This window comes from Burkholderia sp. MSHR3999, assembly GCF_000833595.1.
In the GTDB taxonomy this organism is placed as follows: Bacteria; Pseudomonadota; Gammaproteobacteria; order Burkholderiales; family Burkholderiaceae; genus Burkholderia; species Burkholderia ubonensis.
Genome location: NZ_JRFO01000001.1, coordinates 1,355,904 through 1,413,574 on the forward strand (window position 1 = coordinate 1,355,904; position 57,671 = coordinate 1,413,574).

The 57,671-nt window shown below is 63.3% G+C and carries 41 protein-coding genes (2 of these 41 cut by a window edge); 29 read left to right on the top strand and 12 right to left on the bottom strand.

Features of this window, described 5'->3' with window-relative positions:
* On the bottom strand, positions 1–898 hold the 5' portion of the coding sequence (locus tag KY49_RS06480) for an ABC transporter substrate-binding protein (RefSeq protein WP_042583855.1). It extends 224 nt beyond the left edge of the window; the window shows 898 of its 1,122 coding nt (coding positions 1–898); it begins with the start codon at positions 896–898; its stop codon lies beyond the left edge, outside the window.
* A gap of 231 nt (positions 899–1,129) precedes the next feature.
* On the opposite strand from KY49_RS06480, the gene KY49_RS06485 reads away from it, so the two are divergent.
* From KY49_RS06485 to KY49_RS06555, 16 genes are all read left to right on the top strand, one after another.
* Positions 1,130–2,050 (top strand): helix-turn-helix transcriptional regulator, encoded by a 921-nt coding sequence (locus KY49_RS06485; protein WP_080402377.1) that lies wholly within the window; start codon positions 1,130–1,132, stop codon positions 2,048–2,050.
* A gap of 136 nt (positions 2,051–2,186) precedes the next feature.
* On the top strand, positions 2,187–4,325 hold the full coding sequence (locus KY49_RS06490; protein WP_042584585.1) for a TonB-dependent receptor domain-containing protein: 2,139 nt from the start codon (positions 2,187–2,189) through the stop codon (positions 4,323–4,325).
* 59 nt (positions 4,326–4,384) lie between these two features.
* A complete protein-coding gene (locus KY49_RS06495; RefSeq protein WP_042583857.1) occupies positions 4,385–5,557 on the top strand; it encodes an isochorismate synthase in 1,173 nt (390 codons plus the stop codon).
* On the top strand, positions 5,557–7,170 hold the full coding sequence (locus KY49_RS06500) for a (2,3-dihydroxybenzoyl)adenylate synthase (protein ID WP_042584586.1): 1,614 nt from the start codon (positions 5,557–5,559) through the stop codon (positions 7,168–7,170). Before KY49_RS06495 ends, KY49_RS06500 begins: the two co-directional genes overlap by 1 nt.
* A gap of 57 nt (positions 7,171–7,227) precedes the next feature.
* On the top strand, positions 7,228–8,112 hold the full coding sequence (locus KY49_RS06505) for an isochorismatase family protein (protein ID WP_143136340.1): 885 nt from the start codon (positions 7,228–7,230) through the stop codon (positions 8,110–8,112).
* The gene (locus KY49_RS06510; RefSeq protein WP_042583858.1) at positions 8,109–8,429 is read left to right on the top strand and encodes a DUF2218 domain-containing protein; all 321 of its coding nucleotides are present in this window, start codon (positions 8,109–8,111) and stop codon (positions 8,427–8,429) included. Before KY49_RS06505 ends, KY49_RS06510 begins: the two co-directional genes overlap by 4 nt.
* Positions 8,430–8,499: 70 nt before the next feature.
* Entirely contained in the window at positions 8,500–12,390 is a 3,891-nt protein-coding gene (locus tag KY49_RS06515; RefSeq protein ID WP_231636344.1) for a non-ribosomal peptide synthetase, read from the top strand.
* Positions 12,391–12,421: 31 nt separating this feature from the next.
* Positions 12,422–13,198 carry a 2,3-dihydro-2,3-dihydroxybenzoate dehydrogenase gene (locus KY49_RS06520; RefSeq protein ID WP_042583860.1) on the top strand — a complete coding sequence of 259 codons (777 nt, stop codon included), beginning with the start codon at positions 12,422–12,424 and terminating at the stop codon, positions 13,196–13,198.
* A 34-nt stretch (positions 13,199–13,232) separates the two neighbouring features.
* Positions 13,233–14,336: a 3-deoxy-7-phosphoheptulonate synthase gene (locus tag KY49_RS06525; protein WP_052495614.1), complete on the top strand. Its 1,104-nt coding sequence runs from the start codon at positions 13,233–13,235 to the stop codon at positions 14,334–14,336.
* Positions 14,337–14,388: 52 nt separating this feature from the next.
* Positions 14,389–15,618, top strand: a complete 1,230-nt coding sequence (locus KY49_RS06530) for an MFS transporter (protein ID WP_042584589.1) — start codon at positions 14,389–14,391, stop codon at positions 15,616–15,618.
* Between the two features lie 65 nt (positions 15,619–15,683).
* Positions 15,684–15,920, top strand: coding sequence for a hypothetical protein (locus KY49_RS36900; protein ID WP_156162434.1), 237 nt, complete (start codon positions 15,684–15,686; stop codon positions 15,918–15,920).
* A gap of 543 nt (positions 15,921–16,463) precedes the next feature.
* The gene (locus KY49_RS06535) at positions 16,464–19,547 is read left to right on the top strand and encodes a TrlF family AAA-like ATPase (RefSeq protein ID WP_042584590.1); all 3,084 of its coding nucleotides are present in this window, start codon (positions 16,464–16,466) and stop codon (positions 19,545–19,547) included.
* A gap of 231 nt (positions 19,548–19,778) precedes the next feature.
* Complete coding sequence (locus KY49_RS06540) at positions 19,779–24,758, top strand: DEAD/DEAH box helicase (protein ID WP_042583861.1); 4,980 nt, start codon at positions 19,779–19,781, stop codon at positions 24,756–24,758.
* 195 nt (positions 24,759–24,953) lie between these two features.
* A complete protein-coding gene (locus KY49_RS06545; protein WP_156162435.1) occupies positions 24,954–26,096 on the top strand; it encodes a DUF1176 domain-containing protein in 1,143 nt (380 codons plus the stop codon).
* A gap of 245 nt (positions 26,097–26,341) precedes the next feature.
* A complete protein-coding gene (locus KY49_RS06550) occupies positions 26,342–26,743 on the top strand; it encodes a DUF6795 domain-containing protein (protein WP_042583862.1) in 402 nt (133 codons plus the stop codon).
* Positions 26,744–27,009: 266 nt separating this feature from the next.
* Positions 27,010–27,306: a toxin-antitoxin system YwqK family antitoxin gene (locus KY49_RS06555; RefSeq protein WP_042583863.1), complete on the top strand. Its 297-nt coding sequence runs from the start codon at positions 27,010–27,012 to the stop codon at positions 27,304–27,306.
* Positions 27,307–27,396: 90 nt separating this feature from the next.
* Here KY49_RS06555 and mobH read toward each other — a convergent pair whose 3' ends face one another.
* On the bottom strand, positions 27,397–29,271 hold the full coding sequence (gene mobH / locus KY49_RS06560; protein ID WP_042584592.1) for a MobH family relaxase: 1,875 nt from the start codon (positions 29,269–29,271) through the stop codon (positions 27,397–27,399).
* 298 nt (positions 29,272–29,569) lie between these two features.
* Positions 29,570–31,612, bottom strand: coding sequence for a hypothetical protein (locus KY49_RS36905; protein WP_156162436.1), 2,043 nt, complete (start codon positions 31,610–31,612; stop codon positions 29,570–29,572).
* Between the two features lie 538 nt (positions 31,613–32,150).
* Between KY49_RS36905 and KY49_RS06565 the strand changes: the two genes are divergently transcribed.
* Positions 32,151–33,833, top strand: coding sequence for an MASE1 domain-containing protein (locus KY49_RS06565; RefSeq protein WP_082062306.1), 1,683 nt, complete (start codon positions 32,151–32,153; stop codon positions 33,831–33,833).
* 67 nt (positions 33,834–33,900) lie between these two features.
* On the opposite strand, the gene KY49_RS36910 is transcribed toward KY49_RS06565, so the two are convergent.
* On the bottom strand, positions 33,901–34,374 hold the full coding sequence (locus KY49_RS36910; RefSeq protein ID WP_156162437.1) for a hypothetical protein: 474 nt from the start codon (positions 34,372–34,374) through the stop codon (positions 33,901–33,903).
* Between the two features lie 209 nt (positions 34,375–34,583).
* On the opposite strand from KY49_RS36910, the gene KY49_RS06575 reads away from it, so the two are divergent.
* From KY49_RS06575 to KY49_RS06585, 3 genes are read left to right on the top strand one after another with little or no spacing between them, the layout of a single operon-like run.
* Positions 34,584–34,817, top strand: coding sequence for an AbrB/MazE/SpoVT family DNA-binding domain-containing protein (locus KY49_RS06575; protein ID WP_042583866.1), 234 nt, complete (start codon positions 34,584–34,586; stop codon positions 34,815–34,817).
* Entirely contained in the window at positions 34,804–35,217 is a 414-nt protein-coding gene (locus tag KY49_RS06580) for a PIN domain-containing protein (RefSeq protein WP_042583867.1), read from the top strand. The genes KY49_RS06575 and KY49_RS06580 overlap by 14 nt, the downstream gene beginning before the upstream one ends.
* Positions 35,218–35,250: 33 nt before the next feature.
* A complete protein-coding gene (locus KY49_RS06585) occupies positions 35,251–35,607 on the top strand; it encodes a DUF3742 family protein (RefSeq protein ID WP_042584593.1) in 357 nt (118 codons plus the stop codon).
* 17 nt (positions 35,608–35,624) lie between these two features.
* Here the strand turns inward: KY49_RS06585 and KY49_RS06590 are convergent, their stop codons facing one another.
* From KY49_RS06590 to KY49_RS06620, 7 genes are all read right to left on the bottom strand, one after another.
* A complete protein-coding gene (locus KY49_RS06590) occupies positions 35,625–37,130 on the bottom strand; it encodes a conjugal transfer protein TraG N-terminal domain-containing protein (protein WP_042583868.1) in 1,506 nt (501 codons plus the stop codon).
* Between the two features lie 12 nt (positions 37,131–37,142).
* Positions 37,143–37,484 (bottom strand): hypothetical protein, encoded by a 342-nt coding sequence (locus tag KY49_RS06595; RefSeq protein ID WP_042584594.1) that lies wholly within the window; start codon positions 37,482–37,484, stop codon positions 37,143–37,145.
* 2 nt (positions 37,485–37,486) lie between these two features.
* A complete protein-coding gene (locus KY49_RS06600) occupies positions 37,487–38,902 on the bottom strand; it encodes an integrating conjugative element protein (RefSeq protein ID WP_442854606.1) in 1,416 nt (471 codons plus the stop codon).
* An 8-nt stretch (positions 38,903–38,910) separates the two neighbouring features.
* Complete coding sequence (locus KY49_RS06605; protein WP_042583870.1) at positions 38,911–39,852, bottom strand: TIGR03756 family integrating conjugative element protein; 942 nt, start codon at positions 39,850–39,852, stop codon at positions 38,911–38,913.
* Complete coding sequence (locus tag KY49_RS06610) at positions 39,849–40,292, bottom strand: TIGR03757 family integrating conjugative element protein (RefSeq protein ID WP_052495617.1); 444 nt, start codon at positions 40,290–40,292, stop codon at positions 39,849–39,851. The genes KY49_RS06605 and KY49_RS06610 overlap by 4 nt, the downstream gene beginning before the upstream one ends.
* A gap of 217 nt (positions 40,293–40,509) precedes the next feature.
* Positions 40,510–45,825 carry a hypothetical protein gene (locus KY49_RS06615; protein WP_156162438.1) on the bottom strand — a complete coding sequence of 1,772 codons (5,316 nt, stop codon included), beginning with the start codon at positions 45,823–45,825 and terminating at the stop codon, positions 40,510–40,512.
* A gap of 175 nt (positions 45,826–46,000) precedes the next feature.
* Positions 46,001–46,954 (bottom strand): LysR substrate-binding domain-containing protein, encoded by a 954-nt coding sequence (locus KY49_RS06620; protein WP_042583872.1) that lies wholly within the window; start codon positions 46,952–46,954, stop codon positions 46,001–46,003.
* Between the two features lie 108 nt (positions 46,955–47,062).
* Here KY49_RS06620 and KY49_RS06625 point away from each other — a divergent pair, with 108 nt between their 5' ends.
* From KY49_RS06625 to KY49_RS06660, 8 genes are all read left to right on the top strand, one after another.
* Positions 47,063–48,136, top strand: a complete 1,074-nt coding sequence (locus tag KY49_RS06625) for an ABC transporter substrate-binding protein (RefSeq protein ID WP_042583873.1) — start codon at positions 47,063–47,065, stop codon at positions 48,134–48,136.
* 75 nt (positions 48,137–48,211) lie between these two features.
* The gene (locus tag KY49_RS06630; protein WP_042583874.1) at positions 48,212–49,282 is read left to right on the top strand and encodes an ABC transporter ATP-binding protein; all 1,071 of its coding nucleotides are present in this window, start codon (positions 48,212–48,214) and stop codon (positions 49,280–49,282) included.
* Positions 49,275–50,171, top strand: coding sequence for an ABC transporter permease (locus KY49_RS06635; protein WP_042583875.1), 897 nt, complete (start codon positions 49,275–49,277; stop codon positions 50,169–50,171). Before KY49_RS06630 ends, KY49_RS06635 begins: the two co-directional genes overlap by 8 nt.
* Positions 50,168–50,962 carry an ABC transporter permease gene (locus KY49_RS06640; protein WP_042583876.1) on the top strand — a complete coding sequence of 265 codons (795 nt, stop codon included), beginning with the start codon at positions 50,168–50,170 and terminating at the stop codon, positions 50,960–50,962. Before KY49_RS06635 ends, KY49_RS06640 begins: the two co-directional genes overlap by 4 nt.
* Positions 50,959–51,261 carry a (2Fe-2S)-binding protein gene (locus KY49_RS06645; RefSeq protein WP_042583877.1) on the top strand — a complete coding sequence of 101 codons (303 nt, stop codon included), beginning with the start codon at positions 50,959–50,961 and terminating at the stop codon, positions 51,259–51,261. The genes KY49_RS06640 and KY49_RS06645 overlap by 4 nt, the downstream gene beginning before the upstream one ends.
* Positions 51,248–52,639: an FAD/NAD(P)-dependent oxidoreductase gene (locus tag KY49_RS06650; protein ID WP_042583878.1), complete on the top strand. Its 1,392-nt coding sequence runs from the start codon at positions 51,248–51,250 to the stop codon at positions 52,637–52,639. The genes KY49_RS06645 and KY49_RS06650 overlap by 14 nt, the downstream gene beginning before the upstream one ends.
* Positions 52,636–53,814: an NAD(P)/FAD-dependent oxidoreductase gene (locus KY49_RS06655; RefSeq protein WP_042583879.1), complete on the top strand. Its 1,179-nt coding sequence runs from the start codon at positions 52,636–52,638 to the stop codon at positions 53,812–53,814. The genes KY49_RS06650 and KY49_RS06655 overlap by 4 nt, the downstream gene beginning before the upstream one ends.
* Positions 53,815–53,955: 141 nt before the next feature.
* Positions 53,956–55,146 carry a porin gene (locus KY49_RS06660; RefSeq protein ID WP_042583880.1) on the top strand — a complete coding sequence of 397 codons (1,191 nt, stop codon included), beginning with the start codon at positions 53,956–53,958 and terminating at the stop codon, positions 55,144–55,146.
* Between the two features lie 32 nt (positions 55,147–55,178).
* Here KY49_RS06660 and KY49_RS06665 read toward each other — a convergent pair whose 3' ends face one another.
* On the bottom strand, positions 55,179–56,279 hold the full coding sequence (locus KY49_RS06665; protein ID WP_052495618.1) for a saccharopine dehydrogenase NADP-binding domain-containing protein: 1,101 nt from the start codon (positions 56,277–56,279) through the stop codon (positions 55,179–55,181).
* Positions 56,280–56,577: 298 nt separating this feature from the next.
* Here KY49_RS06665 and KY49_RS06670 point away from each other — a divergent pair, with 298 nt between their 5' ends.
* Positions 56,578–57,671 carry the 5' portion of an iron-containing redox enzyme family protein gene (locus KY49_RS06670; protein WP_042583881.1) on the top strand. Its footprint extends 73 nt past the window's final position, so the window shows 1,094 of its 1,167 coding nt (coding positions 1–1,094); it begins with the start codon at positions 56,578–56,580; its stop codon lies beyond the right edge, outside the window.

The following is a 57,671-nucleotide window of genomic DNA, read 5'->3' on the forward strand; positions in this document are numbered from 1 at the left end:
GGCGCTGGAGCGCGCGGTCGAACGAGCGCACGGCCGCGTCCCGCGACACGCCGGCGCCGAGCGCGATGCGCTGCGGCGCGCTTTGCAGCGTGGAGGCCGCGCCGATCCCGGTGCCGATGTAGAAATCGGGCTGGCGGCTCAGCAGGTATTCCGGGTTCAGCGTGCCGTGCTCGCCCGGCACGCGGCCCTTCGCGACGTTGTCGCCGCCGGCCGCGTCGAGCAGCTTGCCGAGCATGCCCGTCATCGTTTCGCAGCAGTCGCTCGACAGGCCGACGCGGCTTTCGAGGAACACCGTCGGCGCGGCGGGGCGGGCCGTCTTCAGGCGGGTGCGGACGAGGTCGAGCTGTTCCTGCCAGGACGCGTTGAAGTCGGCCGCGCGTTGCGGCGCGCCGAACACCTGGCCGAGCACCGCGATGCTGCGTGGCGTGTTGACGAGCGGATCGTGGCGAAAATCGACGAACACGATCGCGACGCCCGCGGCTTCGAGCCGCGCCAGCGTCTCGCGATCGCGCTCGCCGGGCCCGTGGCCGCCGCCGAGCCCGAAGATCGCGACCTGCGGCCGCAGCGCGAGCGCGCGCTCGTCGCTGAAGCTGCCGGCCTGCGAGCGTCCGATGCGCGGGACGTCCTTCAGCCGCGGAAAGCGTGCGAGCCATTGCGCGTAGCTCGTCGGATCGAGCTGCTCGAAGTCGCCCATCATGCCGACGAGGCGGCGCGCCGGATCGCCGGCGTCGACGATCGCGAGCGCCGGCAGCAGCCGTCCTTCGCCGAGCAGCACGCGCTCGACGCGCGCGGGAATCCGCACCTGCCGGCCGGCGAGGTCGGTGACGGTCGTCGTGTCCGCATGCGCGGCGTGCATCAAGAGCCAGCCGCACAGCCAGACGCCGAGCGTGGCCCACATTCCGCTTGTCTTTCTCACGCTACTCCCGATACGATATAAATGAGAACAATTCTCATTTAATTGTAACCGAGAGACGGGGCCGGAGCGGACGCTGTCCGTTTGACCGAACGACTGAATAGTTTGCGCGAGCACCGACCGCGCACGGGGGTATCCGAGATGACTGCATGGGCGCCAGGCGCTTTCCCTTCCGATTGCCATCGACACGACGCGCACGTTGCGCGGGTCCGCGAAGTGCGGCCGGGCCTGCGCGTGCATGCGGACGACGCGACCGACGAGTTCGACGCGGTGATGTCGGGCCAGTGCACGCCGGGCCTGCATCTCGTACTGCTGCTGGAAGGGGCGCTCGACGTGTCGTACGGCGACCGGCGCGTGCTGCTGACGACGGACGGCCGCAGCGCGTGCCGCGACGCCGCGGCCCGGCCCAATGCGACCCGATCGAGCGCGGCGCGGCCGCATGTGCGGATGCAGTCGTTCCTGCTCAATGCGCTGCAGCCCGACACGTTCCGCCGCCGGCTGAGCAAGGGCGGCTATGCGCGGCGGCTCAGCCTCGCGATGTCCGACGAATGGCTCGCGCATCTGCAGGCCGCGAGCCGCGCGGCATTGCCGGAGCGGCTCGATTCGATGCTGTCCGCGCATCTCGCGATCCGTTTCTGGCAACCGACGCCGCGCGCGACCGCGCTCGCCGAGCAGATCGTGCGGCCGCCGTCCTACCAGCCGATGCTGCAGGCGATCTACCTCGAAAGCCGCGTGCTCGAACTGCTCGCCGAGGCGTTCGCGCCGCTCGAGGCGGAGGCGGCGCAGGCGTCGGATGCGGCGCTCGGCTCGCGCGACTATCGGCGGATGGCGGAACTGCGCGCGTTTCTCGCGAGCGACGCCGCGCAGGACCTGTCGCTCGACGACATCGCGCGCCACGCCGGAATGAGCGCGAACGCGATGCAGCGCCAGTTCCGCGCCGCATACGGCACGACGGTGTTCGACTTCATTCGCGAGCATCACCTGCAGCGCGCGCGGCTCGCGCTCGAGCGCGACGCGGTGAGCGTCAAGCAGGCCGCGGCGCTCGCCGGCTACACGAGCGCCGCGAATTTCGCGACCGCGTACAAGCGCCGCTTCGGCGTGACGCCGACGCTCGCGCGGCGCAGCGATCGACGCTGACCGGTGCTGATCGGTGCCGATCCGCGTCGCGGCGGCGCTCAAACAAGATCGAAGCTTTCGCAAAGATTTCAGCGCATGACAGGTTCCATAATGCAAATGAGAATCAATCACATTGTGGAGCAGCGAAAGCGTCATCATGTCGAGTCACGTTGCGAAGTTTGCGTTGAAGCCGGCCGTGGTCGCCGGCCTGTATCTGATGGGGGTATCCTGCGCGTGGGCGCAGCAGACGCCTGACAAGCAGGGCGATGCTGCCGCGTCGGCTGCGTCCGGCGATCCGGCGGCGATGAAGGAAATCGTCGTGACGGCGAGCCGCCGCGAGCAGGCGATCAAGGAGGCGCCCGCCAGCATCTCGGTGATCACCCGCGACGAGATCGAGGCGAAGCCCTACACGTCGGTCGCCGAGATCGTCGGCAAGGTCGAGGGCGTGAGCGTCGTCGGCGGGTCGCCGAACGACCAGGACATCTCGATTCGCGGAATGCCCGGCGAATACACGCTGTTCCTCGTCGACGGCCGCCGGCAGAACACCCGCGAAACGATGAACCGCGGCACCGCGGGCGTGCAGTCCAACCTGCTGCCGCCGCTTTCCGCGATCGAGCGGATCGAGGTCGTGCGCGGGCCGATGTCGTCGCTGTACGGCGCGGACGCGATGGGCGGCGTGGTCAACGTGATCACGCGCAAGGTGCCGAAGCGCTGGGGCGGCACGCTCACCGCGAGCAGCGTGTGGCAGCTCGAGTCGAACCAGGGCGATACGCAGAGCGTGGATTTCTGGCTCGGCGGCCCGCTGAAGTCCGACGTGCTCGGACTGCAGGTATCCGGGCGCCTGCTGCACCGGGGCGAGGACAGCCTCTACTACCCGGCGAGCGGGGCCAGCGGCGCGAACGGGCAGCGCATCGGCAGCTTCGACGTGAAGCTCGCCGCGAAGCCGACCCGCGACCAGGACATCAGCGTGAACGTCGGCCGCGAACAGCTCACCTATCTCAGCACGCCGGGCAAGAGCGAGGCGCCGCTCACGCCGCGCACCGCGACCTCCGCGATCACCGAGACGCGCCACGTGCGCGACTACTGGGGCATCACGCACGACGGCCGCTGGGGCTTCGGCAACACGACGCTGTCGCTGTACGGCGAGCGCGGCGTGCAGGACCAGTGGACGCCGGTGGGGCGCTCGCCGGTGAAGCCCGCGCTGACGGATACGATCCTCGAGGGCAAGGTCGAGGTGCCTTGGTGGGGCGAGCGCAACATCCTGACCGTCGGCGGCCAGCATATCTGGTCGCGGCTGTCGGGCGTCGGCAGCCAGGACGCGGTGCCGAAGGGCCACGCGATCAATTCGGACCGCATCTCGCGCAACGCCTGGGCGCTGTTCGGCGAGAACGAGTACTTCTTCAACGACCGCTTCACGCTGACGACCGGCGTGCGGCTCGATCACGACGAGCGCTACGGCAGCCACGTGAGCCCGCGCGTCTACGGCGTGTACAAGCTCACCCAGGCGTGGACGGTGCGCGGCGGCGTGTCGACCGGCTTCCGGCCGCCGTCGCTGCGCCAGAGCACGGGTGGCTACTGCATGACGTCGGGCGGCGCGGCGGGGGCGGTGCCCGGCACGCTGTGCGGCAACCCGGACCTGAAGCCCGAGACCAGCGTGACCGAGGAGCTCGGCGTGCGCTACGACATGGGCGACACGTACGCGGGCCTGACGCTGTTCAACAACCTGTTCAGGAACAAGGTCACGAGCTACGACACGGGCGTAGCCGACCCGCGCTCGCCGGGCCGCAACATCTACAAGTACGACAACATCGACCGGGTCAAGCTGTACGGGCTCGAGCTCGGCGCGGGCACGCGCGTGACGCGCACGGTGAGGGTGTCGGGCGCGTACACGCTGACGCAGTCGCGCCGCGAAGGCAACGGCGAGAAGGCCTTCAACGGCGGCTCGCTCGACGGCCAGCCGCTCGACAAGACACCGAAGCACAAATTCAACGTGCAGGTCGACTGGGCGCCAACGCCGAAGCTCGACCTGTATGCGACGGCCAACTACATCGGCAGCGAATACTGGGCGGCGTTCCGCAACGGCGCGCAGGGCGTGCGCGAGCGGCCGTCGACGACGACCTTCGACCTCGGCGGCCGGTACCGGATCGACAAGCGCTTCTCGGTCAATTTCGCGGTGCTGAACGTGACCAACAAGATGGTTCCGGTCGACGACCGCACCCGCGCGAACGGCCTGAGCGGCAACTGGCTCGTCGACCAGGGCCGCCGCATCGCGGTGAGCGTCACGGCCGAAATGTGAAGGCGCGGCCGGCGCCGCACCGACATGCCGCCGGCCCATTCAATCTGGAGGTCAATCTCATGAACATGGTTTCCCGTCCCGCGACACTATTGGCACCCCGAAACATCTGGGAGGTCTATCGTCCCGACACGCCGCTGTTTCTCGCGACGCCGGCCCATGCGCTGCTCGCGACCGACGCGGCGGATACTGTCCCGCACGCCGATGCGCCGCTCGCGTCGCGCGTCGCGGATGCGCTGCGCGACGCCCGCGCGAATGGGCACGCCGGCGCGGCGGTCGTCGGCGCGGTGCCGTTCGACGTCGAGGCGCCCGCCGCGCTGAGGGTTGCGCGCACGCTGCTGCGCGCCGGCCCGCTCGGTGCGCTGCGCGCCCCGGCGCTCGCCGCGACGCGCCATGCGACGCGCGCGGTGCCGTCGGCGGACGTCTACGGGAACGCGGTCGCGCAGGCCGCCGCCCGCATCCGCGCGGGCGAGCTCGCCAAGGTCGTGCTGGCGCGCACGCTCGAGATCACCGGCGAACGGCCGGTCGACGTCGCGCCGCTGGTCGCACGGCTCGCGGCCCGCAATCCGCATGGCTATACGTTCTCCGTCGACCTGGGCGCCGGCCGCACGCTGCTCGGCGCGAGCCCGGAGCTGCTCGTGAGCCGTTTCGGCGGCATCGTGCGCGCCAATCCGCTCGCGGGCTCGGCGCCGCGCAGCCCCGATCCGGTCGAGGATCGCCGCCGCGCGGACGCGCTGCTCGCATCCGTGAAGGATCGCGACGAGCATCGGGTCGTCGTCGACGCGGTGCGCGACGCGCTCGCGCCGTTGTGCCGGCATCTCGACGTGCCCGTGCGTCCGTCGCTGATCCACACCGAGACGATGTGGCACCTGTCCACCGAAGTGCGCGGCGAAACCGACGCCGACGCGCTGACGCTCGCGCTTGCGCTGCATCCGACGCCGGCCGTCTGCGGCGCGCCGCGCGCGGCCGCCCGTGCGTGCATTCGCGACGCGGAGCCGTTCGATCGCGGCTTCTACGCGGGGATGCTCGGCTGGGTCGATACGCAAGGCGACGGCGAATGGGTGGTGACGATTCGTTGCGCGGAGGCACACGATCGCACGCTGAGGCTCTACGCGGGCGCGGGCGTCGTCGGCGAATCGACGCCCGAAGGCGAGTGCGCGGAGACCGCCGCGAAATTCCGGACGATGCTCGACGCGCTCGGCGTGAGCCACGACGTCGCGCCGGAGGCCGCATGATGCGCGCGCACGGCACGCCGTGGCCGGACGCGTTCGCCGACGCGTACCGTGCAAAAGGCTACTGGCGCGGGCAATCGTTCGCGCAATGGCTCGACGAGCGCGTCGCGCGGCATGGCGAGCGCATCGCGCTCGTGCAGGACGACATCCGCTGGTCGTATCGCACGCTCGCCGACGAAGCGGCGCGTGTCGCCCGCGCGTTGACCGCGCGCGGCATCGCGCCGGGCGAGCGCGTCGTCGTGCAGTTGCCGAACTGCGTCGCGTTCTTCGCGGTGACGTTCGCGCTGTTCCGGCTCGGCGCGCTGCCGGTGTTCGCGCTGCCTGCGCATCGGCGGCGCGAAATCGGCTTCTTTTGCCGGCACGCGCAGGCGGTCGCGTACGTCGCGGCCGAGCGGCACGACGGTTTCGATTACCGGGCGCTCGCGCGCGACGTGCAGGCCGACGCGCCGACGCTGCGGCACCTGCTGTTCACGGCGCCCGGCAACGCGAACCTCGCGCTGGCCGACGCGCCGGCGCACGTCGCGCTGCCGCCTGAACCGGCCGCGGGCGAGGTCGCGTTCCTGCAACTGTCGGGCGGCAGCACCGGCACGCCGAAGCTGATCCCGCGCACCCACGACGACTACCTGTACAGCGTGCGCGAAAGCGCGCGCATCTGCGCTCTGAGCGAGCGCAGCGTCTATCTGGCCGCGCTGCCGGCCGCGCACAACTACGCGCTCAGCTCGCCGGGCTCGTTCGGCGTGCTGCACGCGGGCGGCACGGTCGTGCTGTGCGACGGCGCGAGCCCGGATGTCGCGTTCCCGCTGATCGAGCGCGAGCGCGTGACGGTCGTCGCGCTCGTGCCGCCGCTGGTGCCGGTGTGGCTCGCAGCCGTGGCGCGGCGGCGGGAGGCGCTCGCGAGCCTCGAGCTCGTGCAGGTCGGCGGCGCGCGCTTCGACCCGGCGCTCGCGGCCCGCGCGGCGGACGGTTTCGGCGCGCAGCTGCAGCAGGTGTTCGGGATGGCCGAAGGGCTCGTCAACTACACGCGGCTCGACGATCCGCGCGAGCTGGTGACCGGCACGCAGGGGCGGCCGATCTCGCCGGACGACGAGATCCGCATCGTCGACGACGACGACCGTCCGGTCGCGCCGGGCGAGGTCGGCCATCTGCTCACGCGCGGCCCGTACACGATCCGCGGCTACTACGAGGCGCATGCGCACAACGCGCGCGCATTCACCGCGGACGGCTTCTATCGCACCGGCGATCGCGTGCGGGTCACGGCCACCGGGCATCTGATCGTCGAAGGGCGCGCGAAGGACCAGGTCAACCGCGGCGGCGAGAAGATTCCCGCCGAGGAGATCGAGCACCTGCTGCTCGCGCACCCGGGCGTCGTCGATGCGGCGCTCGTGCCGATGCCCGATCCGTATCTCGGCGAGCGCAGTTGCGCCTACGTGATCCGCGGCACGCCTGCGCCGGGCGCGGCGGAACTGATCCGGTTCGTGCGCGAGCAGGGCGTCGCCGCGTTCAAGGTGCCGGACCGGATCGAATTCGTCGACGTATTCCCGAAGACACCCGTCGGCAAGATCGACAAGCGCGCGCTGCGCGAGCGCATCGCGGCGCAGTTGAGCGCGGCGGCATGACCCAAGCGCGGGCGGCACGCATCGCCCGGGCATCGATATTTTCAACAGCACTCCATCATGGCCATTCCGAAGATTCCTTCCTACCCGATGCCGGCCGAGCTGCCGGCGAACCGCGTGACGTGGGGTTTCGAGCCGCAACGCGCCGCGTTGCTCGTGCACGACATGCAGGACTACTTCCTCGATTTCTACGATCGCGACGCGGCGCCCGTGCCGGCGCTGCTGGCGAACGTGCGGCGCCTGATCGACTTCGCGCACGCGAGCGGGATGCCGGTCTGCTACACCGCGCAATCCGCGGCGCAGACGCCCGAGCAGCGCGCGCTGCTGACCGACATGTGGGGGCCCGGGCTCACCGCGCAGCCGTCGCGCGAAGCGATCTGCGACGCGCTCGCGCCGGCGCCGGGTGACACCGTGCTCGACAAGTGGCGCTACAGCGCATTCCAGCGCTCGGATCTCGACGTCCTGTTGAAAGAGCAGGGGCGCGACCAGCTCGTGATCTGCGGGATCTACGCGCACATCGGCTGCCTGATGACCGCGTGCGACGCGTTCATGCGGGACATCCGGCCGTTCTTCGTCGCCGATGCGCTCGCGGACTTCTCCGAGCGCGAGCACCGGATGGCGCTCGACTACGTGGCGGGGCGCTGCGGCAAGGTCGCGACCACCGGCGAGCTGGTCGGCGCGGCCGCGGGCGACGGCGCGCCGAGCGCGCCCGCGACGCTCGCGCAGATCACCGCGCAGGTCGCGCACAGCCTGCGGGTGCCGGTCGCCGATCTGCGCGCGGGCGACAACCTGCTCGACTGCGGGCTCGATTCGGTGCGCCTGATGATGCTCGTGGAAACCTGGCGGGCCGCCGGACACGACGTCACGTTCGTGCAGCTCGCGGAGCAGCCGACGCTCGACGCGTGGGCGCACCTGCTGCAGCGCCCGGCGCAGGTGGCCGCATGACGGCGCGCCCGATCCCGGACGCGCAGCCGGCGCCGTTCGTCAGCACCGCCGAGCTCTCGTTGCCGCAGGCCGACCGCGTGCTGTTCAAGCTCTGCAAGCACTACGCGATCAAGGTGCCGGTCGTGTTCGACGAACACCGCGCGACGGTCGATTTCCCGTACGGCGTCTGCCGGATGGCGCGCACCGACGACGTGCTGAGCCTGCGCTGCGAGGCCGACGCCGCGGACAAGCTCGAACAGATCCAGTACGTGATGGACGAGCATCTGGCGCTGATGTCGCGCAATCCGCAGCTCGTCGTCGCGTGGCGCCGCGCGTGACGCGCGCGACCCGTTTCCCGTTCAACGATTTCTCGTGGCAAGCCCCTTCATGCAACTCGAAGACCGACCGATGCGCGCAACGTCCGCGCAATACGGAATCTGGGTCGCGCAGCAGGTCGATCCGGACGATCCGGGTTACCTGACCGCCGAGACGATCGAACTCGACGGCCCGCTCGACGTCGCGGCGCTGACCGACAGCGTCGAGACGGTGCTCGATCACGCGGATACGCTGCACATGCGCTTCGCGTGGACCGACGATGCGCTGTGGCAGCAACGCGTGTCGCCATGCGCGCGGCTGCCGCTCGTCGATTTCGCCGCGGAACCCGATCCCGCACGGGCCGCGCGCGCATGGATGCGAGCGTCGCTGTCGATCAGCTGCGACGTGACGGCCGATCCGCTGTACCGCACCGCGCTGCTGCGGCTGTCGCCGACGCGGCACTGGTGGTATCTGCAGGTTCACCACATCGCGCTCGACGGTTTCGGCTACAGCCTGCTCCAGCAGGCGGTCGCCGCCCGCTACAACGCCCGCGTCGCGGGCGCGGCGCCGCCGGCGCTGCCGGACTGGCGCGTCGATCGCGTCGTCGACGCGGAGGCGCGCTACCGCGCGAGCGGCGGATTCGACGCCGATCGCGCGTTCTGGCGCGCGCATCTGCATGACGTGCCGGCGCCGCTCGTCCTCGCGCCGCAGCAGGAGGTCGGCGCGGACGCGTTGCGCGAGACGCTCGCGCTCGACGGCGCGCGCGTGCATGCGCTGCGCGAAGCCGCCGAGCGGCTCGACGTCGACTGGAACGCGTGGCTGCTGTGCGCGATCGGCATCTGGCTCGCGAAGCAGGGCGGCCAGCGCGACCTGACGCTCGGCCTGCCGGTGATGAACCGTCTCGGCACGCCGGCGCTCGGCGTGCCGTGCATGGCGATGAACATCGTGCCGTTGCGCGTGCACGTCGACGCCGACCGGTCGCCGCGCGCGCTCGCGGCCGAGACGGCCGGGCGGCTGCGCGCGATCCGTCCGCACCTGTACTACCGGTACGGCTGGATTCGCGGCGACCTCGGCCTGCTGGAGAGCAACGCGTTCCTGTTCAACCAGGCAGTCAACGTGATGCCGTTCGAGCGGCAGGTCGCGTTCGACGGGCTCGCGAGCGATACGTGCGCGGTCAGCGGCGGCCCCGTGAAGGACTTGAACGTGACGGTCGCGGTGCGCGCCGGCGCGTGGCACGTCACGCTCGAGGGCAATCCGAACGCCTACGACGCGACGCAGCTCGCCGCGTATGCGCGCAGCCTCGCGCGCTGGCTGGACGCGTTTGCCGGGCACGCGCCGGACGCGCCGGTGGCGCCGCTGCTCGGCGATCTGCCGCCGCCGTCGATCCTGCGCGGCGCGCCGCTCGCCGGGCCATACCCCGACGTGCTCGCGCGCGTCGCCCGCATCGCGCGGGAAGCGCCGACGCGCACCGCGATCGAGGCGGGCGCGCGCCGTATCGACTACTGCACGCTGCTCGCCGACGTCGATGCGCTTGCGGCGGCGCTCGCCCGACATGGCGTGACGCGCGGCTGCCGCGTGGCGCTCGCCGCGCCGCGCGCGCCGGACGTGATCGCGGCGATGCTCGCGGTGCTGCAGGCCGGCGCGGTGCTCGTCCCGCTCGACCCGGACGGCCCGCCGCAGCGGACCGCGGCGATGCTCGCCGACGCCGCGCCCGCGCTCGTGATCACGCGCGGCGCGTATCGCGCGTGCGCGGGCGGCCTGCCGACGCTGGATCTCGACGCGCATCGCGCGCCCGCGGCACGCGGCGTGGGCGATGGAGTCGACGCTGCACGGCATGCCGACGCCGGCCAGCCCGCATACCTGCTCTACACGTCCGGTTCGACGGGCCGCCCGAACGGCGTGCTGGTCGGGCGCGGCGCGCTTGCGCAGTTCGTCGCGAGCACGCGCGCGCTCTATCGCGTCGGGCCCGACGACAAGGTGCTGCAGTTCGCGCCGCTGCACTTCGACGCGAGCTTCGAGGAGATCTTCGTCACGCTGTGCGGCGGCGCGACGCTCGTTCTGCGCGACGACGCGATGCTCGACTCCGTCGACACGTTCGTGGCCGACGTCGAGCGGCGCGGCATCACGGTGCTCGATCTGCCCACCGCGTACTGGCATGTGCTCGCGCATGCGCTCGACGCGCGCCACGCGGAGCAGCTTCGACACGTGCGCCTGACCATCATCGGCGGCGAGGCGGCGCTGCCCGAGCGGATCCGGCGCTGGCGCGAGCGGCTGCCGGATCAGGCGTTGCTGAACACCTATGGGCCGACCGAAGCGACGATCATCGCGACCGCCGCGTGCGTCGGCGGTCCGGGCGCGGTCTGGCAGGACGGCGAGCCGGTGCCGATCGGCACGCCGCGCGCGGGCGTCGATGCGCGGATCGTCGACGCACGCGGGTATCCGGTCGCAGCGGGCGGCTCGGGCGAACTCGTGCTGAGCGGCGATGCGCTCGCGCTCGCGTATCTCGACAATCCGGCGCTGACGGCGGAGCGCTTCGTGACGCTGCCCGGCAGCGGCGTTCGCGCATACCGCACCGGCGATCTCGCGACGCTGCGCGACGGCCGGCTCTGCTTCGACGGCCGCATCGATCATCAGGTGAAGATCAGCGGCGTGCGCATCGACCCGCGCGAGATCGAGGACTGGCTGCTGCGCTCGCCGGACGTGCGCGAGGCGGCGGTCGTCGCACTGCGCAGCGATGCGGGCGCGACGACGCTCGCGGCGTTCGTCGCCGGGACCGACGACGTCGCCGCGCTGCGCGCGCGGCTGGCCGACGCGCTGCCGGCCGCCGCGGTTCCCGATGCGTGGCGCGTGCTCGACGGCCTGCCGCGCAACGCGAACGGCAAGACCGACCGCAACGCGCTGCTGCGGCTCGCCGCGCAACGGGATGCGGCGCCGGACGACGATGCGCAGGCCGGCGAACTGGCGCGGTGCGTGATGCGCATCTGGCGCGAGGTGCTGGGCGAGGTCGCGCTCACGCCGGCGTCCAATTTCTTCGACGTCGGCGGGAAGTCGCTGCAGGCGATCCAGGCGAGCGCACGGCTCGCGACCGAGCTCAAGCGCGACGTGCCGGTGTCGATGCTGTTCCGGCATGCGACGGTCGACGCGCTGGCGGCCGCGCTGCAAGCGCCGCGCGCGTACCGGCCGCGCACCGCGCACGACGCGTTCGCGCCGCATCTCGCGATCCACGCGGGGCGGGCCGGCGACGCGCGGCTCATCTGTATCCATCCGGCCGACGGCCTCGCATGGAGCTATCTGCGGCTCGCCGCGCATCTGCCGGATGTCGCGCTCGACGGCCTGCAACTGTCGGTCGAGGACACCCGGCGCGCCGCGGACTTCGACGCGCTCGTCGCCACCTACGTGCGGCGCGTGCGCGCGCTGCAGCCGGACGGGCCGTACCACCTGCTCGGCTGGTCGCTCGGCGGCGCGCTCGCGCACGCGGTCGCCGCGGCGCTTGCGCGCGACGGCCAGGCGGTCGGCCTGCTCGCGCTGATGGACAGCTATCCGGCGTCCGCATGGGCGGCGCAGCCGCAGCCGGCGCCGGGCGACGCGCTGCGCATCCTGCTCACGGTGAACGGCGACTTCGACACGGCCGATCTGTCCGACGACGCGCTGCGCCAGCGGCTGTTGCGGGCGAACAGCCCGTTCGCGGCGCTCGGCGCGGCGGGGCTCGATGCGTTCGCCGACGCGACGCTGCGGCAGATGCACCTGTTCCGCGCGGCGCGCACGCCGCGCTACGACGGCGCGCTGCTGCTGTTCAACGCTGCGCGCAAGCGGCCGGGCCTGCCGGTGCCCGACAGCTGGCACGCCCATCTGGCGGCCGACGCATTGACGTGCGTCGCGCTCGACTGTTCGCACGACGGGATGTCCGATCCCGAACCGATGGCGGCGATCGGCGCCGCGCTGGCGGACCGGCTCGCCGCGGCGACCGTCGCCGGCTCTTCTTGAGGAATTCGAATCGATGAATGCACAGGCAGGAATGAGGTTCCCGGGTACGGTCGCCGTCGTGAGCGGCGCGGCCCAGGGTATCGGCGCGGCCGTCGCGCGCGCGCTCGCCGCGCGCGGGATCGAGGTCGCCGCGTTCGACGTCGACGGCGACGCGCTGGCGCGCCACGCGGCCGATAGCACGGCGTTCGGCGCGCGGATCCATCCGTTCACGGTCGACGTCGCGGACGCGGCGGCCGTTCAACGCGCGGTTGCGCGCGTGGAGGAGACGGTCGGTCCGATCGGGATGCTCGCGAACGTCGCGGGCGTGTTGCGGCTCGCGGCGGCGACGTCGCTGAGCGATGCCGATTGGGCGCACTGTTTCGCGGTGAATGCGCACGGGGTGTTTCACCTGTCGCGTGCGGTCGCGCAGCGGATGGTCGCGCGCCGTGCCGGCAGCATCGTGACGGTCGGCTCCAATGCGGCGCTGGTGCCGCGCATGCAGATGGCCGCGTATGCGGCGTCGAAGGCGGCCGCGCACCAGTTCACCCGCTGTCTTGGGCTCGAGCTGGCCGGGCACGGCATCCGCTGCAACATCGTTGCGCCGGGCTCGACGGACACGCCGATGCAGCGCCAGCTGTGGGACGGCCCGGCCGGCCCGGCGGGCGTGATCGCCGGTTCGCTCGACACGTATCGCACGGGCATTCCGCTCGGCCGGATCGCGGCGCCGGACGACGTCGCCGAAACGGTGCTGTTCCTGCTGTCCGACGCGTCGCGTCACGTCACGCTGCACAGCCTGTGCGTCGACGGCGGCGCGACGCTCGGCGTCTGACGGTGTTCCGCTTCCTTTTTCCGCAACTTCAGTGATGAAACAGATCTCCGCCGAAACCGAACAGGGCGCAGCCGGCGCCTTTGCCGAGCCACCCCGCGACGAACGGCTGTGCGTCGGCATGCGGCTGCCGACGCCGGACGCGCTGCGCCGCGACCTGCCGGCGTCGGTCGCCGCGCGCGCGACCGTGGCCGCCGGCCGCCGGCAACTGCGCGCGATCCTCGAGCGCCGCGACGCGCGCCGCATCGTCGTCGTCGGTCCGTGCTCGATCCACGACCCGCAGGCGGCGCTCGACTACGCGCGGCGGCTTGCGTGGCTCGCGCAGGCGGTGCGCGACGCGTTCTGCGTCGTGATGCGCGTGTATTTCGAGAAGCCGCGCACGACGGTCGGCTGGAAAGGCCTGATCAACGACCCGGGCCTCGACGGCAGCCACCGCGTGCTGGACGGGCTGCATGCCGCGCGCCGGCTGCTCGCCGACATCAATGCGCTCGGTCTGCCTGCGGCGATCGAGGCGCTCGACGTCGTCACGCCGCATTACCTGTGCGATCTCGTGAGCTGGGCCGCGATCGGCGCGCGCACGACCGAGTCGCAGGTGCATCGCGAGCTGGCGTCGGGGCTCGCGATGCCGGTCGGCTTCAAGAACGGCACCGACGGTCAGGTCGACGTGGCCGCGCACGCGATGCTGGCCAGCATGCGGCCGCATACCTTCATCGGCATCGACGGCGCCGGCGGGCCGGCGCTGCTGCACAGCGACGGCAATCCGCATGCGCACCTCGTGTTGCGCGGCGGCCGGCACGGGCCGAACTACGACGCGGCATCGGTGGCGGCCGCGGTCGAGACGCTGCGCGCGCAGCGCCTGCCGGCGAACGTGCTGATCGACTGCTCGCACGCCAACTGCGGCAAGCAGGCCGACCGGCAGCTCGCGGTGCTCGACGACGTCGTCGAGCAGATGTGCGCCGGCAGCGACGCGATTCGCGGCGTGATGCTCGAGAGTTTTCTCGAAGCGGGGGCGCAGCCGCTCGGCGGCCCGCTGCGCTACGGCTGCTCGATCACCGACCCGTGCCTCGGCTGGGACGCGACCGAGGATGCGCTGCTGCGCGCGCGCAGCCGCTGGCTCGCGCGGGACGGCCGCGCCGGCTGACGCCGGTGTCGGCGCGCGCCGCGCGCCTTCTTCAACCCACTACGGAATGGACATGTCGACGACTTCCGCCGAACCCCTGCAAGCGCCGGCCGACGCCGGCTCCCGCTACCTGCCGCTGCTGCTCGCGAACCTCGCGATGGTGGCCGGCACCTACGCATTCGTCGCGATCGCCGGCCCGCTGGCGCGCCGGATGAACCTTGAGCCGCTGCATATCGGCGCGGTCATCGCGAGCGTCGGGCTCGTCTGGATCGCCGCCGCGCCGCGCTGGGGGCGCGCGGCCGATGCACGCGGCCGGCTGCCGGCGATGCGTGCGTCGATCGTCGGATTCGTCGCCAGCTTTCTGCTGCTGGCCGGCTATGTCGGCTGGGCGCTGCATCGCGACGGGGCGGCCATGCCGCCGGTCTGGGCGAGCTTCGTCGCGCTGCTGGCGACGCGCGCGGCGATGGGCGGCTGCTATGCCGGCCTGCCGGTCGCGGCGACCGCGTGGATCGCGGACCGGACCGCGACCACCGGGCGCGCGGCGGCGCTCGCGCGGTTCGGCGCGGCGGGGGCGGTCGGGATGGTGATCGCGCCGCCGCTGGCCGGCTGGCTTGCCGGTTACGACATGACGCTTGCGTTCGCGGTGTTCGCGCTGCTGCCGCTCGCGGGCCTGCCGGGGCTGCGCCGCTTGCGCGACGACGGGCCGCGGCTCGCGAGGCGCGCGCCGGCGCGGCTGAGGCCGACCGATCCGCGGCTGCGCCTGCCGTGGTGGAGCGCGTTTGCGCTGTACGGCGTCGTGATGATCGCGAACAGTGCGCTCGGCTTCTACGTGATCGACCGGCTGCAGGTCGGCGCGCGCGACGCGTCGGCGGTGGTCGGCTATGCGCTCGGCAGCGCGGGCGTCGGCCTGATCGCGACGCAGTCGCTCGTCGGGCGGCTGCGGCGGGTCGCGCCGCGGCAGTGGCTGCGATGGGGGGCGCTCGTCGGCGCTGTCGGCTTCGTGTCGGTGCTGGCGGTCGAGCCTGCGCAGCCGTTGCTGATGTGCGCGAGCTATCTGTTGGCGGCCTGCGGAATGGGCGCGGCGTTTCCCGCGGTCGCGGCGCTCGCGAGCACGCGGGTCGAGCCGCACGAGCAGGGGGCGTGCGCGGGTGCGATGTCGGTCGCGCAGGGGCTCAGCATGGTGGTGGCGCCGCTCGTCGGCAACGGGCTCTACGAACTGCATCCGGCTGCGCCGTTCGTGGCGATCGGGGTGGTGCTGGCGGGAGTGTTCGTCGGGACGTGGCGGGGCGCGTCTGGGCAGTAGCGCTGCGCGTCGGTGGGAGACGAACGCGCCCGCTTGTGCGGGCGCTTTGCTTCCTGGGCGTGCAAATGAAAAAAGGCCAGCTTGCGCTGACCTTTTTTGAAATCAAGTGGTGCCCAGGAGAGGACTCGGTCACACGGGCGCGACCCCGGCTGCGCTTGCAAGCGCAGCCTTTCGAGTCCTCGCGCAAAGCGCGCAGGCGCTTTGCTTCCTGGGCCATAAATGAAAAAGGCCGGCTAGAAGCCGACCTTTTTGAAACAGATGGTGCCCAGGAGAGGCTTCATATTATTTATATAACTTCTTGATTTGTAAATGTTATAAATTTCACGGTCAATCTAATGTACTAGCCAATGTACTAATCGGTAGAGGGCTTTCGACCCTTGATATGCGGCTCGCAGCGGCACCGACTGGAATTCAGATCGCGTTGTAAAAAAGCAACAAGACGCGCGGTAGGCGGTCAACGCAATTGCTCCGTCTCCGCCAGTTTATGGCGGCGAAACCCCGCAGAGTCTAGGCTCTGCGGGGTTTTTGTTCTTTGGCGACTAGCAAAGCGACTATCAAAACCGCGGGCGCTTCAACTGGCCCATCCCACCCGAAATCCCGGTCAACCTCCATCGGTTCCTGAGCGCAAGGATACGCCAAGTCGGGTCAAGGCCGTCCACGACGTGCGGGTGTCTGCGATCACGAGGCAGCGGGACGGCAGCGCAGGACCACCGCCGGGTACAAACGTGCTTGCCATACGCAAAGCTGCCGTGCTTCGGCAATAGTTCAGCCGAATCGAAAACCAGTGATAATCACGGGCGAGGGGTAGAAGAACGGAACGCGGTTCATAAGGAATGGGGGCGCGGATGACCAAGTACGAACGTGGTTCAGAGTGGCGGCAATGGGATCTGCATATTCACACGCCGGCATCGTTTCATTGGAAGGGCCAGCGGTTTGATGCCGATCCAGCGTCTGAGGCCCATCGCGCCCTCGTCGACGAGATGATCAAGGCAATGAATGCCGCCGAACCGGCCGTCTTCGCGCTCATGGATTACTGGACCTTTGACGGCTGGTTTGCGCTCCAACGACGTTTGCAGGAGCCGGATGCCCCGACGCTGAAGAAAACGGTCTTCCCTGGCATCGAGCTGCGGCTCGCGGCACCGACCCATTGCCGCCTCAACGCGCACGTTCTCTTTTCGAACGAGATCGATGACCAGTCGCTCCATGATTTCAAATCGGCGCTGACCATCGAGCTCGTCGAGCGTCCCTTGTCCGATGCGGCGCTCGTCGCGTTGGCGCGTCAAGTCGGCGCCGACAAGCTCAAGCACCACGGTTTTGATAAATCACAAGTGGATCAGGACGATGCGGTCGCCTTGCGTGCCGGATCGACGATCGCTGAAATCAATTGCGAATCCTACAAGAAGGCGATCAGGCAGGTGCCGAACGGACACGCCATCGGGTTTATGCCATATGACACGAGTGATGGACTCGGCGAAGTCAAATGGCAGGACCACTACGCCTATTTTCTTGGTCTTTTTCAGAGCTCGCCGATTTTCGAGTCCAGGAATCGGGATCTTCGCGACGCGTTTGTTGGACAGGAAACGCCGGGCAATACGAAGTTCTTCAAGAATTTCCAGGCGGGATTGAATTATGTTCCACGACTGGTTGTGTCCGGAAGCGATGCGCACTGTTTTGTGGGTGTCAAAGGCGACAACGATCGGCGGGGCTATGGCGACTATCCGTCAGGGAAGGCGACCTGGATCAAAGCCGATCCCACCTTTCAGGGGCTCCAGCAAGCGATCATGGAGCCATTGAAGCGGTCCTACATTGGTGCGCGACCTCCCAAACGGGAGGAGATTGACACCAACAAAACCTATTTCATCGATGCCATAGAGGTCCGCAAGGCGGACGGCACCAGTGCCGTCGGAAACTGGCTCGATGGAACCAAGCTGCCACTCAATCCGGATCTGGTGGCGATCATCGGGAACAAGGGAAGTGGCAAGAGCGCGCTCGCGGACGTGCTGGCCCTGCTCGGAAATTCGCGTCAGACGGCGCACTTCTCTTTTCTCAAGAAGGAGCGCTTTCGGGGCAAATCAGGCGACCCCGCGAGGCATTTCGTTGGCACGTTATCCTGGCTCGACGGCAATACAGAACATCGCAATCTCAACGAGAACCCACCGCAAGACAACGTCGAGCTGGTTCGATATATCCCACAAGGTCACTTCGAGGACCTTTGCAACGCACACGTGTCCGGTCGTTCCGATGCCTTCGAGAAGGAATTGCGCGCCGTAATCTTCTCGCATGCTGACGATGCCATTCGGCTTGGTGCGCTCGACTTCGATCAACTTGTTGAACAGCAAGAAAGAACATATCGCTCCCAGCTCAATGAGTTCCGGAAAGAGCTTCGTGGCATCAACCAACGGATCACCACCTGCGAGGAGCAACTGCAGCCGCAGGTGAAGCGATCCCTGGAGGAATTGCTCGCACTAAAAATTCGCCAGAAAGACGAGCACGACAAGATCAAGCCGGCTCCGGTCGCCGCGCCTGGTACCGACTTGTCGCCAGAGCAACAAGCCGCGACAACGGCCTTGGCTGCGGTTGCTGAAAAGCTCCGAAGCCTCGATGAGCGTATGACGCGGGCCGCAGCGACCCGGTCGCAACTCGCCGGCAAGTCCAAGGCGATCCAGAATACAAAGGAGCACTTGCGACTCCTTGCGCGTGCCTACCAGCAGTTTATGGAGGATGCGGCAGACGATCTGGCGATCATGGGTCTGACCGCACAAGATCTGGTGACATTCTCTATTGTGTCCAAGCCGTTAGACGATATCGAGGCGCGCGTGACAGATGAGCAGGCTAAGCTCAGTCAGTCGGTAGACGCTGACGTGACGGGAAAAGAGACGTTGTTGAAGGACCAGGCCAGCTTTCAGGCGAAGCTCGACGCGCCGCAGCTTCTCTACCAGCAACATTTGGCAGCGATCGAGCAGTGGAACGCTAAATTGGCGGAGCTGGTTGGTTCGGCCGAAGCGCCCGATACACTGGAAGGCTTGCGGGCGAGGATCATACAGCTCGATGAACTACCGGCTGTTTTGGATGGCTATCGGGCGAAACGCGAAGCACTCACCGGCGAAATCTTCGACGTACTCGAAGCGCAACGAAAGGCACGTGAGCAGTTGTTCAAGCCGGTGCAGGACCTGATTCTGGGCAACCGTCTCATCCGCGACGAGTACAAACTGCAGTTTCAGGCAACGCTTGGTGGTTCGATCGATCGATTATCGGAGGACCTGTTTGCGTTGATTAAGCAGAACGCTGGCGAGTTCCGCGGCGATGACGAAAGTTTCGGCGTCGTCCGTAAGCTGGCAGAGCAACATGACTTCAATAAACGCAGCGACGCGGTCAGCTTTGTGACCAAACTTCACGACAAGATCGCCGCGGCTGCATCGGGGAATAGCGCGAAAGCGTCGGCGGGTCTTGGAAGCATGTTGCGCAAGGACAAGTCAGCTACTGACGTATATGACTTGTTGTTCGGGCTGTCGTTCCTCGAGCCACGTTACTCGCTCCTTTTTCAGGACACCCAGATCGAGCAACTGTCGCCAGGACAGCGCGGCGCGCTGCTGCTCATCTTTTACCTGCTCGTTGACAAAGGACGAAACCCTATCATCCTGGATCAACCGGAAGAAAATCTCGATAACGAAACGGTCGTGGGTCTGCTCGTACCGGTGCTTACCGAAGCCAAGACGCGCAGGCAGATCATCATGGTGACGCACAATCCGAACCTTGCCGTGGTGTGTGACGCGGAGCAGGTGATCTGGTGCAGCTTTGATCGAAAGGGCGGGTCAAGGATATCCTATACAGGGGGCTCGATCGAGAATCCGGCGATCAACCGCCGCGTCGTGGACGTGCTGGAGGGCACGAAGCCGGCCTTCAATAACCGGCGGATCAAATATCACTAACGGCAGTGGAGCCGGTATCAGGCCATCGGCGCAAACGATATGCGCCGTCGTGCTTGCAGGGTAGTTCCCCACATCTTTGTGTCCGTCACCAGGTCGGTATCGGAAGTGGCGTACCGATAGGGCGGTTAGATCGGGGTAGACCCGGCAAATCGATACATACGACCCGTTGGCCGAAAGGCATAATGTCGGCTTCGTGGTTTGATCGCCACAATAACAAGCGACTCAGCACCTATGACTGCCCTCGAACTGCTTCTCGATACCTTCCGGCACACCGCCGTTACTGAGCGGGAGAAGGGAACCTACTTCGAAGAGTTGATCGTCTGCTACCTACAGAACGAGGCCACCTATCGCGACCTGTACAGCGATGTCTGGACCTATGCGGAATGGGCCGACTTGCAAGGACTGGACAAGCGGGACACCGGTATCGATCTTGTGGCGAAGACGCGCGGCACGGACGAATTCCACGCGATCCAATGCAAGCTGTTCGCGCCGGATCATAAGGTCCAGAAGAGTGACATCGACAGCTTCTTCACGGCATCGGGCAAGAAGCCTTTCATGCGCCGGATCATCGTCGCCACGACGAACCATTGGAGCGAGCACGCCGAAGATGCGCTGCTGAATCAGCAGCCGCCAGTCAGCAAGATCGACCTGACCGCCCTTGCAGAAAGTCAGATCGATTGGCAGAAGTACCAGCCGAAAGCGGCGCCGGTTATCAAGGCCAAGAAGCAATTGCGTCCGCACCAGGCGAGTGCTTTGAAGGCTGTTATTCATGGCTTGGCGGATGCAGATCGGGGCAAGCTGATAATGGCGTGTGGGACCGGCAAGACGATGACGGCCCTGAAGATTGCCGAAACGTTGGCCGGTGCAGGCAAGCGGGTCCTGTTCCTTGTTCCAAGCCTGTCCTTACTGTCGCAGACCCTGACCGAATGGACGCAGGAAAGTGAAACACCGCTTCATAGTTTCGCGGTGTGCTCGGACAGTGATGTGGGGAAGAAGCGCAAGAAAGAGGACGATGAGGTTAAGACCTTCATCCATGAACTGCGCTACCCGGCCACCACGGATTCGGCCCGACTGGCGGCAGAGATGGCGAAGCGGCACGACGCGTCGCATATGAGCGCCGTTTTCAGCACGTATCACTCCATCGACGTAATCAGTCGTGCGCAGAAGCAGTTCGGTCTGGCGGACTTCGACCTGATCGTCTGCGACGAAGCCCATCGCACGACCGGCGCGACGTTCGGCGACGACGATGAAAGTGCCTTCGTTCGGGTTCACGATGGTGATTACATCCGCGCCGCCAAGCGCCTGTACATGACGGCGACGCCGCGCATTTACGGCGATTCAGCCAAGGCCACAGCTGAACGTGACAACGTGGCGATTTGTTCGATGGACGACAAAGCCCTGTACGGGAATGAACTGTTTGTCATCACGTTCTCGGAAGCCGTGAAGCGCGGACTGCTAGTCGATTACAAGGTGATCGTGCTGGCGGTTGAAGAGACGCACGTCAACCGACGTCTGCAAGACCTGCTGCGGGATGAGAACAACCAGTTGAAGGTCGACGACGCGGCCAAGATCGTCGGCTGCTGGAAGGCGCTGTCCAAGCAAGGATTGACCGAAGACTTGGTTGGTGACGGCGGTCCGATGAGCCGTGCGGTGGCCTTTTGTCAGGTCATCGAGGTTTCGAAAGGTGCCAAGACCCACAAGGTCAGTTCGAAGCAGATTGCCTCGATGTTCCAAGCGGTCGTTGAGGCGTATCAGGAAGAGGAAGAATTCGAACAGGCGGTGCGATTGCACTGTGAAGCCGAACACGTCGATGGCGGCATGAACGCCAGCGAGAAGGAAGCGAAGCTGGCATGGCTGAAAGCCGAGACACCCGAAAACACCTGTCGCATTCTCAGCAACGTTCGCTGCTTGTCCGAAGGGGTGGACGTTCCGGCACTGGATGCCGTGTTGTTCCTGACGCCGCGTAATTCTCAGGTTGACGTGGTGCAGTCGGTCGGTCGTGTGATGCGTAATGCACCGGGCAAGAAGCGCGGGTACGTGGTGTTGCCGGTGGTGATCCCAGCTGGTGTCGAACCGCACGAAGCCCTGAATGACAACAAGACCTATGCGGTGGTCTGGCAGGTGTTGCAAGCCCTGCGTTCGCACGATGATCGCTTCGATGCGATGGTGAACAAGCTGGATCTGATCGGCAAGGACACCAGCAAGATGGAAGTCATTGCGATCACCGACAAAATCCAGAAAAAACAGGGGAAGGCAAAGGGGCCGAAGAACAAGGACGCTGGAAAGGGCGGCTTCACCATCGGCGAAGCGGTCCGGGAGCGGGCGGAACCGGACCAGCACGAACTGCAATTCGAGATCGGTGAGATCGAAAGGGCTATTTATGCCAAGATGGTCCAGAAGGTCGGCAATAGGCATCACTGGGAAGACTGGGCCAATGACATTGCCAAGATCGCCCGGACTCACATCGACCGCATCACGGCCATCATCGAGAACCCAGAAAACACGAAGGAAAGAGAAGCGTTCCACGCGTTTGCCGATGAACTGCGCGACGACCTGAACGGCAGCATCACGGACGGTGAAATCATCGAGATGCTGGCGCAGCATCTCATCACCAAGCCGGTGTTCGATGCCCTGTTCGAAGACTACAGCTTCGCGAAGCACAATCCGATGTCTATTGCGATGCAAGGCGTTCTTGATGTGCTGCACGAACACCGGCTGAACAAAGAAGCAGACACGCTGGAAAAGTTCTACGATAGTGTGAAGCTTCGGGCCGAAGGCATCGACAACGCAGCAGGCAAGCAGAAGATCGTCGTTGAGCTATACGACAAGTTCTTCCGAAACGCTTTCCCGAAGATGACCGAGCGGTTGGGGATCGTCTATACGCCGGTCGAAGTGGTGGACTTCATCATCCACAGCGTAGGTCATGTGTTGCAGACCGAATTCGGCCAGACCTTGGGAAGCAAGGGCGTTCACATCATCGATCCCTTCGTTGGTACCGGCACGTTCGTGACGCGACTCATGCAAAGCGGCCTTATCACGCCCGAAGAACTGCCGCACAAATACAAGCACGAAATCCACGCGAACGAGATCGTCCTGCTGGCTTACTACATCTCGGCCATCAATACGGAAGCCGTGTATCACAGCATCGTGGGCGGCGAGTACCAGCCGTTTGAAGGCATCTGCCTTGCTGATACTTTCCAGCTTTACGAAAAGGAAGACTTGGTGGATGCCGTGCTGGCGCAGAACAGCGCGCGGAGAAAACGGCAAAAGAAGCTCGATATCCGGGTGATTATCGGCAATCCACCATATTCGGTCGGTCAGAGAAGCGAGAACGACAATAACGACAATGTTGAGTATCCGCACCTGGACAGCCGCATCCGCAGCACGTATGCAGAGCGGTCGAATGCGGTACTCGCGAAAGGGCTGTACGACAGCTACATTCGTGCCATACGGTGGGCCAGCGACCGAATCGGCGATAGCGGCGTCATAGGCTTTGTCACCAATGCGGGCTTTCTTGATTCGAACACCGCTGACGGTCTGCGGAAGTGCCTAGCCGATGAGTTCAGCAGTATATATGTGTTCCATCTACGCGGAAATCAGAGAACGTCTGGTGAGTTATCGCGCAGGGAGGGTGGCAAAATTTTTGGGGGAGGCAGCCGTGCGCCGATTGCCATTTCCATCTTGGTCAAGAATCCCAATGCAGTACAGCACGGACAAATTCGTTTTTATGACATCGGTGACTACCTGAACCGTGAAGAGAAGCTGGCGAAAATCAGCGCCTTCGCCAGTATCAACGGTATCTCCAAGGCTGACGGATGGCGGCTCATTGCACCTGATGAACACGGCGACTGGCTTAAACAGCGTGATGGCCGGTTCGGCGAATACATTGCGTTGGGGGACAAGAAGGGAAACGCGGCCAAACTATTTGAGAATTTTTCGCAGGGCGTTCTGACCGCCCGAGATGCGTGGTGCTACAACGCTTCGAGGGAAGCGTTAGCTGCCAACATGGCACGTATGATTGCTTTTTACAATCGTGAGGTGATGCGCCTCACCGACGCGTTTCCGGAGTTAGACAAGAAGGCGCGGGAAGCGAAAGTTGAGGATGGTTTTGTCAACACAGACCCGGCGCAAATCAGTTGGTCGCGTTCGCTGAAGCAAGAGTTATCCAAGGGACGACAGTTTTCCTTCGACGATCAGTGTCTGACCCAGAGCCTGTACCGTCCGTTTAAAAAGCAATGGCTGTATTTCAATCGCCGCTTCAACGAGATGGTGTATCAGATGCCACGCGTCTTTCCAGATGCATCGGCGACCAATCGGATGATAATGATAAAGCAGCGATGGACGGGCGAGGGTCAATTGGCACTGATGGTGGACAGGGTCGTCGAGTTCCAGATTGACGGCGGTGCTCAGTGTTTTCCATTGTATCTTTATGACAACCCGGTCGAAGAAGACGACGTGGCTTCGCCGCAGGCCGGGCTGTTTGCCGCGCCGCACTGTGTCGAGCTTGACCGCAAACGCCGCGATGGGCTGACCGATGAAGGTTTGGCACACTTTCAGTCGGCCTATCCGGGCGAAGGTATCAATAAGGAAGACTTGTTCTACTACGTCTATGGCCTACTGCATTCACCGGACTACCGTGATCGGTACGCCGACAATCTCAGCAAAGAGTTGCCGCGCATCCCGTGCGTGAAAACCGCTGACGATTTCTGGGCTTTTTCGAAGGCTGGCCGGAAGCTGGCTGATCTGCACGTCAATTACGAGACGGTGGATAAGTATCCATTGCAGATGGTCGGCGGTGATCTGCTATTGACTGACGCCGACTACCGTGTTGAAAAGATGCGGTACGGCAAGAATGGCAAGGACAAGGACCTCTCGACGCTGATCTATAACGACAAGATCACGGTGAAGGGTATTCCGCTGGAAGCCTATGAATACGTAGTCAACGGCAAACCGGCACTGGATTGGGTTGTCGAACGGCAGTGCGCTAAGACTGACAAGGACAGCGGCATCGTCAACGACGCGAACGATTGGGCCATTGAGACGATGCGCAATCCTCGCTACCCACTGGAATTGTTCCAACGCGTGGTGACGGTCAGTCTCGAAACGATGAGGATCGTGAAGGCGTTGCCGCGTCTCGATGTTCAGCAGCCGGCGGCGACGGTTGGACAGTTGGTCGAATCGAACGATGCGCCGGATGCATTGACTGCGTGATTGGGCGTGTCTGCGGGCCTGGAAGATATGTCGGCTGCAGAATGGGAAGATAGGGCATTGCGTTTCTGCACTTTGCTGTCCGGAGGCGTCACGCCGTGCCTCTGGTGCCCGTCTGGCGGTGTCCGGTTATAAGATGGTCGCTGCTGGTTCTACCGATTGTGCGTGCCGCTGAGGAGGATTCTCGGCGAGTTTCAGATGGGGATTGTCGACATGAGCCTGTCTCGCCGTTTCCTGCGCGGTTTGGCGTGCGCGTTGTGTGCAATTTCGTCAACGCTAGCGGCAGCAGGCTCTAAGAGCGATCAATCGTACGTTCGCGATTTCAAGAGCTGGGAGGTCGTTTGCGATAACGTCAAACGCTGTGTTGCCGAAGGCGCTGACGACAATGATCCCAGTCTTGTCGCCTGGCTGTGGCGCGACGCCGGGCCGGATGACTTGGTGAAGCTGCAGGTTGCGGCAGACAAACCTTTCAGTGCAGATCAGATGCGCCTTGACGGTCGTCCATTCCGCATCGATCCGTCGAAATCGAAAGCATGGCACGACGAGAACGTCCAGACATACCCCTACCGGCTCGCTACAGAAGACGCTTCTGTCGTCGCTGCCTGGGTCGAGGCTGCTCGCGACGCCGGCACAATGAGCTTTGGCGCCCCGGCAGCGACTGACGCACCACGAATTTCGCTAGCGGGTTTGAGCGCGGCGCTGCTGGCGATCGACGACGTGCAGGGGCGCGTTGGTACGGTGACGGCGTGGCGTCGCAAGGGCGCGGCCCCCACGTCGTCGGTGCCGGCAGCGATGACGCTGCCCATCGTCGGGCCGGCAAAGCCTGGGCCGGATCTGTCGACGGCTGAGCAGCGCCGGCTCGTGAACGCGACGTATGCTCGGTTTCGCGCTGACGTGGATCGCTGTGACGGGGGGCTCGACGATCCGGACGACAAGAATGCGCCTCGCCAAGGGAGCGCGGCTGTTGCCCTCTCGGCCAGTGAGGCATTGGTATCGCTGGGATGTGGCGATAGCACGGCCTATAACGACACGAGCCTCTGGTGCCGTGTGAACCGTCAAACACCGTTTTCCGCGAAGCGACTCGACTTGGGCGAGAACACCGGTGTCGGGAATAACGATGATCCGCGGCCACGGAACGCGCTGACGGGCGCCGGCTACGATTCCAGCCGAGGTGAGCTCGTCAGCTTCGAGAGAGTCCGAAGCGTCGGCGATTGCGGTGCGTCGACGACATGGATTTTCGACGGTGCAAAATTCGTTCTGGCAGAGAAGCGATTTCAGGGCGCATGTTCTGGTCTCTTCATGGATGATTGGCCGTGGTTATATCGGACGAAGATACGGTGAGTCTACGAGCCCGGCCCAAGCACGCCATCCCGAGTCCGGAACACGATGCGGGGCTCTGGCAGGCACTTATTCGTGCATGTATGCCTCGGGGTATCCGGCGTTTCTCGCGGGATACGGGACAGGAGACTGTCGCCGCGGCGCGCAGGCATGTAAGGCAGTCATGGCGATGGGTCATCATGCGTTCGGCGAGCATACTCCTACTCGCACTTGCAGGGTTTCTAGGGGCGTTGCCGGAGGGATGGGCCATGGGCGTGTTCAGCCGCCTCGTGTTGTTTTCGGAAGTTCACGGCACTGTGTTGAAGGATGGCAAGCCAGTGGCCGGTGCTGAACTCGTCCAGAAGGTTGTGTGGTCGGATGACGTGAATGAAATTCCGCCACAGCGCACGATGACTGACGAAGCGGGCGTTTTCGCGCTCCCAGCGATCGAACGCAACGCCGGTCTACTCCGGTTGATTCCGGCCCAGCCGACGATCCAGCAAACCATCGTGGTCCGGTATCAGGGCGTGGAGTACGTGGCCTGGCTGCACGGCAAGAGTTCCTATAACGCGAACACGGAACTCGATGGCCATCCGCTCCATCTGGTGTGCGAGCTGAGCCGTCAGCCCGATTACGAGGGCAAGCATTACGGGATCTGCAAGGCGGTCTGATGCAGAGAGGCTGGTATCGAAACCGCATGAAGTTTATTACCGTGATGCCGTGCTTGGCCATGTGGTGTTCAAGTTATGCTTTCGCATCGTCGCTGATGCAAACCTTCGAGCGGATCAAAGCGTCGCTGAGTACGGGCACGTTTATGCAACACGCGCACGCATACATGAATGCGGATAGGGCGTTCTGGTTGTCGGCGTGATTTTTTGATCGCAACCATTCCGTCTTATGCGCACTACTCGCATTCGTTCGGTTATCTATTTGGAGAATGGAAGTGGTCGACCTGGAGATCGCCGAGATTTTCTACGAGAGTGGAGCATTGAGATATCGCTACACCCGATACCTTGCTCCTGACGGTAACCGGTGGATCAGGCACGGCCAGTTTATTGCCTACAGCGAGGACGGTACGATCGTTTCAGAAGGCTGCTACGAACATGGCGTGGAACATGGACCCTGGAAAGACTTCCATTCAAATGGGCAGCTCGCTGCACTTGGTCACTATGATCGCGGGGCCGAAGTGGGGCCCTGGCAGTACTGGAACGCTAAGGGACAGCCCGAGACTTGAATAGGACTGCATCATTTGCAGTTGTCATTGCGGCAAATGAATCGCATCGACTGATTGGCGATCAATCGAAATCGGCATGCTGGAATTCGCTCATCTCGGGCTCGTCACGGAGGCAGTGTCTTCCTTGAGCGTGAGGTACGGGTTGTTGGGGGGCGCGTCGATGAAAAGGTGCGATGGTGCGTCGAGCAAATATCCGTGTAACCGGCGACTTTTGCGAGGCCCAGTGACCTCGCAGGTCCAAATGTTGAGCCCGTTCTCTTGCTTGCGATGAATGCCGGCGCGCTCGAAGTGTTTTTGCACCCACGCCCAATCGGTTTGCTGTTCCTGCTTGGCGAACCGTGTGACTTTGGGATGTTCTTGAGCATAGCGCTGAAAAATGCCTGGACTCACGAGAAAGACTGTTCCGGCGACGGTATGCACTAACGCTTTCGCATCATTGATGATCAGGCGCCGGGTCTGGATGCCTTCGCGCAACCAAGCGATGAAATGCTCCCCGGAGGTTGTCGCTTCATCAGATGGTGTGGAGGCTGAAGAAGGTTCGGTCGACGGCGGTGCTTCAGCGATGCCACTTGATGGCAGTTTCGATACGTCGTTATCGGCAGTTGCTCGCGGTGCTGTCGATGCATCGTTACCAGCGTCTTCGACTGGTGTCGGCACCGGGTTGCCGAGCAGATCGAGTAACGCATCGATCGTATCGGATGTGCGGGCGGGTGCCTTAGATGCCTGAAAACTCGTTGCCGGCGACTGCGACGTGTCGCCAGTGGGCGCAGAAGTAGTTGTCGCTGGCGTCTTTGTGGCAGCGTCGCCGACATTACCTGCGTCCGGCTCTACGTGCACCGCACCCGCAAACGATGAAGGTTGGCTATCGATGTCCCATATCGACGCGGGTGCAATCTTGAGGAATGTAAAGCTCTGCGTCCAACCGTTCGAGCTTGCTACCGTAGCCTTCCAGATTGCCTTGTTGTCTGAGGTCGATTGCACGATCCCGTGTTCTTGCAGCACATCGAACAAGGTCGGATTGCTTTCGGGAATGCCTTCGATGCCCTGGGCCAGCAGCGATGCGCGCAGCTTGTCGGCGACGGTCTTGCTCACGAGCCATAAGCCTTCACTTGTCAGCCAGCCATCAGACGCTTGGGGTTGATTCAACTTCAATTCGTTGCGCACGAGATGCCGCAGCCCGTCGAGCAGCTTGCGTTGTAGGGCATGCTTCGGCGCGAGCAACGCCTTCTGCGGATTGCCGCCGAGTTCCTGCGCGACGGATGCCTGGTCGGCCTGTGTGACGAGGTCGCCGAGGACACCGGCTTGATCCTTGTGGCCGGCCAGCACGTAGAGCAACGCCGACCACAGCTCGGGAAACCCGCTGAGCCAGTCCATGATGTGGCGGTCGAGAATCTGTGCGTAGAGCAATCCGGCCGCTGCTTCATGCAGGCGATAACTTCGATCCTTGCGGTATCGGAATCGGTACGCGCGGGCAATGGGACCGTGCCACGGATACCAGCGTTCGCCATCGGTGTATTCGACATCGAGATCGACGGCGATCTTGCCAATGTCGTGCAGCAGTGCCGCGTACGCAGTCGCCGCTGTCCATGCTTCGGCCTGCGCGGCTTGCACCTCGGGCGGTGCGCCTACCGGTAATAGTCGTGACTGCCGCAGCTTCAGCGCATAGGCGACGATCTCCAGTCCATGGTCCAGCATGCCGCCGGGGTAGGCGTGGTGATGGCTTTCGGAGGCGGGGAATTGCTGGACCAGCGCGGCATACCGTTCGATTGGCGCGCGATAGAGCGTAGCGAACTGCGCGCGCGACAGCGACGTGCGTTGCCAGATGTGTTCCAGCAGCTTCTGGCGGCGTGGTGTCGCCAGCAAGCTCGCCGCCGGCTCCGGGTGCAGCAGTCCTTTTGGCGCTGCCGCAGCCACGGGGGGCGGGGAGGGCGGTGGACCCTTTGGGCGATGGAACAGCGCGAACATGATCGAATCGATGGTCTGGTAGCCGGTGGCCTTTTGCCTTTTCACCGTTTCGGGTAGGGCCATTCCCCTTGTGCGCCATTCCCTTGACGCCCTTGGCCTTTAGCCCTTGCTGAAACCCTTCGGGTATAGAGCAGGAAGTGCTGAACCGAAACTTTTAAGCTGGACCAGCTTTCCCCCTATTTTTAGGCACGATAACCATGACGTCCGAATGGATTACACAATGCCTATCGAGCGGCGCCTGACGAACACCACGAGCGGTTCAATTAGGTGGCGCGGTCAAGAACTTCTGCCGATCGTGTCATTGACTGCCTACGGTTAGCTCCGTAGGCAGGGCAACCCGCAACCGGCGATCCAATGCTGTGTCGTCATCAAGGGACGTTGCAGCGCCGTTTCCCTTGATCTTCACGGTGATACTCGGGCAGCGACGGCGCAAAATATTTGCGGCCCACTGCGCGCGATCAAGCGACAGCTTCTTATTTCCGTCGTCTCCACACGTTCCGTTTGCTCTGTGGGGGCTGCGGGTTCGACAAGGTACCGGAGCATGAGAGGCAAATCCTTCTACTTCAATGTTACCCGCGGCTTGATGTAGTGCCAGAATGTCGCCCAACGCCGAAAGATCGGATTCCAATGCCTTGCTGGAATGTGCGTCAGTCTTGAAGTAGCTGGCAAATTCGATCACGGCGCCCATGGGAGTCATGCTGCAACGCAGGTCATTCCCTCTTGCTGTAATAGCAGTGCACAAGCCGGCGACGCTCGACTTGGGCGGATTTGATGGCGCGCTCGGAGGTGTGACCAATTGGTTAGGTAGTTCCTTATTGGCCAATTTGGCCGCACATTGCTGCTGCGCATTTACGTGAACCGGTTCGGTATCTGTAGCGAGACGGAGTGTGCTAGCACCATTTTTTAACTTTTGTATTTCAATACCAGTGCAGATTGCGACCTGCTGCGGTTGGGGTGGTTCACGATTGATTGCAGCGTGGAGTTGATCATCAACATCTGTTGGTGATGTGAATCGCTCCCGAAGGTGGTCGAGGATTTTTTCTCGATTCTTTTCATCGCCGTATTGCGAGAGGACGTACTGTTTGGAGTTTTCAAGTTGGATATTGGTGAACATGGCGAGCAAGAAGGGCATAAAAAGCGTCGATTGGCTAGATGTCCCCGTATGGCCCGCTTCGAGGCGAGTGCATGCTGCGCGAGCGAGAGCTAGTTGTGCAGCCTTATCCTTGAACCACGTATCAGTCAGCCTGATGTAGGCGTGATCGAGTACGTGTTGGATGTCTGAAGCGAAGACATTAACAGTGATTGAACCCGCGGCGTAATACTTGGAGTCGAGTTGATCGATTAGGTGTTCAGTACGCTGTAACTCGGAGTCCAGTACGCCAAGAACGCGATCAGCCACCACGTCGTTAAATTGCGGTGCGAAAAAGTAGGATGCCACCGCTTGCTCACCATCGTTGATAATCTGTTGCAGTACAACTACCCCATAGGCAGCTGAGTTTGATAAGGCAGTTGCATCTTCAGTCCATTGATTGGAACTCTTTGCCGTTTTCTTGGCTGCTTCCATGACGTTGTGTGCAAGTGGTGGGAGTGAAGTCGCGTAAGTTGCGGCGAGGGCATCAGCTTGTTCAGGCAGGGCGGTCGTGTTGAGTAGCGCGGCGGGCGGGAGGCTGTCATCGTGAATTTTTTGTAGTTCGTCTTCGATGTCTTTTTGCCGGCTTGCGAGTGACCGCGTCAGCGCTGCAATACAGGTTGACCGTTGCTTACACGGTGTTTCAAGGTCGCTTCTTGCCTCGCTCAAATTGCTGGCGATAGCTCTAAGCTGCACCTCTCCATCGGACAGGTTTGCACGGTATTCATTCAGACTCGCTTTTGCCGCGCTCACCGCATCTGTCAAGCTTTGATGCGTTTGTTTGGAATCCTTCTTACTAGCGTTGGAAAGTGCTTCTAGCGCGTCATGCAATTTTGTTAGGTCATCCTGTAGCACCTCGGAATCCTGCTTTATTTTTTCAATAGGATGGTTATCCGTGTCAATGCCGTTTGGGTCAGTGTGTGAGTTAACGCAGGTAAGGCTGCTAGTGCACGTACCAAGCAGGCGGACCATCACTGAATCAAGGACTGCGTCGGCTGGTTCCTTGTAGTTGGAAGCCGGGAGCGTCTCCTGTACCACTGTACAGCGTCGCTCGATTTCAATGGCGGTGTCTAGGTTTTTCTGTAGTTGATTGGTCACGCAGCCAGTGGCGCTCACTGCAATCGCGCATACGCCTAGACGCAATAGCAGATGGCCGGAACGATGTGGAACAAGATGCCTTGGTAAATGGTTTGCGCGGATGGTTCTTCTCATTGCATTCCCCTTATGCAGTTTTCAGAGCCGGTCCAACGTCGAGAGTCTTGCAGCTAGTAAGGCTGTTTACATAACGAGCTTGTATGCACGAAGCTGGTGCATTCAAAAAGGACGCAATTTGCAGGCGTTTCATGATCATGATCCGGCGGTTCATGTTTGCTTGCAAGGATTTCTCGGGCCGATACGCGAACGAAATTCCGGAAGTTGCCGATGCTGCCACGGGCTCTTCTATGGCGATAGCTATCGTTGACGCACGTTTGAGGCGTGTCGTGTGTCAAACCTCCTTGGGGAGATCACTGAGACACATAAGACACTGCTGCGTTGGGAAGTGCGGATACCATTCGGCACCTCCATGTCGTCACAGCACATTCATAACCTGTAAGTTCATTGGGTCCCTTGGATTTTCGACCTTGCTGCAGCCCCTTTGAAATAGCGACGCCGAAGCGTGTCGCATCTCCTCCATCTATCACGGCTGCCCAGGGTTGATCTCTGCGGACAATGCGAATGCCGCACGCTGGCGGTAAGAACCGACTGAAGGATGATGCGTTGGATCTGCCTTCACCCGATTTTCACGGTCTGTGTCGTTGGATCGTGGGAATTATTGAAGTGGGGCCGGGGCACTTCTTCAGATCAAGGGGAAACAGGGATGCCATACAAGTTGCCGGCGCAGCCATGGTTGCGTCACGTCGCAGTAGCTGTGCTCTATGCGCTCGGATACACGCTCTTTCGTGCGGTGTCGTTTTCGCACTGGTCCGTGTTTGCGGGGTTCCAGCTGGCGGCCCTGTTGCTGGTGCCTTACCGCTATTGGCCTGCGCTCGTGATCGGAGAGTTGCCGCCGCTTGGGTATGTCGCATTTTCTTGCGTGGAGCAGTTTGGATTGGCGTGGGCTGCGTTCAAGATGTTCCCGGCGATCGTGCTTCTTATGCCCATCGTGTTCGTGTGCCGTGAGCGACTGCGGCTATTTGGTACGCGAACGGGCGCGATCAATATGACGGTACTCGTTTTCTGCGCGTGGCTCGCAGCGTTGGTCGTCGCTCTGAATAACACGCTGCTCTTGTCCCTTGCACCACGTCCACCTGGGTTTCCTCCGTTGTCCACGTGGATGTTATGGTATGGACTCGGACATTACGTGGGGATCTTGACGGTGATGCCGCTCGCGTTATGTCTGCGCGATGCGATATCAAGACAACCGTTCCGCGTTCTCAAAGCACGCATTGCGGAAAGCCGCCTGTTGATGGACAGCGTCGGCATGCTATTGCCGTCGCTGGGCTTGCTGGTATGGGCCGGCTGGCGTGCGTCGCCGGGTTCGGATGTGCGTCATATCGCGCAGGTCGCGATGTTTTTGCCGATGGTCGTGCTGGCGTTGCGGCATGGCTGGCAGGGCGCGGCGATCGGCGGTTCGGCCGCTAGTGTCGCTGTCGTCGTGTTGATGCCCGCGCGCTACGATCATGACACGGTGCAAGCCCAAGCCTTCATAGCGTTTGCCATCACGACAATGTTGATGATGGGCACGCGCGTGACGGCGTGGAATCGGCGCGAGCAGCAGGAGCGTCACGATGCGCGTCTGGCCCTCGCACTTGCCCAGCGCAACTATTTCGCCGGCGAGCGGCAATTGCGACTGGCGGCGCGTGCGATGCTGGATGTTCAGGCGGTCGGTTACCGATTGCTACGCCGCTTGGAACAGCTGTCACCTGTCGAGTTCGAGATCCAGGATCGGCGGAGCCGGCCGCAAACCGACCGTGCCGCGCGGTTGATCGAGCATTTCCACCCGCTATCCGGGCCGGACCGAATGCTTCCACAAGCCTTGATGAAAGGCGCTTTGGTGCAGGCGTTGGCGCACCATGGCATCCCACTTCGGGTGCGCTACTACGGTGGGATCAGCGGTCTCTCGTACGACCTCCACGTCGCCTTCTACCGGCTGATTTGTGACAGCATCACCCATCTTTGCGAGCGCGACCATCTTGCTGAGGTCGTCGTCTGCTTGCGGTGCCGGGAGCGGTATGGTCGACGCAGGATCATGTTACGTGTCGGAGGTAAGGCCGACTCTGTTGAGCGGCGGTCCCCGGCTAGGGACGAGTTATTGTGGCAAATGCGTCAACTCAGTCGTGGCGAGGGTTTTCAACCCATTCAGGACGGTGCGGCCACCTTTGGTGGCACTGCGCGTCAACGCGTGCGCGGAGAATGGCTTCACATCATGGCCTTCCTGCAGGAGCCCGTGTAGCGGTTTGCCACCGACATTGCGCCGGTGGCGAAGCGAACGATGGTCATCATTGCGGCCGTCGATGGTCTTATGCACCACCATTACTACATTCTCCGGGATTACTGCACGTTGCAGCTTGCTGCGTGGTAATCGACAGAGCTCCGGTGCTTAGCGGTGTTACCGAAACTGTCGTCGCCTGATCCCGGTACACGGTCTCGGTCGAACTTTCCGTCGAAGTGGGTTGCGTTGCATCGCCAGATGCGGCGCGAAGGGTTTTGACGTGAGCGGCATCCGTGCCGATCGGCAATATCAGCACCACGCCATCGGCGGTGGCGATGGCCGCTCGCACGACGCCGTTGACATCATTGATCTGGATGTAGCGGATACCGTCCCGCCTAAAGACGTACACGTGGTAGTGCGGGCTCAAGCTGACATCCGTGGCATTGGGCCACGCCTGACCGAGTCCGGTAGACGCCGGTTCGACGGCCCCAGCGAGGCCTGGGAGTCCCAAAACGGCGACGATGCCGAGGGCCAGGGCGTGGCGAGAAAAGTTGCGAAGCATGACGGTTCCCCTCGTTGGTGACGGTGCACGAATCGGTGCGCCTGCTGAACAATCCGGCGAGGAATGTGATGGCTTCGTGAAGGATGCTGGGGGTTTGTGCGACACCCGGATTCTGGACGGTGGGTACGTCGGATGTGAGCGGTAAAGGAGCCTTGCGTTCTGGTGAAATTGATATACAATTTTCAAATGTATATCTTTTGAGGTCAGCCATGCAGGTCGCCAAATGGGGCAATAGCCTTGCCGTCCGCCTTCCTTCGAGCTTGGTCGAAGCGCTCGAGCTGCGCGAGGGGGACGATATCGAGATCGTCATCGACGCACCGCGCACGTTTGCGGTACGCAAGAAGCCGGGAGCGGATGAACTGCTGGAGCGGTTGCGCCGCTTCCGCGGCAAGCTGCCGGCCGATTTTAAGTTCAGCCGGGACGAGGCGAATGAGCGGGGCTGACAAGACGAAAGTGTTTGTGGACAGCAACGTCGTGCTGTATCTGCTGTCTGGTGATACCGCGAAGGCGGATCGCGCGGAGGCACTGTTGCGGCGTCGACCGACGATCAGCGTTCAGGTGCTGAACGAAGTCACGAACGTCTGCGTGCGCAAGCTCGGTATGGCGTGGCGCGAGATCGAGCAGTTCCTGGAACTGGTGCGGCAGTTTTGCGTGGTCGCGCCGCTGACAGTCGAAATGCATGATTTGGCGCGACGGATCGCCGAACGCTATGGCTTGGCTTTCTACGATGCGTGCATCGTAGCGGCTGCGTCGATCGAAGGATGCCACGCGCTCTACACGGAAGACATGCATCACGGATTGATCATCGAAGATAGCTTGACGTTGCGTAACCCTTTCGCGTGAGGAAAAACTCAAACGCCTGATGAGGTGACGGCCATGAAGACGACTGCTCATACTACCGTTGCGGAACGCGTTGGTCGGGGACTCGGGCACGCATGGCTCGCGATCCGGCGAAAGGAAGCGTGCGTGATGCAGCAATTGGTGCGCCAGGGGCTGTCGCGTGGCTTTGCGACGCTCGTCCTGTGGGCCGTGAAGCTGTTCGTGTTGGGAGTTCTCTTGTATGCCGCTTTCTGGCTGACGCTAGTCGCCATAGTTGTTTTGGCGGCAGCATGGTTAGTAGGAAACGCCGATGACCCCGCGGATGAAAAACCACAGTGGCGAAATGGTTTGAGCGGCTACGGCCTATATAGAGGCGATGTTCGCGTTGACCCGGGAACAACCGACGACGAGTAAAGCATTAGAGACAGTTGCTATTTCACAAGCTTCAAGGCTGCACCCGCGCCTTTGCTCCCCGCGGCTTTTGACTCGTCGGTTCCCGCAACCAGCATTTGTGCCATATTCCCGGCACGCACTCCGACCCAGCCGAGCGCCGCTATCCAGAACGCTGGCAATACCAGAAACATTGCCCCCATCACGAAGTTCAACAGCATGTCGCCCATCGCGTTGTTGAGACCCATCAACGGATTGAAGGTCTCATGCGGCGAACCGTGCCCATAGAGCGCATCGAGGATCGTGCTGTCGATCCAGCGCGCCAGCTGAAACCAAAAATCCACGAAGAACAGTGCGAATTCCACACAGCTTGCCGTGACCACCGCCTTGAGATCATAGGTGCCGAGTACCAACACGAGCGGCAGACAGATCACGAACGCCATCTTCAAAAAGCTCAGTACCATCGGCAACGCCTGCCGCACGACGTCCATCGACGGGAAGAATCCTAACGAGCCGACCGTGAGGCCCAGATCGCCCGCGCCACGCGTCACGGCATTCGGCAAGGTCTTGCCGATCTGCCCGCCATAGTCCGTGTAGACCTGTCCCTGATTGAGTACCTGCTGGCGTGGTGCGACGATCGTGCGAATCACATCGTCGTCGACCTGATTCTGACTCAAGAAGCCGACCCATTGTCCGATCTTGGTCAGCAGATCAGGATCGACCTGCTGGAGCAACCGCGCGCGCAAGCCGATGCCGACATCCGACCACCATTGCCGGCAGGTCGGATAGCCGCCACCGGACGCGACCTGGGCGAGTCCGGCATCGCGTGTCGCATCGTAGGGCCACATGGTGCGCGGTGTACTCGAATGATAATTGTCGTAGTAGCCCGCCGTATTCACGAAATAGTTCGAGCCGATCCAGTCCACATCGTCCATCTGCGCGTCGTTCAACGTGGGCCGATTCATGAACAGCTTCGCACGCGCTGGCCCGTAACAGTCGTGCGTGAAATCGGCCACCTCCTGCGTCAGCACCGGATCGTTGATGCGTGTGCTATCGATGTCCATGCGGATCTGCTGCAGGTCCACGCCGCAGGGAATCGATGCGACGGCGGCACCGGTGATCGCCTTGGACAGCGCATGCATGAAGAACCACCACACTGGCACGCGGGCGCTCTGATTGTTGAGCGTCGTGAAGACCGTATTCCAACCGGTATCGGTCGGCTTCGGGGCATCCACTTGGCATTGCTGCGAACGCGTCTGGTCGAACTGGAGAGTGCTGAGATTGACGGGAATGAAAGGCATGCCGGCGAACAGGATCACGACGATCGCGACGTACACACGGTTCTCGATGCGCAGCGCTGACAGCACGCCCTTGTTGCCTTCGTCCGCGCCTTCGCCACGTGCGCGTAGCCATTCCTGTATCACGATGGCGGCGAAGGGTAGGGCAAACACGCCGCTCGCCACCAGTACATTCCAGATGCCGTTGTGAACGAGCCAACCCACCAGAGTGAGGTAATACTCGAGGTAATCGGTGGTGGTGAGCGTCATGGCATGTCTCGCTCAAACCGGATCGCGCAGGGCGACGATTTCCGTCAGGACGATGGCCAGCACGGCCGCGATTTCGGCACGCATCAGTCGGCGCTGTGCGTCAGGTGAAGGATCGCGTTGGCGGACGCACGTGCGCATCCACCACCAGCTGCGCAGGATCACCATGTAGAGTGCGAGCCGCCAGAGCCTGAACATCCACGCATGCACGTGCAACCAGCGCTGCCAGGCGGCGACGTTGCCCACGAGATGGATGCCGACCGCGTGGATGGCGATCATCACGACCGTTATCGCAAGCAACATCGCCAGCGCGGTGACAAGTGAGCGGCCGATACGTGACCAGCGACGTGTTCGCATGATCACGGTCCCGTACCCTTCGAGCTGTTCGCGGGTTTTTGCAACCGGTCGAGCCGGTTCGGCACCGTATCGCCCTGGAAGATGCCCCGCGATCCTTCGCCCCGCGTGTATTGCCGCGCCACGATCCACGCGGTGGCGTTGCCTGCGAGTTCGCGTCGCAAGTCCAGTTCGGTCTTGAGGTTGGTGATCTCCCGTTCCAGCGTATCGTTGTTCTGCGTGATCGCCTGTTCGGCCAACTGGTTCGCGGCGACGTTCGGTTCCTTGCTGCCGGTGAGCAGCGTGCGCTGGAGCAGCAGAGCTTTTTCCAGCACGCTGGAAAGCGCCGCTTCCGAAGCGAGACGTTGCGTCAGTACCGGCTGATCGGGTTCATCACGCAGCGCTTCGATCACGCTACGTGTGATCGGCAATGCGTCGCTGCCGGCAGCCTGCAGGTTGTCGGGTGTCGTGGTCTTGGCGCCCGAGATCAAGTCCTGCAGCGCTTTCAGCTTCGCGTCGTATTCCTCCTGAATCATGGGCGTGAGACCGACGCCGGGTGTGGTTTGCGCACTGGTGCAGTCGTCGCACGTGCGTTCCTCCTGCTCGCCGAGCACGCGCGTTGCCCATGTCGCCGCGGCATCGGGCGAGCTCCAGGTGGTGCAGGTGAGCCGGTTGCCACATGTGCTGGCATCGATGGACGAGGTGTCGGTGATGGCGCGGCCATTCAGCAGGTTGTAGCCCGCCCGCGTGACATCGCCGACCACCTTGATCGACGATTGGCCCGCACCGCCCGCGTTGTTGCCGCCGACCCACGGCACGCCCGCGTTGCCGCGCTGGCTCTCCGCTTGTTCGGTTGCGGCCACGGCATCCTGCGTATTACCAACGGCCGTCTTGAGTGCCTGGCCCTGCGCCAATTGATCCCAACCGAGCGTGCCGCCGGCAAGATCCGCCATCTTGTTCGCCATGGCGCGACACGTGGCCTTTGAGCGATCGAAGTCGAGCCGGGCCTGCAGGATGCCGTTGGTGAGCAGGTTGTAGAGTCCCGGATCGGCGCGCTGGATGATCAACGCCGGCAACGAGGCGACCGCGCTGGTGGCGTTCTGGATCACCTGGCTCATGATGGTCTGAAAGCCGTTGGTGATGCCGTTCAACTGGTTCTGCAGCGTATCCGACAGGCTGAGGTTGCCGCAGATCAGGTTGTTGTTCCAGCCGAGGCCGACACCGAGACTCTGCATGTTTGCGCTCGGGCTCATCGCGACGGCGCTGCCGCCACCAATGGTGTAGAGCACATCATCGCCCAGCACGCTGCCGGACGTGCCGATGGACGGGTTGCTCTGACCGATCGCATCGCTGGTGAGTGCCATGGCGAGCGCCAATGTTGCACCGAAGGCAACCGTGCGAGAGGACGAGAGGCGACGCGGGAACATCGACATTCGTTTCATAGGCGCGATCACTCCACGTCGGTGCTACCAAGAAAAACCTGGCCCATGCGCTTGCAGCACGCGTAGGGGCGCCACAGCGTCCAGGCGTAACCGCCGTCAGTGGCTTGCGTCGCGGGCAATGCGGTGGGAAACACCGCACAGGTCATCGACAGTTGCGGAACCAGCGGTTGCCATTTGCCCGTGCGGATGTCGCTTTCTATCAGCGCGCCCGCTGGCCAGTAGCCATCGTAGGGTTGAGCGAGCAAGGACTGATACACGTGCGGCTGGCCGGGGCGCGTGACGATATCGCCCGCGCGCTGCGCGACCACAGCGGCGCTCTTGAAATCGTCGACCTGATGCAGAAAGCCTTCGCGCGGATAGACGCTGCCCCAGAGGTTGGCCGTTGCCCGGCTGCCGATCTCGCGTACGCCGGGTGTCAGCGATTCGGGATAAACGCTCTCGGGGATGCCGTCACGCCACGCGATCGTATCGAAGGTGCTGAGCAGATAGGGATCGAACGGCACGCCGGCGCCGGCGCAGGTCATGCCGAACTGACTGGCAAATCGGCTGAACGCCGCCATGCCCGGATGCCCGATCACGTCGGCGTTCTTGAAGACGGCGAGATTGTTTTCGTGAGGCTGGTTCGTCGTCCCGTTGCCGCCGCCTTGCGCAAAGGGAAGTGGTGTGCTCATGAAGGACACTTCGGTCCACGGGTTGGCCCCAGTGCGGCTGTAGCTCGAAACGACAGCATCGGGCACGTAATGGCGTACTTTCACGGAGGTCTGCACGGTGCAACCGAAGGCGGAGCACGACAGCCAGTAGCACACGCCGACGATGCGCCATGCGAGGCAATCAGGTGATAGTACGGACGTGATCAGCGTGGCGGTGTCGATCGCGAACGCTGTTACGCTGGTTCCGATCAGTGCAAAGGCCGAACCCCAACGAATGACATGGCGGATGAGGCGTGTCATGGATGCGCCTCGCGATAAGCATGGATGCGCGCCAACGCGTGGCTGGCGTCGGGATCACCATAGACGACGTAGCGCCGGTCGACGACCACGGCGGGGATCGTGGTAATGCCGATGCCCCATGCATCGGCGACAGATTGATAGATGGAGACGAGTTGGTGCGCGAGGGCGCCGTGGTCGGCCTGCAGCCGTTGCTGCACGGCCGCAGCGGCCTGTGTTGAATGAGCCGATAAGTCCGTGGAAAGCATCGCTTCTATCTTTGCCGGTGCGTCTAGCTCAATGACACGAGCGCCCTCCGTTCCAAGCACGGGATGCTGATGGTCCGTGACGATCCAGACCTCCGTCGCCATGGCCCCGGAAAAAGACGAAAGAAGTGCCACCGTGAGCACTGAGACGACAGTGCGCCGGAATGGCAATGCCGAAGGAGAGCGGTAGGCGAGCATGGCGACAGCACGTGAGAGAATCAGGTGCTAGTCGATCAAAAGCGAATATCAGTCGCCAAGAAGAATGGGGAATTGACGCGTACCGTTTTTCGGGGGATCTATCCCAAAGCTCGGGTACGCTCAGTCATGACGTTTCCATGCTGCGCGCCGAGATCGGTAAGGCAAGTGCACTTTCCATGTCAGTCATGGGGGACATTGCAAAAAGAAGCTCACGCGCTTAGTTACCCGTCCAGGTGGCGACACGGTCTCGTAGCGCGAGCGCAGCATGATTGCCTCGTGCGGCTAGGATGTTGACTACGTCAAAGAAGGCCGTTCGAATGGTCGTATTGGCAGTGATCTTTGGCGCGTTGCGGTTCCAACACGTGCTGAGGAATTCGATCAGGTTGCCTTCAGTTCCATGCCGCCAATCGTAATCGCTATAGTCCCGTACTGCCGTTGCGATCCACGGTAGGGATTTGACTGCCAGATTTGACGCTGCAGTGCATTGAGCGAAATGCGCGAAGCCGCCAAGCACCTTGGGTAGCGAGAACCAGTTCGCGGCGGCGCGCTCGTAAAGATCGGTCATGCCGTCGATGTGTGCACTGATGCCCTCCGTGTCGTTCCAACTTGACCAAGGATGTTTGAAGCCAAGCAGTTCATACACCACGTCATCAATACCATGATGCCAGTTCTCGCGCTGATCCCATTGCGGCCTTGCGAGTGCGAACTCGATCATCGCGCGCCATTCGCGAAAGAAGACGGCGAAATTAGGTTTGGCGTGCCAGCCATGGGTGAACCACTGCCAATAAAAGCGTTCCACCCACTCATGTGCGGGCGAATCCAAGCTCAGGATGGGTCTCCAGAGGTCCTCGGCCTTCTCTGCGGTGGTGAGCAGCGGGATTGCCGTGGCAATCAGCTCATAGACCCAGCTATCGAATTCACTGGGTAATCCCTCGACTTTTTCGCTCTTCCGATCGGTGATCGTCGGGAGGCTCGACAAAACGATGTCGAGCAGCGTCCGGATGGTTGCGACGATCTCCATTCGGGAAATAGGAGTTGCCACGTTGGGCCGCATCCAGCAGAGCGCGGCACGGACGAGTTGTACGTCGAAGCCGGGAGGTTCCGGATGAAGCTCGATGCGTGACCCATAGCCGCTGTTCCTGTGCGCTCGCGACTTCAGGAATGCAGCGTGATCCGGGAACCTCCTGGCATGAATGGCGTCGCGTTTTTTTCGCGTGTCAGTATTGAGCTTCTTGAGATCTGGCAGTGCCGTCGCAAGCGAGCCGTTCACGAATCGTTCTTCCAGCGCTGATTTTTGTGAGCTCCATTGCTCGAGCTCGTCGGTCAGCTCCGGAGTCAGCACGTGGACGAGCGATCTCGGCGAGGACCATTCCAGCGCTGCAACGATGATGCGCCGGAAATCGTCGCCTAGCGCATCGCAGTCCCGCAAGGCTCGTCTGACCACTAGGCCGGTAGTGCTGTAAAGGAAGCCGGTGATCCCCCGAGCGACGAGCTTGCGTGCCAGTTCATCGGTTCGCTCCCTGGCGAGAAGCGCGACACCACACTCGGCGGCAAAAGCGTCCCACCGGTCGTTGCCATGATTCGTTTCTAATCCATGAAGGCGTGGCGGCTGTACCGTCAGACTTTCAGTGAGACGATCTCGACACCATGAAAGCTCTTGCGGATTGTCCAGGAGCCATTCGCTGTGGAGGTTGACCAGTACCGCAACGCCACTGAGAACGAGATCCTCAGGCTTGTACACGCCCTTGTCGCGCTGGTTGCTCTCATCCTCGTGGATCGACTTGATGAGGTCGAGGAGCGGGCGGATCTGGTCGACGGGTATCCCCTTGCCGGTATCGAGCACGCGACGGCATTTCATGGGTAAGCTGGATAAAAGGATGTCCTGCGCCGCTTTTTGGGATAGTGCGGTGTCTTCTATTTCGTCGTCGGCTGGCCCATGAAAATCGGTCGGAACGGTTTTTCCATCGATGACCTGGAACTCGTAATTGGACTTGCGAAGACTCTCGATCAGCCATCGAAGCTCCCGTGGCCGCCGATCTTCGCTCAGATCCTTCTCCCACATCGACACGAGTCTCTCGAAAAAAACCGTGTACTCCGCGTTCGGAAGAAGCTCCCGGACCAAGAGATCACGGACCGCATGTTTGCGATGCGGCATGTCGACCCATTCCCTTGCCGCGTTGATAACGTGCTTTGATTCATACCCCCAGTTGCCGAAACCACCTCTCAGGCCGAGGTTCCGATGGTGCGTCAGCTCAAGATCCCATTCGACGAGCGGCCAGCATTCGAGCAGTGGCGCGAGCGGTCCGGCAAAAAGTTCAGGCATCTTTTTACCGACCGTTAGAAGGACGCCGGCCAACGCCACGCTCTTACCGTCGGCTACGGTGCGCGCGATGGCGTCATTCACGCCTTCGCCGCGGTCGATCTTGAGATACAGCCACTTCTCCAGGGCCATCAATGCGCACTGAAGGATCGAGCTATGCCCGACATATCCGTCGAAGTGCACCGCGAATAGGTTCGAATCGCCGAGCCAAGGCCTGCCGCCGATGTCGATAATGTGGCGCCGTTCCCGTTCGTACTGCTCGGTCGCGAAGTTGGCGAGCTTGATGACGAGGGTCAGTCCATGCGCTGGCGACGCATTCAGGAACGCAAGAAACGGTCCTCGGAACCAGATGGCAGGTTCTCCTTTCTGCCAGTAATGGAGGCCTGGTTCGGGGAGAGAATAAGGACTGAGCGGTTCGTGCTGGGGCTCCTCAATGCATACGGCCAGCAAGACCTCGAGCGCTGCTTCGGGATTCGCCGCTGCAAACACATCAAAGCCATTCCCGTCGAGACAAGCCTCGATAAAGTGATGATCAACACGGTGTCTGGGCCCGTCGGGCCATGGTTCCCGGAGTCGACCGCGCAGTGGTAATACCGGGGAGGGAAGGGGTTTTCTTCTCGCGCTGATTGTCTTCTCTTTCTTGCGCTCTTCGTTGCGCTTGGCTTGAAATTCTGCGACTCGCGACAACATCTGCGGATCGCTATCGCGCCGATGCGCCAACTCCAGGCATATCGTGCCCACTTCGTTAGGCATTTCTCCCGATGCCAACAATAGTGCTTCGTAGATCGTCCGGCTTGCGCCATACAGACCCGGTGCACGGACCATATCGTTGAACTGAACTTCGCGCGCGATGGCATAAGCCAGAGCGGCCAGTTCTTTGCGCCCGACGATCCTGAAGTTGGGTTTTGGGGTGAATCGTGTCGAACGAAGCCACAAGGCGCAGATTTTTGCGGCCTCATGAGGCACCAGTGCGATGACCTCATCACGCTTTTCGTCAAGAACTGCGATCAGAGGCGTCCAATACGGGGCGTAGGGGTATCGGAGGAGATGCTCATATGCACTGGCATCTTCGTCCGCGCCAACAAGCAACGCCAAGGTTGGGTCCGGCATCGTTGCAGCGTATAAAAACCTTTCCAGCAGCACTTTGAGAAGCTTGCCATCCTTGGTAGCAAGGATGGGCCATGCCTGTCTCAACAGCACGGCAGCGTTAGGCGCAACAAACAGTGCTTCGAGGAACAAGTCTCGAATCAACGTGGCTACCGGACTGCCATCATCAATGGCCTCAAGCTGCCGTCGCCAGCGCTCGCCTCCGTCTGACGACTGCTCCAACAGACGCTGACCGTAAAGCCGAATAGCCCGGTGCCATTTGGGCGAAGCATAACGGTTGTGCGCGGAGGTGTTTGCGAGCCAGTCGTCGCCTATCAGTACCTTCAGGCGTGACCAGTCGGCGAGAAGGTCGTGAGCGAAGTGAATGCGTTCGTCCCGCACCCGAAGTAGCTCGCCGTCAGCCAATTTCCCGAGTATGGCTCGATCAGCATGGCTGAGCATGGAAACCGGAACGGCGGCCGCATGTCTGTCGGCTTCGATCGTGGCGATCTGTTGGAGAAGGCCGGACTTTTCGAATCGATCGAGTCCAGCTTCGATCCAGTGTGCCCAAAGAGAATCGATGAGATTCGTGAGTCCGACGTTTGCGACCTCGATGGTCCCACCACTTTGAGCAAACTGGATGAACCAGTCCAACATCTTGAGGTTGGTGAGAAGTGATCTGACCTGGGGATTGAGCGCGACCCAGCCGACCTTGGGAAGTCCAGACACCATCGATTTAATGGTGTTCTCCGCCGGTCTCTCGATGGGGGTGAACTGAAGCAATTGAGCCGGGATACCCGCTACATGAAGCGCGCTCGCCAGTGCACCGATTCGCTCTGCCTGCGCGGTGGCGACAATGTGTACGCGCGCGGCAGCTGTGGTAGCGCGAACGGCCTTCACCATTTGTCCTGCGACCTTCCGAGCTCGTTCGGAGAAGCCCTCTACCGCGTCCAATACGATGACCGTATCGTCGGCGGTCGAGTCCACGAGTTCCGCAATGGAATGCGAAAGGCCAATGGCGCGCTCGAAATCGGGCAGTGTCGCATGATCCAGCATATCGCCGTTCAGCCAGACGATCCGCCGGTACCTCGCTAACGCGTAGGCCTTGGCAAGTGCAGACTTGCCTGCGCCGGAATCGCCAATGAGAAAGCAAGATGAGCGATCGTTGATGGCCTCAGCGATTTCGTTCAGTTCCGTATTCCGATCAAGCGGTGGAAGACCGGTGACCTGGTTCTTGATGCTGTCCAGTTCAGCATCGCTGCGAGACGTGATGGCGGCCCAGTCCCCCATGTAGTCGGGATGGTCTCGTAGACGAAACTGTCCACGCAGCGCGGCGAGGAGGCTCGGAAGTTCGATCGTGCCTCCGACTTTTCTTTTGTCGTCGGCGATTCCCTTGAGTTCGACCCATAGCGCTTCGGCTCGATCGGCTTGCGTGGCGTCGAGCACCTGTTTGCAGTCCTCTATCGCGGTGGCGTAGCCCCGTGCCGTTGGGCTGTCGAAATCGAAGTTGAGCCATCGAACTTGACGGATGACGTCGATGGTTTCTTCATTCCCCGCATGCTTGTCCTCGAATTCTTCCGGACATGCAAAACTTCGGAACAGGCCGCGTTCGTCGGTTGAAAGTTGCTGTCCACCGTCTTGATCGTCGCGCAGGCGTGTAACCATTCGGTCAGACGCCGTATCCAGGATTTCTCGGAGCAGTCGCTCCCATGGCGTCCTGGCCGCTTCCGTGCCTTTGCCCGTTATCAGAACCGCCACATCTCCGCTGCGTGCGAAGGTGCGCGTGGTTTGCTGGCCGAACCATTGAGCCCAAACCGTCCACGAAAACTCAGAGGGAAAACCACGAATGGTGACCTTCTGTCCGCTCTTGATGGAGATGCCGGCGCTGCGACGATGTGCGTGAAGCTGCGATGTCACCACGAGATCATCAAGCAGCCATCCGCTGTCGCGCGCCTGCCAATCAAGGCGAACGACCTTACCAAAGTCTTTTGCTCCGAGCGTGTGTGTCTGGCCCAGAAGGTCCAGCATGAATCGTGCGGCGACACTGTTCTCAAAGCTAAAGCCACTGCCGCCGGTGTTTCCCACCGGGGCCTTCTTCTTCACAGACAAAGCGGTTTTTTTGTTCAAGGTAGCGATGGAATCGTCAATGGACACATGCCGGTATGTGGCCACGATGAGGCCGCGGCGTTTATGACACAGAAGACTAGATCGAAGCGTTTCGTAGCCGCTACGGCCCGATGGGAGCCGTCGATTATTCTACTGTTTGTCGAAAGCGCATGAATAACGGCGGCTTTGCCCGTGATCATGGGGCTGGATGGCTTCGTATCTGGTCTGTCCCGCAGGCGTTATCCATGTCTTCGCTTATGGCTCGGATGGTGGCTTTGACCGCTTCCAGAAATTGCTCGGCAAGCACCGAAGACGCGATTCCGGCGGGGAACACCGTATCCACCACGAATGGCACATCGGCATCGAATCGCACAAGCGCAATGCCGCCTGCGCGCCATGCATCGAGCGCGGAGAGCGGATCGACGATCGCGACGCCCGCGCCGTTGGCCACGAGTGCGCATGCCGCTGCGGCGTAACCCACCTCGATCACGATCCGTCGCGCCACATTTTCCACGCGAAACACGTCATCGATAAGATGCCGAAACGCCGACTCCCTTCCAAACGACACGAATCGTTCGCCCTCTAGATCCTTCGGCCGAATCACCGCTTGCCCAACCAGCCGATGATCGGCCGGCAGTACGCATACACCCTGTAAGCGCTCGAACGGTTGCAACGTCACGCCTGGACTGACCGGTGTCGCCGTCGCAAATCCCACATCCGCTTGGCGATTGGCGACCCACTCGGTGACATAGGTCGACGCGCGGATGTTGAAGTCCACCGTGACGTCGGGTCGCTCGCGCAGAAATGCACCCACCGCGCGCGGCAGCACGCTCAGTCCAAACGCGGGCATCGCCACGATGCGCAGGTGACCGCTTTGCCCGTGTGCCAAACGCCGCGCATCGCGCGTTACTTCTTCCAGCGCCGCAAAGGTCTTGTCGACCCGCTGAAACAGGCTATGCGCTTCCGGTCGCGGCACGAGCCGTTGTCGCACACGATCGAACAGAGCGAGGCCCGTGCGGTACTCCAGCTCCGCGAGCAGCTTGCTGACGGTGGGTTGCGTCAGATGCAGCAGTTCCGCCGCGCCCGTGACCGAGCCGGTGAGGATGACCGCGCGAAAGGCTTCCAGTTGCCGAACACTGACCGAGGACATGATGGTTCATAGATTTTTGGCATGAATTGTCGCATTTTTCGACTTTGACGCGATCGTTTTTGGCTTCTTATGCTCTGATTTCCATAGCTTTTTCGGTCATAGAAGATCATGCGCAAGGAGGCAAGGACGCCGCGTCGCGTGCGCTGTCGCCGCTGGTTCGTGGCGATCGGTGCGCTCGCCGTCACCGGATGGCAAGGCGTCGTCGCGGCAGCGCCGACGTTGGTCGTCGCCGGTTACGGCGGCTCGTCTGAAACGATGTTTCGCACGCAGGTGCTTGCGCCATTCGCGCAGGCGCACGGTGTGTCGATCACCTATGTGGCCGGTACGTCGGCCACCAACCTGGCGCGCCTGCAGGCGCAGCGCGCGCATCCCCAAATCGACGTCGCGGTGCTCGACGATGGCCCGATGCAGCAGGCCGACACGATGGGCCTGTGCCAACCGCTCAGGCCGGCACCCGTGTATGCGGACCTCTACAACATCGCCAAGGTCAACGGCGAAGGGAAGTCCGTGGGCATCGGCATCGTCGCCACGGGCTTGGCGTACAACACTAAGGTCTTCGCCGAGCAGCGTTGGAAGCCCCCCACGTCGTGGACGGCGCTGGGCGATCCCCGCTTTCATCGGCGCGTGCTGGTGCCCTCGATCAGCAACACCTACGGCCTGCAAACGTTGCTGGCCGTGGCGCGGGTCGAGGGCGGCGACGCGCAGCACATCGATCCGGGTTTCGCGTACATGGCCCAGCATGTCGCGCCGTCGGTGCTGAGTTTTGAAACCGCCTCCGGCACGATCTCCGAACTCTTTCAGACCGGCGCGGTGGTGCTGGGCGTGTGGGGCAGTGGCCGCACGCTGGCGTTGGCGCGCACCGGTTTCCCGGTCGCGTTCGTCGTGCCGAAGGAGGGCGCGCAGGCCTTGCTCACGACCGCGTGCGTCGTCAACGGCAGCGCGCACGCCACACTCGCCCAGGCGCTGGTGCAGGACCTGGTTTCGCCCCGTGTGCAGCGCATCCTGGCCGCGCAAGCCGGTTGGGGACCCACTAACCCAACCGTGACGCTCGATCCCGCCGTGGCCAAGACCGTCGTGTACGGCGCCGACGCCGTGGCGCATCTCGTCCCCGTCGACTGGAAAACCGTCAACGCGCAGCGTGCGGTCTGGACCGCGCGCTGGATGCGCGAGATCGAACGCTGATTGCCCACGCGCGGGCCAACCGGCCGATGACGTTCGCGGATGCGAGCGGTGTCGGCACGCTTTCCGATAACCATCATGGCTTTTCTTGAACTTCACGCGCTGTCCAAGCGCTACCCGCACGCGACTGCGGTGCACGAGGTGTCGCTCGCGGTGGAACGTGGTGAGTTTCTGTCGCTGCTCGGTCCTTCCGGCTGTGGCAAGACCACGACGCTGCAAATGATCGCCGGTTTCATCGCGCCCACGTCCGGCACGATCCGGCTCGATGGGCGCGACCTCGACGGCACGAAGCCGAGCGCACGGGGCCTTGGCGTCGTGTTTCAGTCGTACGCGCTCTTTCCGCACATGACCGTGGGCGAGAACATCGCCTTCGGCCTGGAAACCCGGCGTGTCCCGGCCTTCGAGCGCGCACGTCGCGTCACGCATGCCCTCGATCTCGTGCGCCTGGGAAGCCTGCGCGACCGTTATCCCGCGCAGCTCTCGGGTGGGCAACGTCAGCGCGTGGCGCTCGCGCGCGCCCTGGTGATCGAGCCACCTGTCCTGCTGCTCGATGAGCCCTTGTCCAACCTCGACGCGAAACTGCGCGAGGACATGCAAGTGGAATTGCGCCGCATCCAGCGCACGGTCGGCACGACGACGATCATGGTCACGCACGATCAGGCCGAGGCGATGGCGATGAGCGATCGCATTGCCGTGATGAACGCGGGACGCCTCGAACAGGTGGGCCCGCCACGGCAGGTCTACGATCGTCCAAGCACGGCGTTCGTGGCGACGTTCCTCGGCAAAACCAATCTGTTCGATGCGCAGCTCGAAGCCGGCGCGAACGGTGCGGCCATCGTCGCCACACGCGGGCACCGGTTCCCGATCACGCCGGTGGCCTCCGCGGCGGGACCGATTCGCGTCAGTCTGCGTCCGGAGAAGATCGCGCTGATTCCCGGTCCCATCGCCGCTGCAGCCAGCGACCTGACCGGCACCGTGCGCATGCGCCTCTTCGGTGGCGACCACTGGCTCTACGAGGTCGAGAGTCCCTTGGGGACGTTGCTTGCCCGCTGCCAGAACGGCGCGGCGCCGATCGAAGAGGGGAAGTGCGTCGGTTTGCACTGGCAGCCGGAGGACCTGCGCATCGTCGAGGGAGGTTCCCATGCATGAATCCTCTCGCCGTTGGCCGGCGTATGCGCTGAGCGCGCCGGCGCTGGTGTTCTACGGGCTGCTGCTCGCCGTGCCGCTCGCGGCCACGGGGCTGCTGAGCCTGCGCGTGGCCGATGCCACGCACGCGACAGGGGTGGGGTTCGGTGGCATGCACTACGTCGCCGTCCTCAGCGATCCGTACTTCCACGCCATCTTCGCGCGCACGTTCGCGCTCGCCACGACCGTGACGGGTGTGTGCGTGGGGCTCGGCACGTGGGAAGCGATCATCCTCTCGCGCATGCGTGCACCGTGGCGCGGCGTGTGTCTCGCGACGATCCTCGCGCCGTTCCTTATTTCGGTCGTGGTGCGCACGCTGGGTTGGGCGGTGTTGCTCGGTGGCGATGGGCTCATCAGCCAAGCACTGCAAGTGATGGGGCTCGCGGACGGTCCCGTGGTACTGATGTACTCGATGACCGGCATGGTGATCGCCCTCGTGCATGTGCTGGTGCCGTTCGTGGTGATCGCGGTGTGGGTCGCTTTGCAGCGCTGCGATCCGGATGTCGAACGGGCCGGCGCCTCGCTCGGCGCGAGCGAGTGGTGGATTTTCCGGCGCCTGGTGTTGCCGCAGATCGTGCCGGGCATCGTGTCGGGCGCGGTCGTCGTGTTCTCGCTCGCGGCCACGTCGTTCGCGACGCCTGCGATCATCGGCGGACGACGCCTCAAAGTCGTGGCCACTGCGATCTACGACGCGTTCCTCGGCACGATGGACTGGCCGCAAGGCGCGGCGCTCGCGCTCACCCTATTGGTGGCAAACCTCGCCATCCTCGCCGCATGGCAACGCCTCGGCGAGCGACGCGGGACGCAATCGGAGCGACCCGTGCCGATGCCGATGGAGGAGGTCACGCCATGAGAAAGAACGGACTCCTGGCGCTTGGCTTCCACGCGCTCTTCCTGCTGTTTCTCGCCGCACCGCTGATCGTCATCGTGCTGGTGTCCTTCACCGCGAAGGGCTATCTGGCGATGCCGTTCGATGGCGCCTCGCTGCGCTGGTATCGCGCGCTGCTGCGCGTGCCGGAATTCGCCACGGCCTTGCGCACCAGTCTCGGTTTGGGCGTCACCTCGGCCAGTCTTGCCCTGCTGCTCGCCGTACCGGCCGCGTTGGCGTTGACGCGCGGGTCGTTTCCCGGGCGCACCGCTATCCATGGTGTGCTGATGTCGCCGTTGTTGATTCCGCACATCGTGCTGGGCGTGGCGTTCCTGCGCTTCTTTACCGATCTCGGCTTCAACGGTCGCTTCGCGAGCCTGGTCGTCGCGCACACCCTCATCGTGCTGCCGTATGCGTTGCGGTTGTGCCTCACGTCGGCGGGCGATCTCGATCATGCGCTCGAACAGGCGGCGATGTCGTTGGGGGCGTCCATGTGGACCGTATTCCGGCGTATCACGCTGCGGCTGCTGGTGCCGGGACTGGCGAGCGGATGGCTGCTCGCCTTCATCCACAGCTTCGATGAGCTGACGATGAGCGTGTTCATTGCCTCGCCCACGCTGACGCCGTTGCCAGTGCGTCTGTACCTGCGCATCGAGGATTCGATCGATCCCACCGTGGCGGCCATCTCGACGTTGCTGATCGTCGGGGCGCTGGTGCTGATCCTCGTGATCGATCGCCTGATCGGGCTGGAACGTCTCTTTGCGGGGTCACGATGAACGTGCCGCTGTTTTCAACGCCGACCGCGGCGACGCGGACCGTCACGATCCTCGTGGATGGCGTACCCGTCGCGGTCCCCGACGGCTTCACGGTCGCCGCCGCCTTGCTCACCGTGCAACTGCCATATCCGTGGCGACGCTCGGCCGTGTCACACGCGCCGCGCGCGCCGTATTGCCTGATGGGCGTGTGCTTCGAGTGCGTCGCCGAGATCGACGGTCAACCGGGTTGTCGCACGTGTCTGACGCCGGTGCGTGCCGGCATGCGCATCACGTTGGGAGGCTCGCATGACCGCGTATGACCTGGTGATCGTTGGCGCGGGGCCGGCCGGCATGGGTGCGGCGGTGGCAGCGCGCGAGTGGCATCTCTCGGTGCTGGTGCTCGACGAGCAACCCGCACCGGGCGGGCAAATCTATCGCGGCATCGAACAGCACGCCGAGCGCCATGCGCGGCTCGATCCCGGTTCCGCGAGAGGCAAGGAACTCGCAGCGCGGTTCCGGGCGTGCGGCATCGAGTATCGGCCCGGTGCATCGGTGTGGTGGGTGGCGGCGGACGGCGAGGTGGCGTTTTCGGTGGACGGGTGCGCGCATCGCGTGCACGCCCGTCGTCTCCTGCTCGCCACCGGGGCGATGGAACGCCCGTGGCCGCTGCCCGGTTGGACCTTGCCCGGCGTGATGACGGCCGGTGCCGCGCAGATTCTCATGAAGACCACGGGCCTCGTGCATCGCGAGCCAGTGTTCGCGGGCTCGGGTCCCTTGCTGTACCTCGTCGCCCTGCAGTATCGGCGTGCGGGTGTGCCGGTGCGCGCGGTGCTGGACACCACGCCGTTCGCGCATTATGCGCAGGCATTGCCATACCTCCCGGCAGCGATGCGTACACCCGCGTACCTGCGTCGCGGCCTTGGCTTGCTGTGGCACTTGCGTCGCGCCGGGACACCGGTGTTCGCCGGCGTGCGCGATCTGCGCGCGCTCGGTCGCGATACGGTGGAAGCGGTTGAATTCCAGCATCGGGGACAACGTCGGCGCTTGGAGGGCGTCACGGGCTTGTTTTTGCATCAAGGCGTCGTACCGCATATCCATGCCGCGCTCGCTGCCGGCTGTGAACGCCGCTGGGATGCCCGCACGGCCTGCTGGCATCTCGTGACCGATGCGTATGGGCGAACCTCGCAGCCGCACGTGTTCGTCGCGGGCGATGCGGCAGCGATCACCGGCGCGGCCTCGGCGCCGGCACGCGGTCGCTTGGCGGCGCTCGCGATCGCGCATGACCTCGATAAAGTCGGCGAAGACACGTTCGCCGCGACGAGCCGGCGCTTGCAGCGTGATCTCGCGCGCGACGCGGCGGTGCGGCCGTTCCTCGACACGCTGTATCGCCCCGCCGACGATTGCCTCGTGCCGACGGACGACGACACGCTGATCTGCCGCTGCGAGGACGTGCGGGTGCGCGACGTGCAGCGCGTCCTCGACGGCGGAAGCCGCGATCCCAATCAGGTGAAAAGCGCCCTGCGTTGCGGGATGGGGCCCTGCCAAGGTCGTCTCTGTGCGCTGACGCTGGCGAATCGGATGGCGAATGCGGTATCCGGCGAGGCAATACCGCTGCCGTTGCGCCCGCGTCCTCCCGTCATGCCGGTGCCGCTCGGTGAGCTCGCGGGACTGCTCGATGAGCCGGAGTCAGCGCGATGACCCGAACGACGGATGTGGTGGTGATCGGCGGCGGGCTGATCGGTTGTTCGACCGCCTTGCACCTTGCGCGGCGCGGCATCACCGTGCGCGTGATCGAGAAGGATTACGTGGCACGGCACGCGTCGGGCGTGAACGCCGGCGGTGTGCGCACGCTCGGCCGTGCGTTGCCCGAATTGCCGCTGTCGGTTGCGGCCAAACGACTGTGGCGCACGTTGCCCGATCTCGTGGGGAGTGACGGCGGCTTCAAGGCGGTGGGGCAGATCCGCGTTGCCGAAAACGCGGAACAACTCGAACGTTTGCGCACGCGTAGCCGCACCGTAGCGGCCTTGGGACTCGACTACCGCGAACACGTGATCGAGGTCGATGAACTCTACGAGCGCTTGCCGGCGCTGGCACCGCACTGCGTGGGCGGCTTGCTGGTGGAGGACGACGGCTATGCGTTGCCGTATCCGATCACGCTGGCGTTCCAGCGTCAGGCCGAACGGTGCGGTGCGCTGATCCATCAAGGCGTGACCGCGGCGAACCCGACGTATGCGCAGGGACAGTGGACGGTGCGCACCTCGGACGGGACGTGCTATCGCGCTCCCACGCTGGTCAATACCGCCGGTGCCTGGGGCGGTCGGTTGGCCGCGGCGCTCGGGGATGCCGTGCCGCTGCAGCCCAACGGCTCAATGCTGATGGTCACGGCACGCATGGCGCCGTTCGTGGGACCGGTGGTGGGCGCGGCCGGCCGATCACTGTCGTTCAAGCAATTTCCCAACGGCACCGTGCTGATCGGCGGCGGTCATCGCGCGGCGGTCGATCTCAACACGAACGGTACGTCGCTGGCCCTCGACGGTCTGGCACGCGCCGCACGTACGGCGATCGACCTCTTTCCGGTGATGCGCACCGCACGCGCCGTGCGCTGCTGGTCAGGCATCGAAGGGTTTTTGCCCGATGGGTTGCCGGTGATCGGGCCGAGCCGCGGATCACCGTCGGCGTTCCACGCATTCGGGTTTTCGGCACACGGCTTTCAGCTCGGACCGATCGTCGGGCAGCTCCTGGCGGAACTCATCAGCGAGGGGCGAGCCTCGTTGCCTATCGATGCTTTTCGCGTTGATCGCTTTGACGAAGTGAGCACCTATGAAGAGGGACACGCCACGGCGCCGCCAGGCATGACCGGCGCTGCCGCGTAACGCCGCAGCGTCCGCACGGATGGGCGCCAGCACGGTGCGAATGCCTATCGATTAGGCATGCGAATGACAGGAGATCGCGCCACGCGTATCGCGGCGCGACGAAGGGTTCATCAACCACCTCACGACGGGGACATCACCACCATGAAACACGGACGTTTCATCGTGGCGGGCAGCGCATTGTCGTTGCTTGCCTCCAGCGCCATGGCGCAAAGCACAGTCACGTTGTACGGCATCATCGACGCGGGCATCTCGTACACCGACAACGTCAAGGGCGGGTCGCTGTGGCAGGAAAGCTCCGGCAAGCTCGGCGGCAATCGCTGGGGCGTCAAAGGTAATGAGGATCTTGGCGATGGACTGTCGGCCATCTTCACGCTCGAAAGCGGTTTTTATTCGACCAACGGCACGCTCGGACAAGGCGGGCGCGAATTTGGACGGCAGGCTTTCGTGGGGCTCGCCAAGCGGGACGTCGGCGCGCTGACGTTCGGTCGCCAGTACGATCCGCTGGCCGATCTCGTTGCACCGTATTTCGGGTCCGGCTTCTGGATACCGTCCACGCACGTCGGTGACAACGACAACCTCGATCAGTCGTTCCGCATCAACAACGCAGTGAAATTCCGCTCTGACGCATTCGCTGGTTGGCGCTTCGACGCGCTCTACGGCTTCAGCAACCAGGCTTCCGGCAGCGGATCACAGGGCTTTGCGAACAACAACGCATGGGCGCTCGCCGTCAACACCACGCAGGGTCCAGTATCGATCGGTGGTGGCTACATGCAGTTGAATCACCCGAACGCCATCAGCAATACGAGTGGTGCCGTGGGCGGTGCGTCCTCGACAACGGGGGATGATTACAGCTCGGGATTTTTCTATGGGATTGACGGTGGCGTGGCACGCCAACGCATCGCCGCAGTCGGCGGTAATGTGGTGTGGGGACCGGCGACCGTGGGGCTCGGCGTCAGTCACGTGCAACTCGACTACAACGACGGCGCGACGCGCAAGCTCACCAACATCGACGCCAACCTGCGCTACCGGCTAAGTGCGCCGTGGATGATCGTGGCCGATTACACCTACACGGACGGTCGCGCCACCGGGTTGCCCGGCACGGGCGGCGCGGACCTCAAGCCCACTTGGCACCAGATCAATGTAGGCATCGATTATCTGCTGTCGAAGCGCACCGAGTTATACGTCACGGCGGGGTATCAGAAAGCGTTGGGCGATGGCACGACGCTGGTCGGCGGACGGTATCGGCCGATCGCCGCGATGACGACGGCCGGTGGTGCTTCCTCGACCAACACGCAATTCACGATCGCGACCGGCGTGCGGCACCGCTTCTGATCGCGGCCATCGATCGATGAACACGACACGCCTCAGCCCCGACATGCTTCGGCGTCACGTGCCGTCTCGTACACGTGCTGGGCGAGATAGAGATCCAGCACAGGTAAGCCCACGCAGGTCACGAGCGCGGGCATGCGATACGGGGTGGTCTCGTCCATAATCTGCCAGAGGTTGCGCACCTGATACGCGTTAGCCATCGACTCCAGGGAGCGTCCGGTGCGGGCGAAGAACAGCGGCAAGCTCTGTGAGCGGCGATGCGCGACGGTGTTGATGTCATCGCAAATCACCGTGCCGGCTTCGAGCATGTAGCGGATCAGTTCGTCCGGTGTTTCATCGCCGCCCAGATGCAACACGATCGATGCGTCGCCGACCTGCCAGGCTTCGAACAGCGGCGCGTTGGCGTTCGAGGCGGTGACGATCAACGTGCAATCGGGGAGCGCGTCAAGCGTGGGCGCGGCGACGAGTGGAAACGCCACATGCGGCGCCAGCCGTGCGACGAACGCGTCGGCACTGGCTTGCGTGCGGCTTCGGATGTACAGCGTGTCGATGCGCTCGGGATGATGGGCGTGCAGATCCTCGACGACGGCTTGGGCCACGCGACCCGCGCCAAACAGAAACACCGAAAAACGCGCGCGCTGGGACAGCAATCGATCGATGACGACGGACGCATACGCCCCGGTGCGTTGCGCCGACAACGTCGAACCATCGAGGATCGCCACCGCCTGCATGGTGAGTTTGTCGTAGAGCAGCACCGTCGAGGTGGATCGCAGATCGCCGTGCTGGCGGTTGTAGCTGTGCGAGCCGACGATCTTTACCGCGCCGTACGAAGGGTTGATGCTGACGAGTGCGCTGAGTTTCCAATTGGGTCGCTCGCCTGCGGCATACGCCGCATCCGCCGCGTCGCCGAGCAGGGCGCGCAATTCGTCGCGCGTCGGCTCCAGTACCGCTTTCGTGCCGTAGGCCTCGCCGTCGCGAAGGGCGCGCAGCGCAGCCCGTACATGCTGCCCCACGACGCGAGGCGCCAACGCCGCGACCGTCACGCGGCTCGCGGCCACGCGCGATAGCGGACCGTGTGGTTCGACCAGCGACCCGTGCGCCGCTCCTGCATCCTCGACTGCCGATGTCTCGCTCATGCATCGCCTCCGGAAAGGCCCGGGAGGGCCTCTAAAGACTAGAACGATTGATCCATTTTTGTGAGGCGCCAGTTCGGACCTTCCGGTCGGGGCTGTCAATGGCTACATGTCATTTTTGTGACAGACGTCGTGTTTTGTTACGGAAAGATGGGGCAAGTTCGCCCTTCCTGGTTAGGGCGCGGTGCGCGCTGGCCAAGACGGCATCGCCATGTGAGGGGCACGAGACGGACGGTGTGTCTAGAACACATGATCCAGTTCGTGCGGAGATTAGGATCATCACCGAGGAGGGCGCCACACGATGTTCATGGATTGGGAAACGCAGACTGGGTCGAAGGCATCCATGCCCTCGGTGTCGCGGGCCGAACTGCTGGCCATGCCGGTCGGTGACGTGATCGTCGCGTTGACACGGTTGCCGCGTGTCGATTGGAGCGTGCAAGACGACGACCGGTTCGCGGCGCGATTGCAGGCGCGTCTCGCCGCCTTGCTGCGTCGCGCCTTCGTAGAGCGGGACGAGGCGGCCTTGGCCGACGTGCATCGGGCGTTGTTCGCGCTGTATGACTTGCACGTGGCAGATCCGGCGATGCCGGCTGTGGTCAACCAGTTCGATCCGCTGTTGACCGGGCTGCGCGGCGCGATCGAACGGCAGTGGCTGGCGGCCGAATACCAGCGGATCGGCGCGGCCCCTGTCTTCGACTCGCCGGACGCGTTGATCGACGCGGTGCGCGGTGCGGTTCAGGCGCATGCGGCGTCCCATCATCCGCTGTTCGACATGCTTGAGACGCACGCGACGCGTGCGCAGCTCGAAGGATTCTTTCGCAGCGACACGGCGCTCAACGTCCGGTTTTTCGATCTGATCGTGATGGCGATGATCGGTTCGCCACCGGAAACCCGCCAGGAACTGGCCTCGAATTTTTGGGACGAAGCAGGGCGGGGCGATCCGCGACACGGCCACGTGCAGTTGTTCCGGCATCTCCTGACCGATGTGGGCATCGCGCCCTCCCGCGACGACTTTGCCTCGCAACTGAGCTGGCAAGGCTTGCGCGGCTACAACCTCTTCATGCTGTGCGCCCTGAACCGGCAGCACTATTTCAGACTGCTGGGCGTGATGGCCGCCACGGAACTGCTCGATCCGCCGCAGTACCGCAAGCTCATCGCCGGGTGCCGCCGCCTTGGCCTCGGGCCATCCATCACGCGCTATTACGACGAGCACATCACGGTCGACGATGTACACGGTGAAGGCTGGCTCGAAAACGTGATCCGGCCACTGACGAAGCGTGAACCCCGTGCCATGTCCGCCGTATGGGTCGGGTGTATGCTCCGACTCGCCAGTTGCGGCGACTACTACGATGCCTTGAGCGATCAGTTGTCGTCGATGACGAGCCCACCGGCCGG

What these genes read in the sequence shown, in the direction of transcription:
- KY49_RS06535 (WP_042584590.1), top strand. Translation starts at nt 16,464, where the DNA reads ATGACCAAGTACGAACGTGGTTCAGAGTGGCGGCAATGGGATCTGCAT.
- KY49_RS06650 (WP_042583878.1), top strand. Translation starts at nt 51,248, where the DNA reads ATGACCGCGTATGACCTGGTGATCGTTGGCGCGGGGCCGGCCGGCATG.
- KY49_RS06600 (WP_442854606.1), bottom strand. Translation starts at nt 38,902, where the DNA reads ATGAAACGAATGTCGATGTTCCCGCGTCGCCTCTCGTCCTCTCGCACG.
- KY49_RS06635 (WP_042583875.1), top strand. Translation starts at nt 49,275, where the DNA reads ATGCATGAATCCTCTCGCCGTTGGCCGGCGTATGCGCTGAGCGCGCCG.
- KY49_RS36910 (WP_156162437.1), bottom strand. Translation starts at nt 34,374, where the DNA reads ATGCTTCGCAACTTTTCTCGCCACGCCCTGGCCCTCGGCATCGTCGCC.
- KY49_RS06525 (WP_052495614.1), top strand. Translation starts at nt 13,233, where the DNA reads ATGAAACAGATCTCCGCCGAAACCGAACAGGGCGCAGCCGGCGCCTTT.
- KY49_RS06620 (WP_042583872.1), bottom strand. Translation starts at nt 46,954, where the DNA reads ATGTCCTCGGTCAGTGTTCGGCAACTGGAAGCCTTTCGCGCGGTCATC.
- KY49_RS06590 (WP_042583868.1), bottom strand. Translation starts at nt 37,130, where the DNA reads ATGACGCTCACCACCACCGATTACCTCGAGTATTACCTCACTCTGGTG.
- KY49_RS06565 (WP_082062306.1), top strand. Translation starts at nt 32,151, where the DNA reads ATGATGCGTTGGATCTGCCTTCACCCGATTTTCACGGTCTGTGTCGTT.
- KY49_RS06595 (WP_042584594.1), bottom strand. Translation starts at nt 37,484, where the DNA reads ATGCGAACACGTCGCTGGTCACGTATCGGCCGCTCACTTGTCACCGCG.
- KY49_RS06630 (WP_042583874.1), top strand. Translation starts at nt 48,212, where the DNA reads ATGGCTTTTCTTGAACTTCACGCGCTGTCCAAGCGCTACCCGCACGCG.
- KY49_RS06605 (WP_042583870.1), bottom strand. Translation starts at nt 39,852, where the DNA reads ATGACACGCCTCATCCGCCATGTCATTCGTTGGGGTTCGGCCTTTGCA.
- KY49_RS06545 (WP_156162435.1), top strand. Translation starts at nt 24,954, where the DNA reads ATGGGGATTGTCGACATGAGCCTGTCTCGCCGTTTCCTGCGCGGTTTG.
- KY49_RS06505 (WP_143136340.1), top strand. Translation starts at nt 7,228, where the DNA reads ATGGCCATTCCGAAGATTCCTTCCTACCCGATGCCGGCCGAGCTGCCG.
- mobH (WP_042584592.1), bottom strand. Translation starts at nt 29,271, where the DNA reads ATGTTCGCGCTGTTCCATCGCCCAAAGGGTCCACCGCCCTCCCCGCCC.
- KY49_RS06665 (WP_052495618.1), bottom strand. Translation starts at nt 56,279, where the DNA reads ATGAGCGAGACATCGGCAGTCGAGGATGCAGGAGCGGCGCACGGGTCG.
- KY49_RS06540 (WP_042583861.1), top strand. Translation starts at nt 19,779, where the DNA reads ATGACTGCCCTCGAACTGCTTCTCGATACCTTCCGGCACACCGCCGTT.
- KY49_RS06655 (WP_042583879.1), top strand. Translation starts at nt 52,636, where the DNA reads ATGACCCGAACGACGGATGTGGTGGTGATCGGCGGCGGGCTGATCGGT.
- KY49_RS06550 (WP_042583862.1), top strand. Translation starts at nt 26,342, where the DNA reads ATGGGCGTGTTCAGCCGCCTCGTGTTGTTTTCGGAAGTTCACGGCACT.
- KY49_RS06660 (WP_042583880.1), top strand. Translation starts at nt 53,956, where the DNA reads ATGAAACACGGACGTTTCATCGTGGCGGGCAGCGCATTGTCGTTGCTT.
- KY49_RS36905 (WP_156162436.1), bottom strand. Translation starts at nt 31,612, where the DNA reads ATGAGAAGAACCATCCGCGCAAACCATTTACCAAGGCATCTTGTTCCA.
- KY49_RS06510 (WP_042583858.1), top strand. Translation starts at nt 8,109, where the DNA reads ATGACGGCGCGCCCGATCCCGGACGCGCAGCCGGCGCCGTTCGTCAGC.
- KY49_RS06555 (WP_042583863.1), top strand. Translation starts at nt 27,010, where the DNA reads ATGGAAGTGGTCGACCTGGAGATCGCCGAGATTTTCTACGAGAGTGGA.
- KY49_RS06490 (WP_042584585.1), top strand. Translation starts at nt 2,187, where the DNA reads ATGTCGAGTCACGTTGCGAAGTTTGCGTTGAAGCCGGCCGTGGTCGCC.
- KY49_RS06645 (WP_042583877.1), top strand. Translation starts at nt 50,959, where the DNA reads ATGAACGTGCCGCTGTTTTCAACGCCGACCGCGGCGACGCGGACCGTC.
- KY49_RS06580 (WP_042583867.1), top strand. Translation starts at nt 34,804, where the DNA reads ATGAGCGGGGCTGACAAGACGAAAGTGTTTGTGGACAGCAACGTCGTG.
- KY49_RS06500 (WP_042584586.1), top strand. Translation starts at nt 5,557, where the DNA reads ATGCGCGCGCACGGCACGCCGTGGCCGGACGCGTTCGCCGACGCGTAC.
- KY49_RS06610 (WP_052495617.1), bottom strand. Translation starts at nt 40,292, where the DNA reads ATGCTCGCCTACCGCTCTCCTTCGGCATTGCCATTCCGGCGCACTGTC.
- KY49_RS06520 (WP_042583860.1), top strand. Translation starts at nt 12,422, where the DNA reads ATGAGGTTCCCGGGTACGGTCGCCGTCGTGAGCGGCGCGGCCCAGGGT.
- KY49_RS06625 (WP_042583873.1), top strand. Translation starts at nt 47,063, where the DNA reads ATGCGCAAGGAGGCAAGGACGCCGCGTCGCGTGCGCTGTCGCCGCTGG.
- KY49_RS06585 (WP_042584593.1), top strand. Translation starts at nt 35,251, where the DNA reads ATGAAGACGACTGCTCATACTACCGTTGCGGAACGCGTTGGTCGGGGA.
- KY49_RS06495 (WP_042583857.1), top strand. Translation starts at nt 4,385, where the DNA reads ATGAACATGGTTTCCCGTCCCGCGACACTATTGGCACCCCGAAACATC.
- KY49_RS06640 (WP_042583876.1), top strand. Translation starts at nt 50,168, where the DNA reads ATGAGAAAGAACGGACTCCTGGCGCTTGGCTTCCACGCGCTCTTCCTG.
- KY49_RS06530 (WP_042584589.1), top strand. Translation starts at nt 14,389, where the DNA reads ATGTCGACGACTTCCGCCGAACCCCTGCAAGCGCCGGCCGACGCCGGC.
- KY49_RS06575 (WP_042583866.1), top strand. Translation starts at nt 34,584, where the DNA reads ATGCAGGTCGCCAAATGGGGCAATAGCCTTGCCGTCCGCCTTCCTTCG.
- KY49_RS36900 (WP_156162434.1), top strand. Translation starts at nt 15,684, where the DNA reads ATGAAAAAAGGCCAGCTTGCGCTGACCTTTTTTGAAATCAAGTGGTGC.
- KY49_RS06515 (WP_231636344.1), top strand. Translation starts at nt 8,500, where the DNA reads ATGCGCGCAACGTCCGCGCAATACGGAATCTGGGTCGCGCAGCAGGTC.